Consider the following 57,671-nt stretch of genomic DNA (forward strand, 5'->3'; position numbering starts at 1 on the left):
CGGTCGAGCCGGACGAGCCGGCACCAGCGCCATTTTCCGGACATGAAAAACCCAAGACAAGCATCTTTCACAGTCATGAAAGACGCCCAAAAATAATTCACGCCGCGTAGTTTCTGCATATGAAAGTCTCGGCGTCTCGCAGGGATCCGGGCCCGGCCCGGCGCGACAGGCCGACGCCAACCGGCCGCCGCGCGCGTGCTTGCGTTGGCGCATCCCTCCGACCTCCACCTGACATGGAATCACGATCATGAGCGGCAAACCCACCATCGTTCTCGTACACGGCTTCTGGGGCGGCGCGGCGCATTGGGCCAAGACCATCGTCGAGCTTTCGCGCAAGGGCTACACCGATATCCGGGCGGTGGAAGTGCCGCTGACCTCGCTGGCCGACGACGCCGCGCGCACCCGCAAGATGATCGAACAGGCGCCCGGTCCGGTGCTGTTGGTCGGTCATTCCTACGGCGGCGCGGTGATCACCGAAGCCGGCAATCACGACAAGGTCGCCGGCCTGGTCTACATCGCCGCGTTCGCGCCCGACCGCGGCGAAAGCCCGGGCGGCATCACCCAGGAGCACGTGCCCGAAGCCGCACCGAACCTGGCCCCCGACAGCGACGGCTACCTGTGGCTGAAGGCCGACAAGTTCCACGAAAGCTTCTGCCAGGACCTCAGCGCCGACGAAGGCCTGGTGATGGCGGTGACGCAGAAGGCGCCGCTGGCGAGCACCTTCGGCGACGCGATCTCGCAGCCGGCGTGGAAGTCCAAGCCGACCTGGTATCAGATCTCGGCCCACGACCGCATGATCCATCCGGAGAATCAGAAGCGCATGTCGGCGCGGATGAATCCGAAGAAGACCATCACCCTGGACGCCAGCCACGCCTCGCTGGCCTCGCAGCCGGCGCAGATCGCTGCGCTGATCGACGAAGCCGCGCGCGCGGTCGGCTGAGGCCGTAGCGCGGCCCGCTCCTACAGCCGCTTCGCTGTAACGGCATAGCCCTGTAGGAGCGGCGCGAGCCGCGACTGCGACAACGCAGCTACGGCGAAACTTTCGCCGAAAGCGAAGTGCCGCGGTCGCGACTTGCGTCGCTCCTACAGTCGCTTCGTTGCGAAAACGCAAGCCCTGCAAGAGCGACGCGAGCCGCGACTGCGACAACACAACTACGGCGAAACTCGCGCCGCAAGCGCAGTGCCGCGGTCGCGACTTGCGTCGCTCCTACAGTCGCTTCGTTGCGACAACGCAAGCCCTGTAGGAGCGGCGCGAGCCGCGACTGCGATAACACAGCTACGGCGAAACTTTCGCCGCAAGCGCAGTGCCGCGGTCGCGACTTGCGTCGCTCCTACAGTCGCTTCGTTGCGACAACGCAAGCCCTGTAGGAGCGACGCGAGTCGCGACCGCGCCGACGCAACTGCGACGGAACCTCCAACGCCACGCGCTCACCCCGCCGGCGCATACGCTCTCGCCGTCGACAGATAACGACTCGGCGGCATGCCGATCAGGCGCTTGAACATGGTGGTGAACGCAGAGGCGCTCTCATAGCCGAGATCCAGCGCCAGCGCAGTGATCGGTTCGCCCGCGGCCAACCGCGGCAGCGCCGCGAAGATCGCGGCCTGCCGGCACCATTGGGCGAAGCTGGTTCCGGTCTGGGCGCGGAAGCGGCGGGTGAAGGTGCGCCGGCTCATCGCCAGGTCGCGGCACCAGTCGTCGATGCCATCGTGCGGCGACGGGTGCGCGAGGTACGCGCGGCAGCGCTTGGCCAGGCGCGGTTCGGCCGGGAACGGGATGTCCAGCGGCAGCACCGGCGCGCGCTCGATCTCGCGCACGATCAGCGAATAGATCAGGTCCGGGCGCGAGCCGTCGGCGGTGTCGGCCTGCAGCGGCAGGTCGAGGGTCTCCAGCAACAGCTCGCGCATCAGCGCCGACACCCCGATCACCCGGCAGTCGGCCGGCAGCGCCGCGCTGACCTCGGGTTCGACGTAGATGCTGCGGGTGCTGATCGGCGCCAGCACGTGCACATCGTGCGGCATGCCGGCCGGAATCCAGGCGGCGCGCTCGGGCGGCACCATCCAGCGGCCGGCCTCGGTGCCGACCACCATGATCCCGTGCGCGCCGTACAGCAGCTGCGAGCGGCGATGACGATGGCGGGCGATGCGATGCCCGCTGGGGTACTCGTTCGAGGTCGCCACGATCCGGCCCGGCAAGTGGTCGACCTGGCCGGCCAGCACATTGCGCATTGGCCCGATCTCGAAGAATGTTGACCCGAACTATAACGCGGGCAAGCACGCAGGAGCGTTTACTGAATCCGCCGTTGCGCCCGGCGCTGCCGGGCGCGCGCCCCCTCCCCGCCAGCCTTCCGCCATGACCTCCCTGGACACCTCCGCTCCTGCACCGGCCGACAGCCCCGTCGCGCCTGCGGTTCCCGACTTCCAAACCCCGCCCGCCGCCGCCGAGACCGCCAACAAGATCGCCTTGCCGATCCTGGCCATGCTCAGCGTCTGCCACCTGCTCAACGACATGATCCAGTCGTTGCTGCCGGCGCTGTATCCGCTGCTCAAGCAGAGCTTTCAGCTCGATTTCGGCCAGATCGGCTTGATCACCCTGACTTTCCAGGTCACCGCCTCGCTGTTGCAGCCGCTGGTGGGCATCTACACCGACAAGCGGCCGATGCCGTGGTCGCTGGCGATCGGCATGGGCTTCACCCTGACCGGGCTGCTGCTGCTCTCGCGCGCCACCAGCTTTCCGATGCTGTTGCTCGCCGCGGCCCTGGTCGGTTCGGGCTCGTCGGTGTTCCATCCCGAATCCTCGCGGGTGGCGCGCATGGCCTCCGGCGGCCGCCACGGGTTGGCGCAGTCGCTGTTCCAGGTCGGCGGCAATCTCGGCTCGGCCTTGGGGCCGCTGCTGGCGGCGTACATCGTCATGCCGCGCGGCCAGGGCAGCGTGGGCTGGTTCGCGTTCGCGGCGCTGGCGGCGATGCTGCTGCTCAGCCGCATCGGCCTGTGGTATCGCGATCAGATCCCCTTGCAGCGCAAGGCCGGCGCCCGCGCCGCGACAGCGCCGAAGCTGCCGCGCAACACCATCGTGGCGACCATGGTCGTGCTCGGCCTGCTGATCTTCAGCAAGTACTTCTACATGGCCAGCCTGTCGAGCTATTACACGTTCTACCTGATGCACAAGTTCGGGGTCAGCGCGCAGAGCGCGCAGGTGCATCTGTTCGTGTTCCTCGGCGCCGTCGCGCTGGGCACCTTGGCCGGCGGCCCGATCGGCGACCGCATCGGCCGCCGCTACGTCATCTGGTTCTCGATCCTGGGCGTGCTGCCGTTCACCCTGCTGCTGCCGCACGCGAACCTGGCCTGGACCACGCTGCTGACGGTGATCATCGGCTTGATCCTGTCCTCGGCGTTCTCGGCGATCCTGGTCTATGCGCAGGAACTGGTGCCCGGCCGCACCGGCGTCATCGCCGGGCTGTTCTTCGGTTTCGCCTTCGGCATGGGCGGCCTGGGCGCGGCGGCGCTGGGCCAGTTGGCCGACCACGTCGGCATCGAAGCGGTCTACCGCTTGTGCGCTTACCTGCCGGCGATCGGCTTGTTGGCGTGGTTCCTGCCCAAGCTCGAGCAGCGGCCGAAGGCCTGAGCGAGACGGCGCGGTCTCGCAGGCTGAGACCGCGCCGGCGTAGCCTGCGCCGATGCATCAGGCCTCGCTGTTCGCCGCGCAACCGCAGCAACCCATCCTCGACGCCGAAGGCGGCGTGCGCTACCTGCCGGGCGTGTTCGCGCCGGACGCCTGCGCGCGCTTGTTCGCCGAACTGCGCGACCATGCGGCCTGGAATTCCGAGCAGCGGCTGATGTACGAACGATTGGTCGAGGTGCCGCGCCGCGTCGCCCGTTACCGCATCGGCCGCGACGAACTGCCGCCGCTGCTGGATGCCGCCGCCGCGCGCGTGCGCGAGGTGCTCGGTGCGCCCTTCGACAGCGTCGGCCTGAATCTCTACCGCGACGGCCGCGACAGCGTCGCCCCGCACAACGACAAACTGCACGACCTGGCCCCGGGCCAGCCCATCGCCGTGCTCTCGCTCGGCGCGAGCCGGCGCATGACCATCCGCGCCAAGCGCGCGCCGCACGCGACCTGGCATATCGAACTGGAGGCCGGCAGCCTGCTGGTGATGAGCCACGCCTCGCAATACCGCTACGACCACGGCATCCCCAAGGATCCGGGGGTGGTGGATGCGCGGATCAGCGCGGCGTTCCGGGTGCCGCGCGAGGCCGACGCCGCTGCGGCGCAGCGACTGTAGGAGCGACGCGAGTCGCGACCGCGGCACTACGCTTGCGGCGAGGGCTGCGCCGCAGTTGCGTCGTCGCGGTCGCGGCTTGCGCCGCTCCTACAGAGACTACGCCGCTGCAACGAAGCGACTGTAGGAGCGACGCGAGTCGCGACCGCGGCACTACGCTTGCGGCGAGGGCTGCGCCGCAGTTGCGTCGTCGCGGTCGCGGCTTGCGCCGCTCCTACAGAGACTACGCCGCTGCAACGAAGCGACTGTAGGAGCGACGCGAGTCGCGACCGCGTCACTTCGCTTGCGACGAGAGTTACGCCGCAGTTGCGTTGTCGCGGTCGCGGCTTGCGCCGCTCCTACAGGGCCTATGCCGCTGCGACGAAGCGACTGTAGGAGCGACGCGAGTCGCGACCGCTGCACCTCGCTTGCGACGAAAGTTGCGCCGCAGTTGCGTTGTCGCGGTCGCGGCTTGCGCCGCTCCTACAAGGGCCATGCCGTCGCGACGAAGCGACTGTAGGAGCGACGCGAGTCGCGACCGCGTCACTTCGCTTGCGACGAGGGTTATGCCACAGGTGCGTTGTCGCGGTCGCGGCTTGCGCCGCTCCTACAGGGAGATACGCTGCTTGCGCGTGAGGCTTAGGCTTGCGCGGACGGGGTGACCGCGTGCGTCGGTGCGTCGTCGCTGGAGGCCAGCGCGGCCCAGCGCAGTTCCACGCCGTTGCGCCGGCCTTTTTCGGTCAGCTTGAGTCCGTCGGGGTCGACGGTCAGGGTGTAGGCCTTGCCGTCGATGTCCAGTTCGCGCCGCAGCGGTTTGTCGAGTTTGGTCATGGTGCACTCCTGAGCGTTGGGCCTAGGGAACGGTAGCGCCGGCGCGCCGGTACCAGTCCAGCAGACTGGGCGGCAGGCGGCGGTCGAGATCGAAGGTCAGCGCGCGATGCGCGTCCAGGGTATCGAGCAGGTTGCGCCGCAGCGGCGCCAGCTCCGGCGCGTCGAGCAAGGCGGTGTCGCCCTGCAGCTGCGTCAGCAACTCCTCGGCGCGCGCGTACAACGCGTCGCCCTGCCCCGTCAGTTCGCGCGCCATCCATGCCGACAGCGGCCGGTGCACGGCATGGCCATGCGCCCGCCACAATTCGGCTTCGCGTTCGAGTTGCGCATAGGCGCCGCGGTACCACTCGCCCAGGCCGGCCGCCTGTTCGCGCACGGTCAGCGGCGCCGGCGCATTGTGCTCGCGCAGCCGCGCATGCAGCGCGTGTTCGAGCGAGCGCGCCTCGCGCACCTTGTCCAGCTCCAGCGCGAAGGCGCGGCCCAGATCGAAGAATTCGAAGTAGCGCGGCTGCAAGGCCTGGGCGCGTTGCAGCGGATTGCGCGAGTGGCCGATCTTGAGCAGATCCTCGTACGCGCACGGCAGCACGTACAAGAAGCAGCGTCCCTCGCTGGCGCCGGCGGGACGGTCGGGTTCTCGGCTGCGCAAGAAGGACATGGGCCGGATCATCGCCCAGGCGTTGCGAGCGCGGCGTGCAGGCCGCGGCCGGATCGCGCGCCGCTGTGGCTTGGTTCACGTTTTCTCACCACGAGCATTGTCGCCAGCCGCACCGGCTTGCGCATTTTTCGACCGCCATCGAGCGACCTTCAATCGGTAAACGGCCGTTCCGACGAACGCACCGGCCGCACCCGCGCGATCTCGTCGATCCACAGATAATCGCTGCGGCCGCTGGCCGGGTCGTCGACGCGCACGACCGCGTTGATGCCTTCGCGGCCGTCCGGATCGAGAAACGTCTGCAGGCTCGGGCGCACCACGACCACCGCCGCGCGCCAGCTGCCGTCGATCAGTTGCAGGTCGATCAAACCTGCGTCGGGCAATTGCGCCACCAGCGCGCTGAGGCGTTCGATCTGCGCGGCGTCGCGGTAGACGCGGTCGGCGAGCTGGGTCATGGAACCTCCGTAATGGCGGTTGCGCCAGGCCGCGGCGGCGCGGGCGCGGCTGCGTCGCGCGGACATGCTGAGCGGCCCGGTCCGCGCGACGCACGGCTCACTTGCGCGAGTGCGACGCCAGCAAACCGCTGGTGTCGACCTTCTTGACGCCGTCGATGTTGCGCGCGATCGAGGCCGCCTTGTCGGCCTGCGCCTTGTCGACATGGCCGGACAGCTTGACCACGCCGTTGACGGTCTCGACCTTGATGTCGGTGCCAGGCACGCCGCTGGTCGCCATCAGTTCGGTCTTGACCTTGGTGGTGATCCAGGTGTCGCCGACCGGCTGCTGCGAATCGCCGGTCGCGGTGGCGGCGGGCTCCTGCATGCTCTGCGCATCCTGGGCGGCGTCGGCGCGGGTGTCGGCCGATTGCGCGGCGGCGCCGCCGGCGAAAGCCAGGCTGAGCGCGGCGGCGGCGATGAAGACGGTTTTCATGAGGCGTTCCTCCGAAAGAAGCAGCGCGCGGCTGCGAAAGGCGGTGCTGACTCGATGCTTGCGGATGCTTCGACGGCAACGGGCTCGACCGCGGCGGACTCAGTGATGGCCCTTGCGGCCCGATCCGGATTTCTTGCCGCCGTGGTCTTGCTTGTTGACCGTGCGCCAGGCGCGCTCCTCGGCTTCCTGCTTGGGCATGCCTTCCTTGCGGTAGCTCTCTTCGATGTGCTGGGCCTGGCGTTTTTGCTTGTCGGTGTAAGCCGATTTGTCGCCGCGTGGCATGCCTGTTCCTCCGATGCGGCAGGCGCGGATGAGAGCCCGCGGGATGGTCGCGCTTGGCGACGCTGGATGGACGCAGCGATGACACGGCATCGCGTTGTCGCCTTGCACGCTAGCGGCCGCGTGGTTAAGCGGCTCGAACCGCAGCGTTAAGACGAGGTCGCGGCTTCATAGGCGCGGCGTCACGGTCGCCGCAGCCGCGCGCCGCAAAAACGTCCGGGCCCGGCGGACATCGCTGCTATCGCAACGATGCCTGCCGGGCCCGGACAGTTTTCGCTTTCGGTTTTCGGCCGATACAGGCCGCGGCGCTAGCGCTCGGCGGAAACCCCGTCCGGCCGGCCGCGCCGCTGCGCTTCGTCGCGCGCCTGGCAGGCCAGGTCTTCATAGCGCTTGCGGAAGCGCTCCAGCGCGTCTTCGTCGAGCTCTTCCAGGTCGAGCAATGCGTTCTCGGCCTCGCGCGTGGCGCGGATCAGCTCGTCGAGCTTGATCTGCACCGCCGCCGCGTCGCGGTTCTGCGAGTTCTGGATCAGGAACACCATCAGGAAAGTAACGATGGTGGTGCCGGTGTTGATGACCAACTGCCAGGTATCGCTGTAGCCGAACATCGGCCCGCTGATGACCCAGGCCAGCACCACCAGCACCGCCAGGCCGAAACACAGCGGGTGGCCGGTGAAGCGCGCAGCGGCCTTGGCGCCGCGCTCGAAACCGCGGCGCACGGCGCTCATCGTTGGCCGCGCTCGCGTTGCAGCCGTTCGCAGGCCGCCGCGGCGACCGCGCGCGCGTCGTCCCAGTCCAGGCGCGAGGCGCCGTGCACGCGGCGATAGCGGTCGCGCAGCTCGTCCTCGCCTTGCGCGCGGTCCTCGATCAGGCTGCGCACGTAAGCGTCGAGGCCGAGCTTGACCGCCGGCTCGTAGTCGCTGAAGCGCAGGCCCGGGCGGCCGAACAGCGCGCGGTAGTTCGCGCGCCAATAGCTCAACTCGGAGTCCAGATCGACCGCGTCGCGCGACAGCCGCGTCGGCGCGACGGCGGTGCGGTGGCCGCCGGCGGCGGAGCCGCGGCGGGTCGACAGGCTGTGCGTAGAGTCCAGGCGCATCGGGTGTCCTCGAATGACTGCGGCGCGGGTACCGACCCGGCGCACAGAAGAAAGATCGCGAATGCGGCCATGAGCGGATCCGCATGCATCGTCGGCGATGCGTGCGCATGAGCGCATTCGCTCGTTCACGGCCCCCGCGGACCACCTTGCCACTGCGCCGCGCGAAGAGCGTGTCGATTCGGCTCATGCGCGTTTTTTTCGAGTTCAGTTTCGCAAACACCATGGTGGCGCAGGCACAGCTGCGAATGCGACGAAACGCATCGTCGACAAAGATTGCACGCAGATCGCGCACATCGCTTTACGTTTTCTTCGCATCCGGCGGAACTGCGTCGCGCTTTGGCGCTGAATCGCTCAGCCGCGACCGCCGGTCGCCTCAGCGCGCGCCCAGGCCCAGATTGCGCATGACCTCGTCGATGCGCGAATCGGCCGCGACCACGCCGGGACGCCGCAACAACAAGCGCTGCACCTCGCGCTGCGCATCGGCGGGCAAGGTTTCGATCCATTCCACCTGCCCCGCCAGCAAGCTCGCCACCGCGACGCCGTCGCGAAAGGCGATGCGCGCGCCGGGAATGCGCGGCACCTTGGCCCCGGCCAGCACGCTGCCGGTGAGGTTGAGCGGATCGGCCGCCGACACGCACACCACTTCGCCGTCGTGCTCGCGCTGGCGCACCTGGCGCAGCGCGCTGACCGCATCGGGCAAGGCGTACTGCTCGCCGGTCATGCCGCTGACGAAGCGCCCGCCGCGGATCTCGCCGCGCGCTTCCAGGCGCCGGTACACGCGCAGCAGGTCGCGCCACGGCGGCAGCCATGCCGCTTCGCGCTGGATCAGGCGCCAGAACACCACGCCGTAGCGCTCGAGCAGGCGCCAGGCGATGTGTTCGACCGACTCGGCGACCTGCGCGGACGCCTGCGCGGCCTCGCCCGGCAGCGAAGGTTCCGGCCGGGTCAGCGACCAACGGCCGGCGTCCTGCAGATCGGTCAGCAGCGCGCGGCGGCGGCGCTGGCCGTGGCTGCTGGCGCGCTTGGACGGCGGCACCAGCAAGGCGCGCAGGCCGGCGTAGCTGTCGCAGGTGATGCGCCCGCGCACCACCAGTTCGCCCAGCGCCTCTTCCAGTTCGGTGCGCAGCAGGTGCGCGGAGCGTTCGAGTTCGTCGAAGAACGAAGCGCCGCGCGCGGCCAGGGCGTCGAGCACGCGTTGCGCGCGCGAGGACACCGGCGCCGGGTCGGCGTTGCGGCCGGCGGCGCATTGCCAATCGGCCAGCGCGCGCCGCGGCAGCAGCACGATCGGGGTCTGGCGCACGCTCGGCACGCCCTGCGGCACCGCCGCTTCGGCGCCGGCGGCGGCGCTGTGCGGGCGCAGGCGCGCCCAGGTCACCCGGCCGGCCGCGCACAGTTCGTCGAGCCAGCCGGATTCGTAATCGCCGATGCGCGCCGGCAACAACTCGCCTTCCCACACCGAGGCCGGCGCCTCGAAGCCTTCCAGTTGCTCCAGCACCGCCTGCAGCGCCTGCGGGCCGCTCATGCGCGCGCGCCGCGACAGCTTCTGCCAGTCGAACAGGAAGCGCGCGTAGTCGCGCGGCGCCACCGGCTCGATCTCGCGGCGCAGGCGGCCGACCGTGTAGCGGTGGATGCGCGCGAGCAGATGCCGCTCGCACCATTGCTCGGCGCCGCCGAGCAGGCTGTCGGGATCGAAACGGCCGCGCATGACGTAGCCTTCCGATTCCAGCCGCAACAGCGCCAGTTCCACTTCGCCCGGTTCGCGTCGCGCATCGGCGGCCAACGCTGCGACCGTGGTCGGGCCCAGCGCGGTCAGGCGCGAACGCAGCGCTTCGATCAAGGCCGCGTCCTCGCTCCATTCGGCCTGGGCGTATTCCTGCGGCACCTGCACCGCCGGTTCGGCGTGCGCCTGCGGGAACAATGCGCGCGCCTGCGGCAGGCCTTCGGTGGCGACCCACCACGCCGCGGCTTCGTCGCCCGTGCGCAGGCGCAGCGCGGTGGCGCGGCCGGCCTCGGTCAGCGCGCGCAGCCACGCGCTCCAGCCATGCGTTTCGGCCTCGTCCGTGGTGACGAAGCCCAGGCCCATCAGCGCCTCGTGCATTTCGTCGGCGTCGCGCACTTCCGGCCAGGCTTCCGCGCGCACCGCGTCGATCGCCTGCGGATCCAGCCGGCCCAGATCGTCGGCGCTGTCGGCCTCGCCGTAGCGCCGCGCCATCACCGCCTGGGTGCGGCGCTCTTCGAGCGGCGCGTCGTCGAGGAAGGCGTACGGCTTGGCGTTGAGCGCCTCGGCGGCGATCGGCGACGGGCCGGTGACGTCGCGGCCGAGCACGCGGATCTCGCCGGCCTCCAGCCGCCGCAGCATGCGCAGCCAGCCATCGCTGTCCATCGCCTCATACAGGCAATCGTGCAGGGTCTGCGCGACCAGCGGATGCTCCGGCACCTCGCGCTCGCCGGCGAGGTTCTCGGCGCAGGCGACCTGGTCGGGGAACACCGTCGCCAGCAGATCCTCGCTCTTCATCCGCTGCAACTGCGGTGCGACCTTCTTGCCGCCGACGAAGCGCGGCAGCGCCAGCGCGGTGGTGGCGACCCAGCGCCAGCGCGCGCCGAACAGCGGCGCGTCGAGCAGCGCCTGCACCAGCACGTCCAGCGCCGAGGCCGAATGCAGATAGCGCGCCACGTCCTCGAGTGGGAAGCTGTGGCTGGTCGACAGCGACAGCACGATCGCATCCTCGGTGGCCGCGGCCTGCAATTCGAAGTTGAACTTGCGGCAGAAGCGCTTGCGCAGCGCCAATCCCCAAGCCTTGTTGATGCGGCTGCCGTAGGGCGAATGGATGACCAGCTGGGTGCCGCCGGATTCGTCGAAGAACCGTTCGAACACCAGGGTCTCCTGGGTCGGCACCAGCCCCAGCGCCTGGCGGGTGCGGCCGAGATAATCGGCCAGTTGCAGCGCGCCGGCGGGATCGAGCGCGAACTCGTCGGCGAGCAGGCGCGCCGCGCCGGCGCTGTCGCCGGCGCGCTCGAACGCGGCGTCGGCGGCCGCGCGCAGGCGCGAGACGCTGAGCGAGAGTTCGTCGCTGCGGCCCGGCGCTTCGCCGAGCCAGAACGGGATGTTCGGCGGCAGGCCTTGCGCGTCTTCCACCCGCACCCGGCCCGGCTCGACCCGCAGGATGCGGTAGCTGGCGTTACCGAGCTGGAACACGTCGCCGCCGATGCTCTCGATCGCGAAGTCCTCGTTGACGCTGCCGATCACCTGCGCTTCGGGTTCCAGCACCACCGCGTAGTCGCCGGTGTCGGGAATGGTGCCGCCGGACATCACCGCGGTCATGCGCGCGCCGCGCCGCGCGCGCAGGCGCTGGTGCACGGCGTCGCGATGCAGATACGCCGCGCGCGGCCCGCGCCGGGTGGTGAAGCCGTCGGCGAGCATGCGCACGATTTCGTCGAAGCGCTTGCGCTCCAGTTGCGCATACGGCCAGGCGCGGCGCAGGCAGGCGAGCAGTTCGTCCTCGCCGCAGTCGCGCATCGAGGCTTCGGCGACGATCTGCTGGGCCAGCACGTCCAGCGGCGCCGGCGGGATGCGCAAGGCGTCGAGCTCGCCGCGGCGCACGCTGTCGAGCAGCGCCGCGCATTCGACCAGATCCTCGCGCGAGGACGGGAACAGCCGCCCCTTGGGCACGCCGCCGACATGATGGCCGGCGCGGCCGACGCGCTGCAGGAACGCGGCGATGGCGCGCGGCGACCCGAGCTGGCAGACCAGATCGACATCGCCGATGTCGATGCCCAGCTCCAGCGACGCCGTCGCGACCAGCACGCGCAATTGCCCGCGCTTGAGCCGCTGTTCGGCGTCCAGGCGCAACTCGCGCGACAGGCTGCCGTGATGCGCGGCCACCGCCTCTTTTCCGAGCTTGTCGGCCAGGTGCTTGGCCGCGCGCTCGGCCATGCGCCGGGTGTTGACGAACACCAAGGTGGTGCGGTGCTGCTCGACCAGCGCGGCCAGGCGCGCGTACACCTCGTCCCATTGGTCGTGCGACATCACCGCGCTCAGCGGCGAGCCGGGCAGCTCCAGGGCCAGGTCGCGGCGCTTGTCGTAGCCGATGTCGACGATGGCGCAATCGGGCGTGCCGTCGGCGGCGACCGCCTCGGTGCCGACCAAAAAGCGCGCGACTTCGGCGATGGGCTTTTGCGTCGCCGACAGGCCGATCCGCACCGGCGGCTGCGGGCACAGTTCGCGCAGGCGTTCCAGGCTCAGGCTCAGGTGGCTGCCGCGCTTGTCGTCGGCCACGGCGTGGATTTCGTCGACGATCACCGAACGCACGGTGGACAGCATCGCCCGACCCGATTCGGAACCCAGCAGCACGTACAGCGATTCGGGCGTGGTCACCAGGATGTGCGGCGGGCGCTTGCGCATCGCGGTGCGCTCGCCGGCCGGGGTGTCGCCGGTGCGCACCGCGGTGCGGATGCCGGGGTCGGCCAGGCCCATGCGCTGCAGTTGTTCGGCGATGCCGGCCAGCGGCGCGTCCAGGTTGAGGTGGATATCGTTGGACAACGCCTTCAGCGGCGAAACGTAGACCACCTGGGTCTCGTCGCGCAGGCCGTGCTCGAGCCCTTCGCGCACCAGCGCGTCGATCGCGGCCAGGAACGCGGTCAGGGTCTTGCCCGAACCGGTCGGCGCGGCGACCAGGGTGTTGCGGCCGGCGCGGATGTTCGGCCAAGCCAGTTCCTGGGCGCGGGTCGGCGCCGGGAACGCAGCGCGGAACCAGGCGGCGATGGCGGGATGGAAGGCGTCTAGCACCATGGGCGGCGGCCTGCGGGCGACGGCGATGCGGGGAGAGTCCCGAAATGGGGGCGATTGTGGCATTGGCCAGCCTGCGGCCGCGCCGTCTCAGTCTGTGCGACTGAACGATTTACCGACCGGTCCTGCGACTGAACGGGGAGCGCGGCCGCGGGTTCCGCCCGCCTCCCCGCCGAAGCGCCACGTTACCGGCCCGCGATCACATTTTTTTACACCGGCCCGTCTTAGCTTCGAACCCGACGCTTCCCCGTCCCACCGAGCGCCGCATGAACGCGCCCCCCTTCCATCGCTATCGCCTCCCCGCGCTGATGCTGGCGGCGATGACAGGATGCACCGCGATGAGCACCCCGCCCGACGCCCGCTTCGACCCGCAACAGACCGCGCAACGCGCGCAGCAGCAACTCGGCGGCCTGCTGCCGCCCGGCACGCCGCTGCCGCAGGCGCGGCGCGACCTGTCGGCGCAGGGATTCGACTGCAAGGACGCCGCCGCAGGCCAAGGCGCGCTGCTGTGCACCTTGCAGCCGCCGCCGGCCGCGGCGACGACGCCGGTCACCGCCGCGCCGACGCCGGTCACTTGGCTGTTGACCGTGGACTCCAGCGACGGCCAGTCGGTCGCGGGCCTGCGCATCCAACGATTCCCGCCCGACCTCGGCCACTGACGCCGAAGGCGGCATCGACCCGACAGGAGGCCGGGCATGGCCGAGCAACCGCAAGCCAGCATCATCGTCGGCGCCAGCCCGGTCGCGGGCGGCCAGCGCCATACCTATTTGCTGTTCCAGCGCTCCGATGGCAGCCAAGTGGTGCTGCGCGGTGGGCCGGACGCGCGCGCCGAAGGCAACGACATCGGCAACCTGGTCGGCAGCACCGTGCTGGGCTCGGACAATTTCGGCCGGATCCGGGTCGACGCGGCGCCGTACGTGCCGCCTTACGACGCCTATTTCCAGCGCCGCGCCGACGGCCAATACCAGCCGGTGCCGGTCGCCGGCGCCGATCCCGCCGATCCCTCGCTGGCGCGCGATGCGCAGGGCCGGCCGGTGCGCCAGACCATGGTCGCGCCGGATTGGCCGCAACCGGGCGAGCATCACGAACGCCGCACGGTGTGGACCGGCACCGACGCCGAACTGGAGGCCAAGCTGCGCGCCGCAGGGCGCGCCGGCCAGCAGATCAACGACGCGGGGCTGGAGTATTCGCCGCTGTACAACAACAGCAACGGCGTCACCAGCAATCTCATGCGCGCCGCCGGGATCACCCCGCAACTGCCGCTGGGCGCCGACGGCAAGCCGGTAGGCGCGCCGAACTTCGGCCAGGACCTGTATCGCGACGTGGGCGCGTTGTCGAACCGCAGCGGCTACCACTTCAACGGCACGCAGTGGACCGGCGAGGACGGGCGGAAGATCCAGCCGCCGCATTCCGGCCAGCCGGTGGTGCCGCTCAATCCCAACGAGCGGCCGCCGCGCGGCTCGTTCGACATCAGCGCGTTGCCGCCGCAGGACGGCGACCGCGATGGGCGCGCTGCCGACATGCGCGCTCCTGGTCATCGCGACAACCCGATCTACCAACAGGCCTTCGCCGGCGTCCAGGGCCTGAACTGCGCGCGCGGCGACGACCCGCAAGGCCACGACCAACGGGTCGCGGCGGCGCTGGCGGTCGAATGCCGCGGCGCGGGGCTGCAACAGATCGCGGGCGTAACCCAGAGTCCCGACGGCACCCGCGCGTTCGCCCACGACCAGACCGACCCACGCGCGCCGTGGACGCTGCATGCGAACGTGGACATCGCCGTGGCCGCACAGCAACCGGTGGAACAGAGCAATCAGCGGCTGGCGCAGCTCAACGCCCAGTCCGACGCGGTCCGCCAGACCGCCGCCCCGGCCCAGAGCGCCGAGGAGCCCGGCCGCGGCGCCCCGCGCATGGCCTGAGCGGGCGCGGTCTCACGCCGCACATTCAACCTTGACCTTACCATCATGGGAAACCCCACCCTGTGCGGCATCGAGCCAAACGGGAGTCCCCCATGAACGCGACCGCCGTACCCAACCCTGCCCTGCAACGCCTGCGTTTCGATATCGCCGGCATGACCTGCGGCTCCTGCGTGGGCCGCATCGAGAAGGCCTTGCGCGCCCTGCCCGGGGTCGCCGAGGCCACGGTCAACCTGGCCACCGAAAGCGCCGAGGTGGCGCACGAGCCCTCGCTCGGCCCGGCCGAGATCGTCGCCGCGGTGACCGCCGCCGGCTACAGCGTGCCGACCCGCCAGACCACCCTGGAAGTCAGCGGCATGACCTGCGGCTCCTGCGTGGGCCGGATCGAAAAGGCGCTGCGCGCGGTGCCGGGGGTGATCGCGGCCACGGTCAACCTGGCGACCGAGCGCGCCCAGGTCGAGGCGGTGGGCGTGGTCGAGCCGGCCGCGCTGATCGCCGCGGTCGCCCGCGCCGGCTATCAGGCGCGGCTGCCCGGTGGCGACGGCCCCGGCAGCCCGGACGGCGGCGGCACGGCCGCGCACGACGCGAGCGGCGGCGCCGACCCCGCGCACGCCGGCGACATCGATGCGCGCGAAGCCCAGGCCCAGGCCGCGCTGTCGCGCCAGACCCGCCATCTGCTGATCGCCGCGGCGCTGACCTTGCCCCTGGTCGCGCCAATGATCGGCCTGCTGTTCGGCAAGCACTGGATGCTGCCCGGCTGGGTCCAGTTCGCCCTGGCCACGCCGGTGCAGTTCTGGCTCGGCGCGCGCTTCTACCGCGCCGGCTGGGCCGCGCTGCGCGCCGGCAGCGGCAACATGGACTTGCTGGTCGCGCTCGGCACCAGCGCCGGTTACGGCCTGAGCCTGTACCACCTGCTGCGCGGCGAGACGATGGCGCTGTACTTCGAGACCTCGGCCGCGATCGTCACCCTGATCCTGCTCGGCAAGTGGCTGGAAGCGCGGGCCAAGCGCCAGACCACCGCGGCGATCCGCGCGCTGCAGGCGCTGCGGCCCTCGCGCGCGCGGGTGCTGCGCGACGGCGGCGAACGCGAGATCGCCATCGGCGAATTGCGCGTGGGCGATCTGGTGATCGTGCTGCCGGGCGAGCGCATTCCCGCCGACGGCCGCATCCGCGACGGCCGCACCCACGCCGACGAATCGCTGATCACCGGCGAATCGCTGCCGGTGGCGCGCGGCGAAGGCGACAAGGTCACCGGCGGCGCGGTCAACGGCGAAGGCCGGATCGTGGTGGAAACCCTAGCCGTGGGCGCGGAAAGCGCGCTGGCGCGGATCATCCGCCTGGTCGAGGACGCGCAGGCCAAGAAGGCGCCGATCCAGCGCCTGGTCGACCGGGTCAGCGCGGTGTTCGTGCCGGTGGTGATCGCGCTGGCCGTGTTGACCCTGCTCGGCTGGGGCCTGTACAGCGGCGACTGGAGCCAGGCGCTGCTGCACGCGGTGGCGGTGCTGGTGATCGCCTGTCCGTGCGCGCTGGGACTGGCCACGCCGACCGCGATCATGGCCGGCACCGGCGTGGCCGCGCGCCACGGCATCCTGATCAAGGACGCCGAAGCGCTGGAGAACGCGCACCGCATCGGCATCGTCGCCTTCGACAAGACCGGCACCCTGACCGAGGGCAAGCCGGTGCTGGCGCAGTGGATCGCCGGCGACGGCGACCGCGCCGGCCTGCTGGCGCGCGCCGCCGCGCTGCAATCGGGCAGCGAGCATCCGCTGGCCCAGGCGGTGTTGAACGCGGCCGCGAGCGAACGCGTCGCCGTCGCCACCGCCGCGCAGGTGCGCGCGGTGCCGGGCCGCGGCGTGCGCGGCAACGTCGCCGGCGAAGCGCTGGCGCTGGGCAGCACGCGCATGCTGGAAGAAGCCGGCGCCGACCTCGGCGCGCTGCGCGCGCAGGCGCGCGAGCTGGCCGATCTCGGCCACAGCGTGTCGTGGCTGGCGCGCGAACGCCTGGGCGCCGCGCCGCAGGTGCTGGGCCTGCTCGCGTTCCGCGATGCGCCGCGTCCTGGCGCGCGCGCGGCGATCGCGCGCCTGCACGCGCTGGGCCTGCGCACGGCGATGATCTCCGGCGACCACGCCGGCGCCGCCAACGCGGTGGCGCAGCAGCTCGGCATCGACGATGTGCGCTCGGACGTGTTGCCCGAGCAGAAGGCCGCCGCCGTCGCCGACCTGGCCAAGGCCGGCGCGGTGGCGATGGTCGGCGACGGCGTCAACGACGCACCGGCGCTGGCCGCGGCCGATGTCGGCATCGCCATGGGCAGCGGCACCGACGTGGCGATGCAGGCCGCCGGCATCACCCTGATGCGCGCCGAGCCGGGCCTGGTCGCCGACGCCATCGCCATTTCCCGCCGCACCACCCGCAAGATCCGCCAGAATCTGTTCTGGGCCTTCGGCTACAACGTCGTGGGCATTCCGCTGGCCGCGTTCGGCCTGCTCGATCCGGTGTTCGCCGCCGCGGCGATGGCGTTCTCCAGCGTCAGCGTGCTCGGCAACACCTTGCTGCTGCGTCGCTGGAGGCCGGCATGAACGCCGCCGCGCCCTGGCTGAGGAGTTCCAAGCCGATGAACCGTCACGTTTCCGCGCCCGAACTGGCCCAGGCCAAGGCCGAGGGCCTGCACAACATCGGCGAGGCCGCGCAGCTCAGCGGGGTCAGCGCCAAGATGATCCGCCACTACGAGAGCATCCGTCTGATTCCCGAGGCCGGCCGCAGCGTCGCCGGCTATCGCCTTTATAGCGACGCCGACCTGCACCGGCTGCGCTTCATCAAGCGCTCGCGCTCGCTGGGGTTTTCGATCAAGCAGATCGAGACCTTGCTGGGGCTGTGGGACAACCGCTCGCGCGAGAGCGCCGAGGTCAAGCGGCTGGCGCTGGACCACGCCGCCGAGCTGGCCGAGAAGGTGCGCGAGATGCAGACCATGCAACGCACGCTGGAAGAGCTGGCGCGCCAGTGCCACGGCGATGAGCGGCCGGACTGTCCGATCCTGCAGGATCTGGCGGCGGAGTGTTGCGAGAGCGGCAAGGCGTAGCGGCGCGGTTCGCGCGTGTTGCGGTGGTCGGGCGTTGGCAGGGTTCGTCGTGGTTGGGTTGACGCGGTCGCGGCTCGCGCCGCTCCTACATGGGCTACCTGTAGGAGCGGCGCGAGCCGCGACCGCGACACCGCGAATACGGCGAAACCCACGCTTCAGTTGAGCCTGGCCACCCACGACAACGGCGCGCGCTTCATCCACCAGCCCACCGCCGCCCACGGCCACCACGGCACGTAGGCCTTGTTCTTTTCCTTCTCGATCGCGCGCGCCAGCAAACGGCAGCCGGTCGCCTCGTCGATGATGAAAGGCGTGTGCGCCGCCGGCGCGCCCTCGTTCATTTCGGTGCGGATGTAGCCGGGAAAGATCGTGCTGATCCGGATCGACGGCTTGCGCAGCATGTCGGTGCGGATGCCTTCGGCCAGCGCCGCGACGCCGGCCTTGCTCGCGGCGTAGGCGGTCAGCCCGCCGCGCAGGCCGCGCATCGCGCTCATCGAGGAAATCAGCACCAGATGGCCCTGACCTGCGGCGCGGAAGATTTCCATCGCCGCCTCGCACTGGGCCAGCGCGGCGAGGAAATTGGTCTCGACGATGGCGCGGTTCAGGGCGAACTGGCCCTTGCCGACCGGCGCGCCCTGGCCGATGCCGGCGTTGACCACGACCCGGTCGAGGCCGCCGAGTTCGTCGCGCAATTCGCCGAACACCCGGAACACCGCGTCGTGGTCGGTCACGTCCAGGCTGCGCACGGCCACGCGGATGCCGGGATGCTCGGCTTCGAGTTCGGTCTTGAGCGCTTCGAGCCGGTCCAGGCGCCGCGCGCACAGGGCGAGGTCGCGGCCGGCGCGGGCGAATTCGCGGGCCATGCCGCGGCCCAGGCCGGAACTGGCGCCGGTGATGAGGATGCGCTTGCGCATGACGGTCGGCCTCAGCGGTAAGTGATCAGGCCTTCGCGCGGGTACAGATGCGCGTGGCCGTTGAAGGTGGACAGGCGCAGGCCGCCTCGGGCGGCGTGCACCTGGGTGTGGCTGGCGTTGACCAGGGTCCAGCTCAGCCGCAGCGCCTGGTCTTCGGGCGCGTCGAGCAGCGCTTGCGCGATCGCGGCGATCGGGCCGCCGGAGGTGAAGATCCAGACGTTGCGCGCGCCGTCGGCCGCATCGGCCGCGGCCTGCACCGCGGCGAGGCAGCGCGCGCGGAAGCGCGGCCAGGGTTCGTCGTAGTCGCCGTCGCACTCGCCGCCGGCCCAGCGCTGCATCGCCGCGGCGAACAGGCTCTGGAAGGCGCGGTGCGGATCGCTGTGGGCCTTGAGGTCGGCGCGCAGGCGGGCGTGGTCGGCGTATTCGGGGCGATGGCGGGCGAGGATCTGGACGTGGTCGAACTCGTTCCAGCGCTCGTCGTAGGTGGGGGCCCTCACCCCAACCCCTGTCCCGCTCGCGGGAGAGGGGCTTGCTTGCGTCGGGGCGGCAAGTTCGCGATGGGCTGCGGCCATCGCGGCGAGGCATTCTTCGGCGGTTTCGCGATGCCGGCGCATGCCGCCGCAGACAACCCGGTCGCCCTCGCCCGCCAGCGGCGCCAGCGCCGCGCCGAGCAGGCGCGATTGCTCGCGGCCGAGCTCGCTGAGCCGGTCGTAATCGTCGGAGCCGAACGCGGCCTGGCCGTGGCGGATCAGGTGCAAGGTCGTGCTCATGCGCGGCCCTCGCGCGCGATCGCGCGGCGGCAGCGCCAATGCAGATAGTTCACCGACAGCCAGAAGCGCTTGAACGCCGGGTTGCGGGTCTGGCCGTGGTGATAGCGGTAATAGATCTGCTGGGCGATGGCCGACAGCCGGAACAGCCCGTAGACCTCGTAGAACGCCCAACTGCGCGGGCGCCAGCCGGTGCGTTGGCTGTAGTAGTCCATGACCTCGCGCCGGGTCGGCATGCCGGCCAGATGGGTCGGCTGGCGGCGCGTGTCGCGGGCGATGAAGTCGTCGTCGGCCTGGACCCAGTAGGCCAGCAGATTGCCCACATCCATCAGCGGATCGCCAAGCGTGGCCAGTTCCCAGTCGAGCACGCCGATCACCCGGGTCGGATCCTCGCGGTCGAGCACGACGTTGTCGAAACGAAAATCGTTGTGGGTCAGGCGGATGGTTTCCTCGCCCGGCAGGTTCTCGCGCAGCCAGGCCATGATCTTGCCGCCGCGCGGGACGTTCCAGGTGCGCGCATCGCCGTAACGCTTGCTCCAGCCCTCGATCTGGCGCTGCGCGTAGCCGGCGCCGGGCGCCAGGCCATCCAGGCCCGCCGCTCGATAGTCCACTTGATGCAGCGCGATCAAAGTGTCGAGCACGTTGTGCGCGAGCGCGGTCACGCGTTCGCGCGGCAGCTCGAATCCGGGCGGCGGGTTCTTGCGCAGGATCAGCCCGTCCAGCCGCTGCATCACGTAGAACTCCGCGCCGATCACCGCCTCGTCGGCGCAGTGCGCATGCATCTGCGGCACGAACGCGAACACCGGTTTCAGCGCCTGCTGGATGCGGAACTCGCGGCCCATGTCGTGCGCCGACTTGGCCTTCTTGCCGGCCGGCGGGCGGCGCAGGATCAAATCGTCGTTGGCGTAGCGCAGGCGATAGGTCCAGTTCGACGCGCCGCCGGCGTATTGGCTGATTTCCGGCGTCCCTTGCAGATGCGGCAGGCGCGGCTTGAGCCAGGCGTCGACCGCGGCCGCGTCGAGTTCCTCGCCGGCGCGCACCGGGCGCGCGTCGTCGCGGGCGGCCGCACTCATGCCGAGCGCGGCCCGTCGGCGGGCTGCGAACGCGCGCGCCCGCGGCCGCCGGCGCGGCGCATCGCCGCCTCGTACATCCGGTACGGCAGCAAGCGTTTGAGCAGCCAGAAGCGCTTGGCCGCCGGATGGGTGAGGATGCGGAACTCGCCGCGCGCCACGCCCTCGCGGATCAGCCGCGCGACCGATTCGGCGTCGATCTTGGATTCGTCGACCAGCTTCTTCATCCAGCGCGCATAACGCGGGTCGCGGGTGCGCAGGCTTTCGCTGAGGTTGGTGCGGAAGAACGCCGGGCAAGCCACGCTGACCTGCACCCCGTCCGCTTCCAGTTCGGCCTTGAGCGTTTCCGACAGCGCCACCACCGCGGCCTTGGTCGCGTTGTAAGCGCCGGCGAACGGCGGATGCACCAGCCCGGCCATCGAGGCGATGTTGAGCAGCGTGCCGCCGCGCTGGCGCTTGAGCATCGGGATGAAGGCCTTGCAGCCGCGCACCACCCCGAGCAGGTTGATCTGCACCATCCATTCCCAGTCGGCCAGCGGCATCGCCTCGACCGGGCCCATGTCGGCGACGCCGGCGTTGTTGATGATCAAGTCCGCGCCGCCCCAGTTCGCCTGCATCCACGCGGCCGCGGCCTGCAAATCCTCTTCGCGGGTCACGTCGCAGGCCAGGAAATGCGCGTCGGGCTGCAGCGCGCGCAAGGCCGCCAGCGCTTCTTCGCCGCGCGCGGCGTTGACGTCGCCGATCAGCACCCGCGCGCCTTCGCGCGCATAGCCTTCGGCCAGCGCGCGGCCCAGGCCGGAGGCGCCGCCGGTGACGAACACCCGCTGCCCCGCGCTCATGCCGCCTCCTGCTTGCGGCCCAGGCCGTACTTGGCCAGTTCCATCCGCGCCACCATCGCCCGGTGCACTTCGTCGGGGCCGTCGGCGATGCGCAGCGCGCGCGCCAGTACGAACAAGCCGGTCAAGGGCGTGTCGTGCGAGACGCCGGCGCCGCCGTGGATCTGGATCGCCTGGTCGACGATCTCCTGCAGCAGGTTCGGCGCGACCACCTTGATCGCGGAGATTTCGCTCATCGCCTGTTTCACCCCGAAGCGTTCGATCTTCCAGGCAGCGTACAAGGTCAGCAGGCGCGCCTGGTCGATGGCCATGCGCGCCTGCGCCACCCGTTCCAGATTGCCGCCCAGGCGCAGGATCGGCTGGCCGAAAGCCTCGCGCCCGGCGCCGCGGCGGATGGTCAGTTCCAGCGCGCGCTCGGCCGCGCCGATCGCGCGCATGCAATGGTGGATGCGGCCCGGGCCGAGCCGGCCCTGGGCGATGGCGAAGCCCTGCCCGGGGCCCTGGATCAGGTGATCGCGCGGCAGGCGCACGTTCTCGAAACTGACCTCGCCGTGGCCGTAGGGCGGGTCGTATTCGCCGAAGGTCGGCAGCATGCGTTCGATGCGGACGCCCGGCGCGTCCAGCGGCACCAGCGCCATGCCGTGGCGCGCGTGCGGCGCGGCGTCGGGGTCGGTCAGGCCCATGAAGATCGCCACCCGCGCATCGGGATGGCCGATGCCGGTGGACCACCACTTGCGGCCGTCGACGACGACCTCATCGCCCTCGATGCGGATCTGCGCGCGCATGTTGGTCGCGTCCGACGAGGCCACGTCCGGCTCGGTCATGCAGAACACCGAGCGGATCTCGCCATCGAGCAAGGGCCGCAGCCAGCGCGCTTTCTGCTGTTCGCTGCCGTAGTGATGCAGCACTTCCATGTTGCCGGTGTCGGGCGCGTTGCAGTTGAAGATTTCCGCGCAGAACTCGTAGCGGCCCATGGCTTCGGCCAGCGGCGCGTAGTCGAGCACCGACAGGCCGGCGCCGAGTTCGGCGTCGGGCAGGAACAGGTTCCACAGGCCGGCCTGGCGCGCCAGCGCCTTGAGCTCGGCGATGCGCGGGTGCACGCGCCAGGCGCGCCAGTCGGCGCCGGCGTTGAGTTCGGCGTTCTCGCGCCGGTAGCTCTGGTCGAACGGGGCGATGTGCTGGTCGATGAAGGCTTGCAGGCGCTGCAGATAATCCTGGCTGCGCGCGCTGGGGGCGAAGTCCATGGCCGAGAGCTCCGGACGCCGGGACGCTCCGGCCGCCTTCATCCTAGGCGCGCGCCCGCCATGAATGAAGTGATCTTTGCTAACGTCTTGGCATGAACCAGATTCATACCCGCAGCGAACAGCTCGACCTCAACCTGCTCAAGGTGTTCGAGGCGGTCTATCGCGAGCGCAACCTCAGCCTGGCGGCGCAGGCGCTGTATCTGACGCCGTCGGCGGTCAGCCACGCGCTGGCGCGGCTGCGGCGCCAGTTCGACGACCCGCTGTTCGTGCGCGACGGCCGCCGCATGAGCCCCACCGCGGCCTGCCAGCGCCTCGCCCCGCCGTTGCTGGAAACCTTGGCGCGGCTGCGCGAACTGCTGCAGCACCGCGACCGCTTCGAGCCGGCGTCGAGCCGGCAGTCGTTCCGCATCGGCATGCCCGAGGCGACCGAGAGCGTGCTGTTGCCGGCGCTGATGCGCGCGCTGCGCGCGCAGGCGCCCGGCGCGACCCTGGCCAGCGTGGCCCTGCCGCGCCGCGACCTCGGCCGCGAGCTGGCCGCCGGCCAGGTCGACCTGGCGGTGGACGTGGCCCTGCCGGTGCGCGATCCGGTCCGCCACCGGCCGCTGTTCGAGGATGGCTTCTGCGTGGTCGCGCGCGCCGATCATCCGCTGGCGCGGCGATTGAGCCTGAAGCAGTACCTGCAAGCGCGGCACGTGGCGGTGTCGGCGCGCGCCACCGGGCAGGTGATCGAGGATCTGGCCCTGCTCAATCTGGGCCTGCAACGCAACATCGCGCTGCGCTGCCGCAGCTACCACGCCGCGTGCGCGGTGGCGGCGCAATCCGACGCGCTGCTGACGCTGCCCGAAAGCCTGGCCGCGCGGATCGCGCCGGACGCCGCGCTGGTGCGGCTGAAACTGCCGTTCGCGCTCCCGGCGGCGCAGTTGCATCTGTACTGGCACGCCAACAGCGAGGCGGACCCGGCCAACGCGTGGCTGCGCGGGTTGGTCAGCGAGGTGTGCGGGCGCAAACCGGAGCGCTGAGCGCGAATCGCTGGCTCGTAGGCTACCTGTAGGAGCGACGCGAGTCGCGACCGCGGCAACGCAACTGCGACGAAACTCGCGCCGCAACCGATCTGGCGCGGTCGCGACTTGCGTCGCTCCTACAGGGGCTTCGGCCGGTACGTATCCGACTGTAGGAGCGGCGCGAGCCGCGACTGCGACAACGCAACTACGACGAAACTCGCGCAGTGATCGATTTGGCGCGGTCGCGACTTGCGTCGCTCCTACAGGGGCTTCGGCGGGTACGTATCCGACTGTAGGAGCGGCGCGAGCCGCGACCGCGGCAATGCAACTACGACGAAACTTGCGACGCGACCGATGCGGCGCGGAATCAGAACTTCCACCCCACCAGCACCGTCACCTTGTCGTCGGCCAGCTTCTTGTCGTCCAGGCCTTCGGAGATCTTCGGGCCGTAGCTGGAGGTGGTGGTGTATTGCAGTTCGGCGTGGAACGGGCCGAATTCGCGGGTCAGCGCCAGCAGGTAATCGTTGTAGCTGTCGCCGAGCGGGTCTTGCAGGTCGTAGTAGCCGATCTGCGCCTTGAGGCCGAAACCGCTCTCGCCCAGCGGCCATTCGCCGCCGGCGTTCCAGTAATAGCCTTTGCCGCCCAGGCCGAAGATGTCGGGCGAATAGGCCAGGCCGACGTGGTAGTGCTCGGCGAAGCTCAAGGTGCCTTCCAGTTCGGTGTAGTCGTAGTCGAAACCGCGCTTGGCGCCCGGATAGGCGGCGCGGGTCAGGACCACGTCCAGCTCCAGGCCCGGGCGCAGCTCGCCCGACCAGCCCAGGTAGCCGTCGAGTTCGTAATGCACGCCGTCGCGCTCCTCGCCCGGCGCGGTGAAGTCGATGCTCGACGCCCACAGGCCGGCGTAGAAGCCGCTGCGGTGTTCGAGGTTGATCTCGGCCTGCAGGGCCGGGTCTTCCTGGGTCTGGGAGACGCCGCGCCAGACGTAATCGCTCATCAAGGTGACGCCGCCGCGCACGTTCCAGTCGCGTTCGCTCTCGCCGGCCTCCTGCGCGCAGGCCCAGGGCGCGGCCGCGGCCAGGGCGGCGGCCAGCAGCAGTTGCGCAGCGCGCGGACGCGGGTGAAGGCGGCGGTCGGACATCGTGGAATCTCCCTGGAAAGCGTGCGGGGCAACGCGGCGCGGCGGCGAAAACGGCGGCGCGGCGCGGGCCGGAACCTGAGCGGCGCCGGCCCGGGGCCGGCGCGCCGGGGCGCGAAGATACAGCACGCGGCGTCGCGATGCGCGGCGGTCGCGGGCACCCACGTCCCGAAACGGGCCTAAACAAGTCGGAGCAGGCCGCAGCAGGCCCAAACAAGATGAACGCCCCGGCCCCGGCCCCATAGGCCGCTGGATAAGCCGCTGGAATCGCATAACTCGTTGACACCACGCGGCCCGCCTTCGAACATTCCCGCCAACGCCCCGGGCCCGCCGCGCCCGCCGGCTCCCGTTTTCCCAGGAGATTGCCGTGACCTTGCGCCTCGCCCCGCTCGCCTGCGCCGTCCTCATGCTCGCCGCCTGCGGCGGCAAGCCCGCCGCCGACGCCAACGCCCCTGCCGCCAAGCCGGGCGCCGAGGAGAAGGTGCTCAACGTCTACAACTGGTCGGACTACGTCGCCGACGACACGGTCAAGAACTTCGAAGCGGCCACCGCGATCAAGGTCAACTACGACGTCTACGACGCCAACGAAACCCTGGAAAGCAAGCTCAGCGCCGGCGCCTCGGGCTACGACGCGGTATTCCCGTCGGCGCGACCGTTCGCCCAGCGCCAGGTCAAGGCCGGCATGTACGCCAAGCTCGACAAGAGCAAGCTGCCCAACTGGAGCCACCTGGACCCGCAACTGCTGCAGAACCTGGCCTCGATCGACCCCGGCAACGAACACCTGGTGCCGTACATGTGGGGCACCACCGGCCTGGGCCTGAACCTGGACAAGATCAAGGAAGCGCTCGGCGACAACGCGCCGCTGGATTCGTGGTCGCTGCTGTTCGATCCGGCCAACGCGGCCAAGCTCGGCAAGTGCGGCATCACCGTGCTCGACGACGACCAGGAAGCCTTCGGCGCGGCGCTGATCTGGCTCGGCCGCGATCCCAACGCCGGCGCCGCCGACGAGATCGACGCGGTCAAGAAGGTCTACGCGGCGATCCGCCCCTATGTGCGCACCTTCAACAACGCCGAATACAAGGACGCCTTCGCCAACGGCGACGCGTGCCTGGTGATGGGCTATTCCGGCGACATCGCCCAGGCCAGCACCGCCGCGTTCGACGCGGCCAAGAAGGCCGGCAAGCCGGCGCCGAACCTGCGCTTCACGATCCCCAAGGAAGGCGCGATCCGCTGGGTCGACGTGATCGCGATCCCCAAGGACAGCAAGCACATCGGCAACGCCCACGCCTTCATCGATTACCTGCTCGACCCCAAGGTCGCCGCGGCGATCAGCAACCACGTCGCCTACGCCAGCGCCAACAAGGACGCCGCGCCGCTGGTCGATCCGGCCATCGCCCAGGACCAGGGCGTGTACCCGCCCGAGGCCGTGCGCGCCAAGCTGGTCGATCCGCGCTCGCTGCCCGAGGACGTGCAGCGCCAGCGCGTGCGCGCCTGGACCAGCATCAAGAGCGGGCACTGAGCGCGTGAGCGTCCCCGCCCGCAGCCCTGCGCTTGAACCCTGGCGCGATCCCGCCGCGCAGCCGTTCGTGCGCATCGAAGGCGTGACCAAGACCTTCGGCAAGGTCTACGCCTGCGACGACATTTCGCTGGACGTCTACCGCGGCGAATTCTTCGCCCTGCTCGGCGGTTCGGGCTCGGGCAAGAGCACCCTGCTGCGCGTGCTGGCCGGGTTCGAATCGCCCGACCGCGGCCGCGTGCTGATCGACGGCATCGACGTCACCGACCTGCCGCCGTACCAGCGGCCGGTCAACATGATGTTCCAAAGCTACGCGCTGTTCCCGCACATGAGCGTGGCCCAGAACATCGCCTTCGGCCTCAAGCATTCCAGCGGCGGCGCCAAGCCCGGCGCCGGCGAGATCCGCGACCGCGTGCAGCAGATGCTGGAGCTGGTGCGCATGCCGCAGCTGGGCAACCGCAAGCCCGACCAGCTCTCCGGCGGCCAGCGCCAGCGGGTGGCGCTGGCGCGCGCGCTGGCCAAGCAGCCCAAGCTGCTGCTGCTCGACGAGCCGCTGGGCGCGCTGGATAAAAAGCTGCGCGAACATACCCAGTTCGAATTGGTGAGCATCCAGGAACGCGTCGGCACCACCTTCATCATGGTCACCCACGACCAGGAAGAAGCGATGACCATGTCCTCGCGCATCGCGGTCATGGACGCCGGCCGCATCGTTCAGGTCTCCACCCCGGCGGTGCTGTACGAATATCCGTCCACGCGCTTCGTCGCCGAGTTCATCGGCGGCATCAACCTGCTGGAAGGCCGCGTGCTCGGCCAGGACGGCGACGGCGATCTGCGCATCCAGTGCGACGGCGTCGGCGGCGAGCTGCTGGCGCGCCATCCCGACCCGCTGCCGGAAGGCACCTCGGTCGGCATCGCGGTGCGGCCGGAGAAGATCGACGTGCACGAGACCCGCCCGGAGGGCTTCGACAACGCGGTGATGGGCAAGGTGCGCGATATCGCCTATCTGGGCGATGTGTCGATCTACCACGTGCAGACCGAGGCCGGCGCAGTGCTGCGGGTGCAGGAGACGCACGTGGCGCGCAGCTCGCAGCCGCATTACGACTGGGACGACACCTTGTGGTTGTCGTGGGATGCGACCAGCGCCGTGGTGTTGACCTCGTGAGCGCGCGACAACGGCGAGGCCTGGAGATTTGCGGTCGTCAAGACGTTAGGGGGCTGGGGTGAACGTGAGCCAACACCGGCGCGGCTCGGGGATTTGGGGTTTCTGGGCGGATGTTGTTTATAACCTCTTCGGTTGGTTCCGCTCGGTAGGCGACGAATTCCGCACCCGCCGCGGCCGCCTGCTCGTCACCGCGATCCCGATGCTGTGGCTGGCGCTGTTCTTCTGCGTGCCGTTCCTGATCGTGCTGAAAATCAGCTTCGCCCAGTCGGTGTTCGGGCAAGTGCCGCCGTACACGCCGCTGCTGGAGACCGCCGAGAACGGCGGCACCACCTTGCGCCTGCACGCGGCCAACTACGCCGCGCTGCTGGCCGATCCGCTGTACGTGGCGGCGTACCTCAAATCGCTGCTGTTCGCCAGCGTGTCCACCGCGTGCTGCCTGCTGCTGGGCTATCCGATCGCCTACGGCATCGCGCGCGCGCCGCGGCTGTGGCGCTTGTTGCTGCTGGTGCTGGTGATCCTGCCGTTCTGGACCAGCTCGCTGCTGCGCACCTATGCGCTGATCGGCCTGCTGCGCGCCAACGGCTGGCTCAGCCAGAGCCTGGTCGGGCTGGGCCTGCTCGAACCCGGGCAGGCGGTGCTGCACACCAATCTCGCCGTCTACATCGGCATCACCTACAACTACCTGCCCTTCATGATCCTGCCGCTGGCGGCGACCCTGATCCGCCTGGACTTCACCCTGCTCGAAGCCGCCGCCGACCTCGGCGCGAAGCCGTGGCAGGCGTTCCGCCGCATCACCCTGCCGCTGTCGTTCCCGGGCATCCTCGCCGGCAGCTTGTTGGTGTTCATTCCCGCGGTCGGCGAGTTCGTGATTCCCGACGTGCTCGGCGGCCCCGACGCGCTGACCATCGGCCGGGTGCTGTGGACCGAGTTCTTCACCAATCGCGACTGGCCGCTGTCGGCGGCGATCGCGGTGGCGATGCTGCTGCTGATCGTGTTGCCGACGCTGTTGTTCGAATACATCGAAAACCGCCGCGTCGCGCGCGAGGCGCAGTCGTGAAGCGGCGGCCGTTCGCGCTGTACACGATGATGGCGCTGGGCTATGCGTTCTTGTACCTGCCCATCGTCTCGGTGATCGTCTATTCGTTCAGCGGCTCCGACCGCGCGACCACCTGGGGCGGTTTCTCGCTGCAGTGGTACGCGGCGCTGGCGCGCAACGAGCAGATCCTCGAAGCGGCGCAGCGCAGCCTGATCATCGCCGCGATCTCGGCCACCGCCGCGGTCGCGCTGGGCACCGCCAGCGGCCTGGCGCTGTCGCGCTTCGGCAAGTTCCCCGGGCGCGGCATCCTGAGCCTGATGAACTCGGCGCCGATGGTGATGCCCGACGTCATGCTCGGCCTGTCCTCGCTGCTGCTGTTCGTCGGCTTGCAGCAGTTGTTCGGTTGGCCCGAGCGCGGCATGACCACGATCACCCTGGCCCACATCACCCTGACCGCGTGCTACGTCACCGTGGTGGTGCGCTCGCGCATGACCTCGATGGACGCCAGCCTGGAAGAGGCGGCGATGGACCTGGGCGCGAAACCGTGGCGGGTGTTCTTCGTCATTACGCTTCCGTTGATTGCGCCCGCGCTGTTGGCCGGCTGGCTGCTGGCCTTCACGCTTTCGCTGGACGACCTGGTCATCGCCAGCTTCACCTCCGGCCCCGGCTCGACCACGCTGCCGATGCTGGTCTATTCCAAGGTCAAGCTCGGCGTCACTCCCGAGATCAATGCGCTGACCTCGATCATCGTGGTGCTGGTGGCGATCGGCGTCAGCGTCGCCGGCGTGCTGATGCACCGGCGCGAGCGCAAGCTGGCGCGCAGCGAGAACTGAGACTCGCCCGCCGCCGCGCCGCGTGCGCGGCGGCACGCGCGTTCATGCGCGCGTTCACACCCGTGCAACCGCGCCGACACGTGGTTTTGTTTTCCTAGCGCGGGGACAAGCACGCCTACGACGCTGCGCACTACCGGCCGACGCCTACCGGCGCGATCCGGCCTTTGGCCTTTCATCTGCATTCTCCTCGCGGCCGCGCGATGCGGCCGTTGCCCTACGCCGTACGTCCGCCTCCCCCGGATGCTGCGCATCCGCGCCGGTTCCATCCAACCTTCAAGGAGACACGTCATGGACTACGCAATCCGCGCCAAACTGTTCGCCGCCGCCGTCGCGCTCGGCCTGGGCCTGTTGGCCGCTCCGCAGGCCGATGCCGCCAGCCAGTGCAAGACCCTCAAGCTGCTGCCGGGCGTGGTGCAGGTCTACGCTACCGTCGATGCCGGCGCCGTCGGCGACAGCGCGTTCTGCACCGCCGACTTCGCCTGCCCGACCGGTTCGAACAAGGTCGAGGTGTTCGGCACCGCGCTGGCGACCAGCCGCGATGCGGTGATCGCGGTCGACAACACCGCCAACCTCAGCAGCGGCGAACAGGTGTCGGCCAACTGCATCACCACCCTGGTCGGCAACGGCAAGCGCATCTCGGTCAGCACCTGCAACGCCAAGGCCGTGGCCCCGGCCAACAAGGGCACCGCCGATACCTCGGCCTGCTCGGCCTACGCCGAAGGCCCGGCCGGTTCGCGCGTCGCCGCCAACGCCACCTGTTTCTGCGGCACCTGATCCTGTTCGACCTGATCCTGCTCAACCCGATCCAACGCAGATCGATCCACGCCTGACCCGAGGCGCCGCCAGGCGAACGGGCAAGAAAAAAGCTCCCCGATGCGACCGGGGAGCTTTTCTTTTTGCGGTGTTGCTTGCTGCAGTGTTTCTCTTCGGCGTTGCTCTTTCGGCGTTTCTCACCTGCCGCCTTGCGCGACGGCGGCTATCCGTGCCGCCGCCGCGCCCGCGATCAGTTGATGCAGCTGTTGATCGAGCCGACCGCCGAGCTGCGGAACAGCGTGTTGCCGTCGATGTAGGCGTAGCCGGTCGGCAGCGCGACGCGCGGGTCCGGATTGGTCGCCGGGATCGGGCCGTAGAACTGCTTGAACAGGTTCTTGATCGCAGTGGCCTTGGTGCCGTTGCCGGCGTTGTAGGCGGCCAGGTAGGTCACCGCGGCGATCGGGTAAGCGGCCGAGATGGTCGCGGTCGGGGCGACCAAGCGGGTGCAGTTGCGGGCCGGGGCGGCGACGCTGGCCGGCACATCGCCGACGGTGGCGCCGTCGAGCACCTTGGCCGACAGCAGCGAGGCCGGAGCCAGGCTGACCGGGCCGGTCGAACCGAACGTGGCCGGATCGTAGCCGTTGACCGAGGCGTACATCACGCCCTGGCTCAGCACTTCGGCGATGTCGGCGTAGCCGATCGCGTCGGTGGTCGCCTTGACCTTGGAGACCACGCCGTTGTTGCCGGCCTGGGCCGAGGACGCCGAGTAGTTCGGCAGCGCCGAAGCGGCAGCGGTGGCGTAGCTCTGGTTCGGCTTGAAGAAGTCGGCGGCCAGGCCGAACTTGCCGTTGCACTGCGCGGCCAGGTAGCTGGTGAAGGCGAACGAGGTGCCGCTGCCTTCCGAACGGTAGACGATGGTGATCGGGTGCGAACCGGCCACCGGCGAGGTCAGGCGCGAATCGTTCCAGTTCTTGATGTCGCCGGCGAAGATGCGGCAGACCTGCTCGGTGTTCAGCGCGACCGAGGTCAGGCCGCCGACGGTGTCCTTGAACGGCAGGGCGATGGCGCCGGCCAGAACCGGGATCTGCACGATCGCGGTGCGGGTGGACGCCATGTTGGCGATGAAGGTGTTGTAGTCGGGGGTGGCGATCGGCGCGTCGGTGCCGATGAAGTCCGGAGCCGCCTGGCCCGAGATCGAGCTGAAGCCGGTGATGCCGGCCGGCGAGCAAGCGCCGTTGGCGAAGATGCCGTCGTTGTTGAGGATCTTCTTGCCGGTGCCGCTGCCGGTCTGGCAGTAGGACACGGCGTCGGCCGAGTAGCGGGTGTGGAAGTCCTGGAACACCGGGATCTTGGTGCCGGTGGAGTTGCCCAGGCCGGCGACGCTGAAGCTGACGGCCGGCAGAGTGATGGCGGAATCGCGCGACAGCTTGGCGACCGGCGAGGTGCCGTTGTACAGGTCGCCGACATAAGCCGGAGCCGGGAAGGTGGCGCCGCCGCCGTACAGATCGGCCGCATTGGCCGAACCAGCGAAGACCAGGACAGCGGTAGCGGCCAGCAGGCCGACATGAAGCTTGTTGCGATGCACGAGACGTCTCCTTTTGAGGGTGCGGGCCGAATGCCCGCGGATCAATCCGTATCGATTCGATGCAAGGCGCCGACGCGTTGCCTCGAATGGGTTGCGTTGGCGCGGCGACAGAATGGGCGCGGCGTGTGCAAGCGCAGCGACCATGCGGGTAAGTATTTATTACATGGTTCAAGTGACTAATACGCGGGGATTTGTCGCGATCCAAATCGTGTTTTCGTAGGCGATGCGAAGGTTTTGTGTCGACGCCGCGCATTGCGGTTACACAGATGACAGCGCGTGCGCGCACTGCGTCACGGCCATGAGCGCTGAGTCCATGATTCGATTGCGACGACCGGCAACTGTCATATGCGACGGCTTTTCGCGTGTTTTTCGCATCGTGTCGCGCTTCACGCATCATCGCGCGATCGGTTGCGAAAGAACGACGCTGCACTCATCGATTCGCAACGAGCCGGAGACTTCGTCGCGCCTGAGACCGCCTCGCGTCGTTGTGGATGCTGGCTGCAGTCGCGCAGATGCCGGCTGCAGTCGCACCGAGGCATGACGTTGAAGTCTCTGGATCCCCGCCTTCGCGGGGATGACGATTTGAAGAGCCGCGGTGAAACCGACTTACCACCCAACCTACCTACCGTCATTCCCGCGAACGCGGGCTCTGCTTTACTTCGGCGGAGCCGAACATCCAGGGCTTCACCGAAGCATGACGCTGAAGTCTCTGGATCCCCGCCTTCGCGGGGATGACGGTCTTGGAGAGACGCGGCGAACGAAGCGCAATTGCGTGGAACACGCGCCACTGAATGGGCGACGCCGCGCAACGAACCTCAAGACTCCGTCGATGAGGAGACGCACCAAAGGAACCGCTCCCCCGCAACCCCAAAAACGAACGAGGCGGCCAATGGCCGCCCCGTTTGCCTACCCTGCCCCGCACTACAACCCGATCAACACCGCTCACGGCGCATTCGCGCACCGCGGATTGTCGGCCTCGCACTGGCCGAAGCCGATCACCTGCACCGAAATCACCGCCGGCAAATCGCGTCCTCCGATCGGCGGGCGCTTTTCCGCCATCTGCTCGGCCACCGCGTTGACGCCCGAACTCGCCGACGAGGCGGCGCTCAGCGCGCCGGTGTCGACGTTGCGCGCGACCGGGATGCCGATGGATTCGCCGTCGACCTGGATGTTGTCGGCGTTGGCGATGGTCTGCGCGGCGACGATCAGGTTGCCGCCGATGCGGATGCCGGCGTCGCCGGCGTCGATGGTGCCGCGCGGCGCTACCAGCACCGCGTCGCCGGCCTTGGCGCCGGCCGCGGTCTGCATGGTCGCGATGCCGGCGCCGGTAACCAACCCGCGCGCGTCGATGCGGCAGTACTGGTCGAGGTCGCAGACATAACGCACCGGCGGCTTGTCCGACGAAGTCTTGGCGCCCTTGCCGGCGTTGATGTCGCCGTTCGAACTCCAGATGGTCAGATCGCCGCCGCCCTGGGTGAAGATGCGGCTCTGCGCGAGCAGCACGCTACGGTCGGTGAAGATGCCGATGTCGCCCACGTCCAGCGTCAGCACGCCCTGCTGGTTGGGGCCGATCACCGTCTCGCCGCGGTTGTTGGTCACCAGCGGCGGCGCGGCCACGCTGCCGACCAGCACTTCGCCGCCCGGGCCGAGGATGCGCACGTCGCCGCCCTGCTGGGTCTGCACGGTCGAACCGCGCATGTCGAAACGTCCGGTCGCCACCGGCGCGTCGGCGCCGTTGGCGCCGCCTTCCAGACGATTGGCGGTGTAGCCCAGCGCCGACGGGAACAAGGTGTTGATCGCGCGATAACCGGCGGCGTACTTGCCGAACTCGGGACTGGCCGGGTTCTTGTTGTCGCGGCCGGCGCGTTCGAGCAGGTCGAGGAAGACCCGATCGACCAGGCGCTGCTGCGCTTCCTGCGGCAGCTGGGCGAATTCGGCCCAGGCCTGCTGCGGCGACAGTTCGCCGCCGTCGCGGCCGGCGTCGCGGCGCTGCTGGCGCACGTACTCGGCCAGCCACGCGGCGTAGGCCGCGGACTCCGCGCCGGCCGGATCGAGATAGCGCGAGGCGAACGCGCGCGTGTCGATGCCCGGCGCCACGCCGAAGCGCAGCACCAGGTCGGCGCCTGCGTAGCCCAGCCCGGCGTTGTCGCGATTGCCGATGGTGCGGATGCCGCCGCCTTCGGCGCGCAGTTGATCGAACGCATAGGCTTCGTTGGCCGAAGTGAACGGCCCCAGATCGCGCCCGGCCTGGATTTCGAAGCTGCCCGGCCCACCCAGTTCCAGCCAGTTGTAGCGGCTGACCCGGCCGCTGATGCTGCGGCCGAGCGGACGGTAGTACAGATCGCGTCCGGCCAGCACGCGGGTGGCGTCGCTGTCGCGGTAGTTCTGCCCGCGCAGATCGAGATCGACGATGTCGCGGCCGGCGCGCAAGGTCGCCGGCTTGGGCAGGTCCAGAGTCAGGGTGTTGAAGCTCTGGCTCGGGCCCGGCTGGCCGTTGACGATGTCGCCCAGCGCGTACACCCGTACCGGTTCGCGGTCGTCGCGATGCAGGTTGGCGCGCTGATCGCGGTTCGGGATGAACACATCCAGGCGCGAGAAGTCGAACGCGGTCTGCTCCGGCAGGCTCGACAGCGGCTGCAGCGGCGATGGCATCCAGGCCGGGTCGATGTCGAGCAGGCGCAGCGTGTCCAGGCGCGGGAACTGATCGGCGTAGAGCTGCACGTCGCCGCCGGCGAGCAGGCTGAGCCCGCCGCGCAGCGACGGGAACAGCTGGCCGCCGTTGCGCACGCGCACGTCGCCGGCGATGGCGGTCAGGCCGAGGTAGCCCGGCAGCACCTGCGCGAACAGCGAACTGCTGCCGATGTTGTACGGCGATTGCGGACGGCCCGGGTCGCGGCCACCGTAGCCGAACAGCACATCGCCCAGCAGCAGGCTGCCCAGTTGCACGTTGCCGGTGGTCGAGGTCGCGTTGAGCGCGGCGTCGGCGCCGAAGGATTGCGAATCCACCTCGCGCTCGCTCAGGCGCGCATACGACGGATTGAGCACCCGGCCGATATCGATATCGCCGCTGGCGCCGACGTTCCAGCGCGCGTCCTGCATCGCCAGGATCGGCGCCACGCTGGAACTCATCGTCGTGGTCTGGCTGGTGACGTTCTCGATGAACACCGGCACGTTCAGATCGTAGGCCGAACCGATGCGGCCGCCGGCGTTGAGCGAACCTTGGCCCTGGGAGACGAAGAAATCGCCGCCGAGCACATTGCGGCCGGCGTTGGCGTACAGGTCGCCGCCGCCGAAGCGGCGCAGCGCGCCGGCGCCGTCGCGCAACCACGTCGTCGGCGAGGACGCCGACACTTCGATCAGGTCGCGCCCGGCGTCCAGACGAATATCGCCGCCGACGCTGAGCAAGCCCTGGGCGAAGCCGCCGAAGTTGATCGAGGTCGAGATCAGGCGGCCGTCGGGCCCGGCGACGTTGCCGGTCTGCATCCACGGCCACCAGTACTGGTTGAGGTAGCTGCCGGCGACGCCGCTGCGGCGGCCGTCGCTGTCGCGCACCTGGCGGTTGCCGACGATGTCGCGGCCGGCGCGCACGCTTAAGTTCCCGGCCGCTTCGGGATTGACCGCGCCGGTGACCGCGACCAGCGGCCCGTTGAGGTTCTGCGGCGAGGCCGCGCCTTCCACCCGCGGCCGCGACGTATCGACGCCGGTGCCCTCGCCCGGGCGGCCGGCGGTGTAGACGCTGGCCGGCGCGTCGCGGTCGGCGAAGCGCACGTCGCGCGCGGCGACCAGTTCGATCTCGCCGGTGCCGGTGCGCAGCACGTTCGGCAGCAGCAGATCGCTCTGGCCGGGCTTGCGCAAGGTGGTGTGTCCGTCGAAGACGATGTCGGCCGCGCCATCGCCGGCGCGATCGGGCGCGACGCTGGAGAAATCGGCGCCGGCGACGAAGCGGTAGCGGCTGCTGTCGCCGCCGGCCAGTTGCTGCTCCAGCCACGGCGTCGGCCGCTCGACGCTGGCCTGCAGCGTCGGCGTGCGGTCGGCGGCCGGCGGCACCGGGCCGAGCACCGGCAGGCGCGGCGCCCAGGTCATCGGCGGCGATTCGCCGTTGGCGACGCGGTTGGCCAGGTCGATCACGTAGCCGCGGTAACGCTCCAGATAACCGGCGTAGTCGCCCGGGCCGGTCGGCGGCGCGGGTTCGGCGATGCCCGCATCGCCGGTGCCGGCGATGGAGATCAGCAGGTCGATGAAGCCCATCAGCGAAGTGCCGGGGCCGACGATGTTGTCGAGCGCGCTGTCGGGCTTGGTCATCATGCCGAACAGTTCGTCGTACTGGCCGTAGTACTGGCCTGACTCGTCGTTCGGATCATAGGGCTGCGGCGGCGGCAGGAACTGCTCGCTGTCGGGCATGCTCAGCGGATTGTTCTGCAGCCACGTCATGCGTGCGGCGACCGAGCCGTCGTAGTTGCCGACCGCGCCGCTGCCGGCGGCGTTGTAGTTGTAGAAACCGTCGCTGATGCTGGCGTTGACCTGCACGTCGCCGGCCGCGCGCAAGGTCAGCACCGGCGCGGCGCCCTGGTAGCGGAAGTCGGGCGCGTTGCGGTCGCCGGAGTTGAGGTTCCAGTTGGTCAGCACGCGGATCGCGCCGCCGTCGCGCGTGGCGTCGGGGTTCTGCAACTCGATGCCCGGGCGCGCGCGGAAGTTGCCGATGCCGGCGAAGCGCTCGCCGAAGGCGAAGCCCGGGTTCTGCACGAAGCGCATCAGCGTGCCGGCCTGGTGCGCGACGCCGTCGCCGTTGAGATAACCGTAGAAGCCCTGGTGCGCGGCGTTGGCCGCGTCGGGGGTGAAGTAATGGGTCTTGAGGTACAGCGCGAGCTGCTCCGGCGTCTGCGGCGCGGCCAGTTCGGCGCCGCTGGCGTCGCGCCACTTGCCGGCGACCAGCTTGCCGTCGCTGCCGTACCAGCCGGCCGGATCGACGATGCCGTCGAAGTGGCGCTCGGGATGGGCCGGATCGAGCGCATCGCCCGCGCTCCACACCGCATACGCTTCCAGGCCGACTTCGCGCGCGCCGACGATCGCGCCGGGGTTGTCCACCACCACGTTGACGTCGCCGCCGACCAGCAGCGGCGCGCGCAACTCGACCTTGCCGCCGGACAGGCCGCCGGCGCTGCCGCCGCGCACGTCGATCAGCGCGTCGCGGCCGATGCGGATCACGCCGGCCGCATCCGCAGCGACGTTCTGGTAGCCGTATTGCTCGTTGAGGCTACCGTCGCTGCGCCCGCTGGTGCCGATGCGCACGGTGCCGCCGCGCTTGCCGGCGTCGCTGCCGTTGGCGAGCAGGCGGCCTTGCAGCTCCACGCCGTGGCGGCCGTACAGCTCGATGCGCCCGCCGGCGCTGCCGGAGGCGTCGATGTCGCCGAGGATGCGCACGTTGCCGTTGGCCGCGTCGCGCAGCAGCGCATCGGCGCCGCCGTCGGCGGTCAGGCTGACTTCGTGCGCGCGCAGGGTGTGCCCGGCGCTGAGTTGCAGATCGCCGCTGCGGCTGCGCACCGCGACGCTGCGGTCGATGCCGCTGCCGGCCAGGCGCTGGGCCAGCGTGTCCAGGTTCAGCGCCGCGCCGCTGTCGAGTTCGATGCGGCCGCCCTGCCCCTTGGGCGCGGCGCCCTTGAGCGTGCCGTCCAGGCCGATCGCGCCCTGCGGCGCGAGCAGACGCAGCTCGCCGGCGTCGCCGCCGCCGGCCGCGGCCGAGACGTCGAGGCTGGCGCCGGTCGCCAGGGCGATCGCGCCGCGTTCGGCGCGCAGTTCGATGCGGCCGCCGGGCGCGTACACCGGCTGGTCGAAGATCGCCTTCGGCAGCGCCGAGACATCGATGGCGCTGCCCGCGTCCAGGCGCACATCGCCCTGGCTCGCGACCAGGCTCACGCGGCCGGAATGGGCGCGGATCAGCGCGTTGCCGGCGATGCTGGCGCCGCGCAGTTCCAGCGCGCCGCCTTGCGCGCCGCCGGCATCGCTGGCCGCCTCGCCCACGCGCGCCAGGGTGATCGCGCCGCTGCTGCGCAGGCTTTGCTCGGCGCCGCCTTCGGCCTGGATCAGCGGCGCTTGCAGGCGCAGATCGGCGGCGCCGAAATCGACGCTGCCGCGGCCGCCGGCGGAAATCTGCTGCGCCGCTTCGACCGCCACCTGGCGGAAACCGGCGAACTGCGAATCGCCGCCGGTGAAGGCGACCGTACCGCCGCGCAACTGCAGCGTGCCGGTGCCCGCCGGCGCGTCGCCGGCCGGGCCGCCCTGCGCGCCGAGTTCGTTGCCCACGCTCAGGCGCTGCGCGCTCAAGCGCACATCGCCGCCGTCGCCGCTGAAACGGCGCGCGCTGAGGTTGAGTTCGCGGTCGCTGTCGACTTCGATGTCGCCGTAGAACGCCATCTCGCCGTAGCTGCGCAGGCTCACCCGCTGGGCCTGGCCGAACTGCGCCAGGGTGTTGCGGCCGACCACGAAGCCGTCGTAGCGCGCGTTCGGATCGGCGCTGAACACCACCCGCCCGCTGCTGGCCTGAATGTCGCGCCCGGCCAGCAGCGCGCTGGCGTCGACGCGGGCGTTGCCGGAGGCGTCGAGCATCAGCGCCGCGCCGCCGTCCAGGCGCGCACCGGCGCCGACTGCGAGCAGCCCGCGCGACTGCGCGAACGCCGGCAGGCCGCGCCGTTGCAGCGTCGCCGCGCCGGCGTTGGACACGCGCAGCAGCGCGCCGTCGCCGCTGATCGCCGCGCGGTTGGCGGCGCTGTCGGCGTCCTGGCCGATGGTCAGGCGCAGGTCGCCGGCGCCGGCGAGCGCGCCGCGCGCCTGGATCACGCCGCCGTCTTCGACCCGCACGCCCTGGCTGCCGTCGCCGGCCTTGGCCACCAGCAGGATTTCCGCGCCCTGCAACGGCGAGGCGGCGTCGTTGGACACCAGCACGTCGCGCGCGCGCACCGAGATCGCGGTGCCGTCGCTGCCGCGCTCGCGCACGCCGCCGATCAGCAGGCTGCCGGCGCCGAGTGCGCTGAGCTGGCCGGCGTCGAGCTGCACATAGCCCTCGCGCGCAGTTTGGTTGGCGCCGCGGATCTGGATCGCGTCGGCGACCAGATCGATCTGCGCCGCGGCGCCGCCATCGGCCGCGGCCACGTCCAGGCGCGCGGCCAGTTCCAGCGCGCGCTGCGCGCTGAGCACCAATTGGCCGCCGTCGCGCGGCAGCTGCGGTGCGAAGCGGCCGGCCTTGCCGGCCTGATCGGAGAAGAACTTGTTGGCGCGGCTGAGCTGGTACTGCGAGTACTGCCCCCACACCGCCGCCGACTGCACGTCGAACAGCTGGCTGCGCGCATCGCGCGCGCCGCTGAGCGCATCGACGTAGTAACCGGCGACGCGATGGGTGCCATCGGGCGCGGTCAGGTTCTGGCTCGCCAGCGCGTCCTGGCCGCCGCTGCGCTGGACCACCCGGAACGCGCCGGGCAAGGTCGCGTAGCGGCCCGGCAGCAAGGTATAGACGCCGTCGGCCAGCCCCGGCACGCCGGACAGGTACACCGACTTGCCGACCTGGCTGCCGCCCGCGCCCTGGCTCAGCAGCGGATCGCTCGCGGCCAACGGCGACTGCGCGCCCGGAATGATCGCGTATACCTCGCGCCCGTCCGGATACAGCGACGCGCGGCTGCCGCTGCCGCCGTCGGCGTAACTCACGCCGACGCTCGACAACAGGTCGCGGCTGCCGCCGGTGCCGGCGATCCATTCGAAGGCTTGCAGGTCGCCGCCGCCGGACAGGTCGACGCGCGCGCCGTCCTGCAACGACAGCTCGGCGCCGTCGAGCGAGATGCGTTTGAGCGGCGGCGCGGTCAGGCGCTGCTCGACCTCGTTGCCGTCCCACTGCAGCGAATCGACGGTCTTGCCGTACGGCAGCACGCGGCCGTCGAGCGAGACCGAGGTCAGGCTGCCCGGCGCCAGCGTCACCTTGCGCGTCGGCGTCAGCGCCAATTGATTGAACAACGCGCGCGTGGCCGGATCCTCGGCATTGGCCGCGCCGAGCACGATCTGACCGGCCGGCGCGCGCAGGGTGCCGGCCTGCTCGATCTCGGTCGCGTCGAGCAGCAGCTTGCCGCCGGCCGACAGCGGCAGCGGCGCCGCGTTGCCGTTGCCGGCGATGCGGATCGCGGTGTCGGCGCGCCGGCCGCTGGCGTCCTTGGCGCCGAGCGCGCGCACGATGAAGGTCTCGCCGCTGGCCGGATAGATCTGCGCGGCGCGCAGCGACAGGTTGCCGCCGGTCAGCAGCTCGCCCGGCACCAGCCGCACTTCGTTGCCGATGGTCGCGCTCTGGTAGATGCCCGGGGTGTGGAAACGGATGTCGCCGCGGCTGTCGAAGGCCGCGTCGGCGAAGTTGCGCAGCACCACGCGGCCGCCGATGTCGATGAAGCCGGCCTCGACGCTGAGCGTGGCCGCGCCGGGCTTGCCCGGCTCCGGCAGCGCCGCAGCCGCGTCGCCGCCGAGCCCTTGCAGCGACACATAGGCCGAACGCAGGCGCGCCGCGCCGCTGTCGCCGCCGGCCTGGAACGCGCGCGCGTTGATCATCAGCGCGCGCGCCGGCGACAGCGTCACCTCGCCGTCGAACACCACCGGCACCACGCCGGGGCCGCGGATCAAGCCGTCTTCGCCGATCCCGACCAACAAGGTATCGATGCCGGAGCCGTTAAGCGTATCGGCCTGGAAATGCAGCGTGCCCGAGGGCTGTTCGCGGCCCGGCTCGATCGCGCCGCCGGCGCGCGCGGACGGATCCAACTGGCTGCCGCTTTGGTGGAACACGATCTGCGAGGTCGCCAGCGGCGCGCGGCCGCCGGCCACGTCCAGCGGCCGCACGCTCTGCGCGGTCAGCAGCTGCACGCTGCCGCCGCGCGCCTGCGCGTCGCCGCCGGCGGCCTGGATGCGGCCGTCGAAGAACAGCCCGCCCGCGGCCGCCAGCACCAGCTCGCCGCCGTCGCTCCAGACCGCGCGCGGCTGCAGCGGCGCCTGGCCGAGCGCGCCGGCGGCGGCCGGCAGGTCGAACACCGCGCGGCTGCCGGACAGGTCCAGGCGCGCGCCCTGCTCGACCACCACATAACCGCCGTCGTTGCTCAGGCGGATGCGGCCGCCGTCGAGCACCTTGCCGTCGCGCGGCGCCGCGCCGCCGTTGGGCAGCGGCGCCTTGAACGGATTGAACAAGGCGATGCCGGACACGTCGAGCACCGCATTCGAACCCACCCACACCGATTTGTCGGCGCGCCAGTAGTCCACCTGCGACGGGCTGTGCGACGGCGACAGCGCATTGGCCGAGGTGTCGCCGGACAGATCGATGCTGCCGCCGTGCGCGGTCACCGAGCCGAGCACGGTGAGCTGGCCGCGCGAGCCCAGCCGCACCGCGCCGCCGGCGTCGACCTGCAACTTGGCGTCGCGTTCCAGGGTGAGCGTGTCGCGCACCTGATCGACCCCCGGCACGTTCGGCAGCGTGCGGCCGGTGGCGGCGCCGGCTTCGAGGAAGAAGTCGGCGGCGTCGCGGTGGTAATCGTCGAGGCGGCCGAACGCGCCGTAGCGGCCGGCGCCGTCGGCGCCGAGCCCGGCGTACAGATCGCCGCCGCTGCGCAGTTCGCGCAGCGCCTCGAGGTCGGGCAGGAAATTGCGCTGCGACACGCTGAGCTGGGTGCTGGCGAGGATGCGCGCGTCGTGGCGCGCGAGCAGATCGTAGGCGCCGAAGTCGCCGTCGCGGAAGAAGCCCGCGTCCAGCTTCAGCGTGCGCGCATCGGCGGCCAGCGCATCGCCCGCCGCCGCGCCGATCAAAATGTCGCGCGCGTGCAAGGTCAGGGTGCCGCCGCCGGCGAGGCCGCCGCCGCGCAGGTTCTGCGCGGTGAAACGCAGCTCGCCGGCGCCAGGCTCGGCCGCGAAGTGCGAGGCCGGCAGGAACGGATTCAGCGTCTGGGTGCCTTCGCGCGGTTGGTACAGCTTCAAGGCGATATCGCCGCCGCGGCCCAGCGGCACGCCGTCCTTGGCCGCGAGCTGGCCGTTGGGCAGGATCCGGCCGCCGCCGGACACGTCCAGCAGCGCGCCCGGATCGAGCAGGATCGAACCGCTGGCGTCGCGGCCGCCGTCGGCGCCGTCCAGGCGCGGATATTCGGACACGCTCAGGCTGATGCGGCCGCCGTCGATGTGCGCGCCGCCCTGGCGCTCGTCGGCGACGCGGTCGCGGTCGTTGACCCACTGCCCGCGCGCGAGCAGGCGGCCGCCGTCGCGCACGGTAATGCCGCGGCGCGCGCCGGCTTCGGGGTTGGGGTCGTTCTCGCTGGTCGCGCTGAGCGCGATCTCGCCCGAATCGGCCTGCAAGGTGCCGGCCACGTCGATGCGCGCGCCGCTCAGGGCGATGCGGCCGCCGGCGTCGACCTGCAAGTGCGCGTCGCTGGCCACTTCTATCCGCGAGAGCCGGTCGTTGAGCTCGACCGTGCCGAAGCCGGCCTGGTTGAGCGACTGCGTCGACAAGACGCCACCCTGCCCCTGCGCCAGGCGCTGCTGCAGCGAGAAGTCCGCGGCCACGTCCGCGACCGGACCCGATTGCAGGGTCCACAGGCCGTAGCCGCCGCCGCTCACGTTCACGCTCAAACGCCCGCCCAGCGCCGGCGTGCCGCGCTCGCGCTGGTCGCGGCCGGACACGGCGTTGGCGCGCAGATCGCCGGCCAACACCAACCCGGTATCGACCCGGATCGCGTCGGCGCCGCTGTCCTGGCGCAAATTGATGTTGAGCTGGCCGCCGTCGCCGCCTTGCACGTAGTCGGATTCGTAATAGCGGTCCGAACGCCCGAACGCCGAATAGAAATACTCGTTGACGTTCCAGCGCTGGTGCGCGAGCGAGAACTGCCCGGCGAAACCGCGGTAGGACTGCGACGGGTCGGCGCCGGCCAGACGATAGGTGCGCCCGTCCGCGCCGATCACCCGCGGCGTCTCGACCATGCCGCCCTGGTAATGCAGGAAGCCGCCGCTGACGTCGATCACCGAGCCGCCGCGGGCGACGAACTCGCGCGCGCTGACGTTGATGGTGCCGCCGTCGATCAGCATCTGGTCGATGCCGCGCGGGCGCTGGTCGGCGTAGCCCGAAGCGTTGAACAGCGGGCTGCCGACCCAGGCGCGGCCGTCGTCGGTGACGCCGCGCTCGCGCGCGTCGAGCACGACCTTCTTGCGGTAGAACGCGCCGCCGCGCAGCAGCGGCGAATCGGCCAGTTCGTTCTCGCCGACGCGTTCGATGGTGATGAAGTTGTCCGACATCGGCCGCAGCACGTCGGCCAGGCCGGCGACGTTGATCTGCGCACCGCTGTCGATCTGGATGCGCGCGATCGCCGGCTTGCTGGCGCCGTCGCGCAGCGGGTCCATGCCGACCAGGTCGAGCTTGGCGCCGGGCATCAGGATCAGCGAGTTTTCCTGCATGCGCATCTGCGCCGCGGCCAGCACCGCGCTGGGCGGCTGGAAGGCCTTGTCGGCGGTCGGCGCCGAGGTCGTGGTCTCGCCATCGCGCTCGGGCAGGATCGCGGTGACCGAGCCGCTGCCGAAGCTCAGCGAACCGCCGGTGCTGCCGCTGAGGTCTTCGGGCCGGTCGATGCCGGCCGAGCGCGCGTGGTTGGCGGCGACGATCGAGATCCGCCCCGGCCGGCTGACCGAGGTGGTGGTGCCGACATAACCGTCCTGGTGCAGCTCGTAACCGGTCAGGGTCACCGCGCCGCGCTTGCTGGCGACGATGCCGGTGTTGTCCAGGCGGCCGTAACCGACGACCGCCGCGCTGGCCTGCGGCGCCACGCCGGCGTAGCGCAGGCTCAGTTCGTTGCTGGCGCCGGACGGCGCCTGGGTCGAGTACGCGCCGACCACCGCGGCCAGCTGCGCATGCCCGTCTTCGGCGATCACGCTGCCGGCGTTGTTGACGTTGGGCGCGGCGACCAGGGCGAAACCGCCCGGCGCGGTCTTGAGCTGGGCGCCGGCTTCGATGCGCACATCGCCGCTGGCCTGCGGGCGCGGCGCGCCGCCGCCGACGTAGTCGGCCAGCTCCGAGGTCAGCACCGCCAGGTCGGCCTTGGCCCGGCGCACGCCTTCGCCGATGAAGATGCGGTTGCTCTGGGCGATGTCGTTGCTGAAGAGATTCAGCGACGAGACCAGCAGCGACCGCGTATTGACCTGGCTGGTGCCGCCGAAGATCACGCCGTTGCGGTTGAGCAGGTAGACGCTGCCCTCGGCCTTGATCTGGCCGAAGATCTGGCTGGGCCGGCCGCTGGGATCGTCGACCCGGTTGAGCGCGATCCAGTCGTTGCCGCCGCCGCTTTGGTTGCCGGCGCGCTGGTCGAAATACACCGTGGTGCGGCGGCCGACGTTGAAGCTCTCCCAGCTCAGGATCGCCTTCTTCTGGGTCTGCTCGATGGTGACCACGACGTTGCCGCCGGCGTCGTTGTTCTGGGTCGGGCCCTTGGCGCCGAGCCACAGCTTGGACTGGTTCAGGCGCGGGTCTTCCACCGCGATCGCGCCGGGTTCGAAGCGCACGCCGTTGGCGACCTTGAGCCCGCCTTGGACGAGCCCGTCGGGTACTTGGTTGGCCGCGGCCGAGGCCGCTGCGGCCGCACGCGCGGCGACCTGCGCCGCGTCGAGCGCGGAGCGCACCCGCGAGGCCTGGGCGAAGGCGGCCAGCGAGCGCTGCGCCATCTGCTGGGCCTGCGCCGATTGCAGCCCTTGCTGCTGCACCGCGCGCGCGGCCTGCGCGGCCGGGTCCGCCGCGCGGCGCGCGAACGGATTGGGATCGGCATGCGCGCCGCCGCCGACCAGGGCCAGCGAGATCGCCGCGCTCAGCGCCAGCAGGCGCAGCCGTGCGGGCGAAAGACGGGCGGAATCGGTGCGGGCGAGAGGCTTGCGGGTCATGACGGCTTCCTTGGCGCGGGTCGCGGCGACGCGGCGGAGGCGGCGCCGGGAACGGCGCCGCGATGGAATGGAAACTGCGCGGTGGTGGCGGTGTGGCGGGTGCGGGCGGTGCGGGAGGCGGCTGCGACACGACCGCGCGGTGTGGATTGATCGCTAAGCGGACGCGCCGCCGTCAGCGTCGGAGCGAGCGAACTCGACGCCGCGGCGTCCGGCGCTGTGGCGCTGTCGCAATCACCGTCGGCCGCGGGCGCGCGCATCGCTCAATGCCCCGGCGGCCGCGACAGCGGCGTGGTCGGAAAGTTGCGCTCGGGCCGCTGCGGCACGATGGATTTGCCGTACTGGTTGCCGAGCCGCTGCCGCGTCGCCGCCGGCACCGCCAGGCCCTGCCCGGTCGGCGCCAGCCGTTCGCCCGGCGAATCGGCGGCGCTGACCGGCGCGACCTTGTCGACCTCGGACTTGATCGCGTCGTTGATGCAATCCCAGCGTCCGGCTTCGTCGCTGCCGATGCGCACCTGCACGCACGGCGGCGGTGGCGATTTCGACGCCGGCAGGATCCGCCGTTGCGCTTGCGCGGATGTGGCGGCGAGCAGGCTCAACGCCAGCGCCGCGCAAGCGATGCGAGCCGGCACGCCGGCGCGCGAGCCCACACGCGCCTTCGCGCATGCGGCCATCGCGACAGCGGCGCGCGGCGCGTCCATCACCCGTTCGAACCGGTGCCGGCGGTGCGCGCGGCGGCGTCGCCGACGCCGCACTGCGCGGTCTTGGCGCGCTCGTCTTCGAGCTTGCCCTCCAGCTCGCGCACGCGGTTCTCGCGTTCGACCTGGCCGAAGCCGAGCAGCGTCACACGCCGGCCCTTGGCATAGGCCGGGTCGCGATAGAGCTTGGCCAGCTCCAGCCCGGCGCGATACAGCGCGTCGCTGCCGGCCGCGCACTGCGCCGCGCGCGTTTGCGCCGCCTGCAATTGCTGGGCCAGTTCGGCGCGCTCGCGTTCCTTCTGCTGCGCGCCGTGCGCCGCCTGCTCCTGCGCGCTGCGCCACTTCTGCGCTTCGCCGCGCGCCTGTTCGGCCGAGGCCGAGGCCTGGCCCAGGCGCTGCTGCAACGCCGCCAGCTGCGCGCCGTCGGCGGCCGGCGCGGGCTTGGCCGCGCGGTTCTTGAGTTCGTCGCGCTCGCGTTCGGCCGCGGCGGTGGCGGCCTGCTGCTGCGCCAGCGCGGCCTCGGCCGTGCGCAGGCGCGAGGCGGTGTCGCGCAGCGCGTCGCGCAGGCGGGTTTCGTTGGCGCTCTGCGCGTGCGCTGCGGAAGCGGCGAACCACAGCGCCGCCAGCAAAGGCGCGCTGCGCAGGGCGGCGTGGCGGATGGTAGGAAGGCTCATGCGCGCTCTCCGCGGTCAGAACTGGGTGTTGAGGTCGAGCTGGACCACATCGACCGAATACGGCTGGCCGGTGACCTCATTGGCGCTGAGCCAGCGCAGCCCCAGCCAGGTGTTGCGCGCCAGGCCCAGCGCGCCGCCGACGATGAAGCCGCGCGCGTTGGTGCCGCCGAGGTGGAAGTCCGAGTCGGTGAAGGCATCCGGCACCGCATCGGATTCGAGCCGCTTGTAGCCGATGCTGGCGTTCCAGTCCCAGGCCTTCTCGATCTTCGGCTGGCCGACCAACAGATTGATGTAGTAACCCATGTCGCCGCCGTCGAAGACCCCGGTGGCGGCCGGGTCGAAGGTCGGCTTGAAGTTGTTGAGCGGTCCCAGCGCGCGGATGCGCTTGGCGTCGTACTTGAGGTTCTTGACCACGTCGGCTTCGATCACGATCTTGACCGGGTCGAAGCGCGCGATCTCCAGCGCGGCGTGCAGGTTGGCCACGCCGAACTCGCTGGCGTAGCCGAAGTACTGCAGCTGCGGTCCGTTCGGCGCGCCCTGCGCCGGCACGATGTTGCGGATCGAGAACATGGTGTTGCCGAACTGCTGGAACTGCGGGCGCGACAGGTCGGTGTCGCACACGTCCTTGGAAGTCGGCGCCAGGCACGGCGAAGAGAACTGGCCGTTGAGCTTGTCGAACAGGAAGTAGCCCAGGCCGGCCTTGAGCGACATGTCGTCGGCGAAGGCCCAGTCGAAGCCGGCCTGCGCGCCGTACAGCCACTTGTCGCGGCTGCTTTCCTTGTCCAGCTCCTGGGTCGAGCCGAAATCGAAATCGGTGTTGAACACCGGGAACGCGCCGACGTTGACGAAGCTCTTGAAGTCCGAGCTGTGCCGGAACGAGGCCTGCGCGGCGACGCCGTCGAAGTTGAGGTCGTTGTCGAACAGCAGCTCGCTGGTCCAGAACGGATTGGGCGTGCGGCCGATGTCGGCGCTGAGCCAGGCGGTCGGCTTGAGCCGCACGTAGGCGCGGTCGAGCCACAGCGAGTACTTGGACAGATTGCCGCCGGCGCCCAGAGTCTGGTTGGTCGAGACCGGGCTGCGGTCGCTGCCGCTGGCCAGGCGCAGATCGGCCTCGACCCAGTCGGAGATCTGCGCGTGCATGCCCAGCCGCGCGCGCAGGCGCATGCGGCCGCGGTTCTTGGTGGTGTTGACGTAGGGCACCGGGTTGGCGACCGGGTCGGCGACGTCGTAGCCGCTGCCGGCGTTGAGCGCGGCGAAGTTGGGGAACTCGCGGTAGTTCTCGCCGTCGTTGAGCACGTCCTCGGCGCGCGCGCGCAGGTCGCCGTAGAAGCTGATGCGCTGGGTCCACTCCGGCAGCGCGTTGGGCGCCGCCCAGCCTTCGCTCTTGGCCTGTTGGACCACTTCGGCGCGCAGCTCGTCCTTGATCTGCTGGCGCACCACTTCCGGCACGTAGGGCACGACCACCGCGCCGGGCGCAGTCTGGTACGCAGGCTGCGCGGCGACGGCCGGGGCCGGATGCGCCGCCGCGCTCGCGCTCGCCTCGGCGATCAGATCGTCGGCCTGGCCGCGGGTCAGCACGCCCTTGGCGACCAGCAAGTCGATCAGCTTCAGCGTCACTTCGGGGCTGATCTTCGCCGCGTCCGCCGGCGTGGCCGCCAGCGCCGGCGCGGCGCAGGCCGACAGCAGCGCCAGGGCCAGCGCGTGCAGACGAAGACGGCGGAGCGGTTGAGTCGAAGCAGTCATGCGTAACCTTCCTGAGTGAATTCGTATCGAAGCGCGCAAGCCGTATCCCAGCGCGGGCTCAGCCCGGCGACACCGCGCCGATGCGCAAGTTGATCGGCTGCGGCATCTCCGCCGGCGGCGCCTGCGGCAACGAGCGCCCTTGCAGCGCGGCAAGGATGGCCGCGTCGAGCTCGGGCTTGCCGGTGCCGGCGATCACCTGCGAGCGCTGGATCGTCCCGTCCGGGTTCAACCACATCGCCACCGTGGCGCTGTAGCGTCCCTTGCGGGTTTTCTCGCCTTGTTGCAGGTACTGCTGCACGGTCCGCTGCACCATCGCCGCGTAGCCGGCATACGGATTGCCGCCGCCGCCCTTGCCGCCGATGCGGGTGCCGCCGCCGCCCTCGCCGGCCTGCAGACCGAACTCGTTGTTGCCGGGCCCCGCGTCGGCGGTCAGCGGATCGCCCGGCGGTTCGGCCGAATCCTGTTTGGGCGGCTCGATCGATTCGAACGGCGTGTTCTCGATCGGCTTGGGTTCTTCGGTGGTCTTTTCCGGTTCCGGCGGAGGCGGCGGTGGCGGCGGCGGCAAGATCACCTGGGTGATGCGCGGCGGCTGGCGCTTAGCGGTCGGCCCGGCGCCTTGCATCAGCGACCACACCAACCACGCCATCACCGCGACGACGCCGATCACGCCGAGCACGCCCATCGCGCGCGAGAACCGGGAACCGCGGCCGTAGGTCTGCGACACGTCCGGGCGCCCCACTCAGCCCTGGCCCTGGCGCTGCGAGGCCAGGCCGATCGAGGAAATGCCGAGCTTGCTGCACAGGTCCAGCACCGCCATGACCTTGTCGTACTGCACCGCGCGGTCGCCGCGCAGGATCACCGGCAACTCGGCGTCGCTGGCCAGCGCGTTGCGCAGCTGCTGTTCCAGCTCGCTCATGCTGACCGGCACCGCATCGATGCTGACCTGGCCGGCGTTGTCGATGGCGATGACCTTGGTCTTGGGCTGCGACAGCGGCTGCGCGGCGCTGGCCTTGGGCAGATCGACCTTGATGCCCTGCACCGCCGCGGTGGTCATGATGATGAAGATCACCAGCAGCACGTACGCCAGGTCCAGCATCGGCGTGATGTTGATGTCGTCGTAAGGCTTCTTGCCCTGGACCTTCACGGCAGCGTCTCCGTCGACACGCTGCGGGCCAGGTGCGCCGGCAGCGGCGCGTCGCCGGCGTAGTCTTCGGCGATGCGCTTTTCCAGCTCGTCGACGAACACCTGCATGTCCGCGCCGATGGCCTCGGTGCGGCTGAGCAGGTAGTTGTAGCCGAACAACGCCGGGATCGCGACGGCCAGGCCGGCCACCGTGGCCAGCAGCGCCGCGGCGATGCCGGGCGCGATCGCGTTGATGTTGACGTCGCCCGCCGCGGCCACCGCGGCGAAGGTGATCATCACGCCGACCACGGTGCCGAGCAGGCCCAAGAACGGGCCGCCGGAGATCGCGATGGTCAGCAGCACCATCAGCTTGTTGAGGCGCTGGCCTTCGCGCACCGCGGCGGCGTCGAGCGCCGAGCGGATCGCGGCGATCGACTGCGGCCGCACCACCGAACGCCCGCCGCCGGCGGCGACGCGGTTGCGCAGCTCGTCCAGGCCGATGGCGAGGATGCGGGCGAGATTGGACTTCTCGCCGCTCAGCGGCCCGCCGCCTTCGGCCGCGCGCACCCAGGACACATCGTGCAGCGGGTACTCGCCGGCCTGCTTGCGGAAAGCCTCGAGGAAGCGCTCGTTGGCCTTGGATACGGTGTTGACGAACAGGCCCTTGCCGATCATCACCCACCACGAGATCGCGGCCATGAAGCCGAGAATCACGATCACGATCCAGGCGTCAACGGTGAGCGCGCTGAACAGGATGCCGAAGTAGTTGTGGCCGCCGTCGCCGGAGCGCTGTTCGACCGGCTGGAAGGTCAGCAGCTTGGCGTCCAGGCCCTGGCTGTGCGCGGCGACCTGGATCAGGCCGAGCGGCCGCGCGACCTTGGACAGCTGCAGTTCGTCGATCTGGCCGATGAAGTTCGGCCGCGCCGCGCCGTCTTCGCCGCCGATCCACAAACCCGCGGCGGCCGCCGCCGGCGCAACCGCGGCTTCGCCGGCCGGCGCGCCGTTGACATAGACCGCGAGCTTGCCGGCGTCGACGCGCACCGCGAGGTGCGCCCAGCCTTCGCCGACCAGCGGCGCGCCGGCCGAGGTGCGCACGCCGCCGGCTTCGGCGTAGACCACGCCCTGCTCGATCAGCAGCGTCAGCGCGCCCGGCAAGGACGCGATCACGCCGCTGGCGTTGGCGCCGGCCGGCTTGATCCACGCGCTCAGGGTCAGCGGCTGCGCGGCGGCGAGATTGAGCGAGGCCGAGGCCGGCACTTTGACCGGCGCCTTGCCGTCGAGCTGCAGGCCCGAACCGATCAGCGCGGTCTCGGCCAGGGTCAGCGGCGCCTGCGCGTTGTTGCCGTAGGCGGTGGTGTCGGTTCCGGCCGCGCCCTGGTTGGCGAAGTGGAACACCGCGACGTTGTCGGCGTCGTAGCTGCCCTTGGGGTCGCTGCCGGGCGTGGCTTCGGGATTGCCGAAGTAGACGAACACCGACGCCGCCGCGTTGGCGTCGAGCTTGGGCACGTCGACCCAGGCCAGCGCGACCTGGTCGACCAGCCCGTCGTATTTCTCGAAGTGGTACTTCAGCGGCGTGCGGTCGTCGGCGGCGATGAAGCGCACGTCGCTGCCGTCCTCCTTGGCGTCGGCGAAGTTGAAGTTGCCCGAGTGCAGGCGCACCAGCACCTGCGCGCGGCCGCCCGGCTCGGTCATCGCCGCGCCGGCCGAGGTGGTGTTGAGATCGATCTTGGCCCGGTAGTTCCACTTGCCGTCCCACCACGAGGCCGCCGCGGCCGGAGCCGACAGCAGCGACAGCAGCAGCAACAGCGAACAGGCCAACAACACGCGCAATTGAGTCACGACACTTTCCCCGATAAATGTTCGGTACGGCTTCGAATCGCTCGTTGTGGGAGGGCCTCGGATCCGACGCTTTTCGCTCAGGTCCCGGTGCCGGCTGCGGCGTTCGGGAACAAGAACATCGGGGCTCAAACCTCTCCCACACTTCAGACTTCAGACTTCGTCAGAACTCGCCCCACAGCCGCACGCCCACCTCGACCGAGTCGGGTTTGCGTTCGCGTCCGTTGGGGCTGGACAACGGATGGGCCACATCGATGGAACCGTTGAAATGGCCGAAGGCCTTGACCGTGGCGCCGATGCCGGCGCTGACCAAGGTTTCGCTGCGCAGCTGCTCGGGCAGCGGGTCGTTGATGCGGGTGTAGCCGGCGTCGACGAACGCGCGCAGGCGCAGCTCCTGGAACGCATCGCCGAGCGAGTCGGCGAACGAAGGCGTGCGCGCTTCCAGCGTCGCCGCCCCGCCCAGGTCGCCGAGCGCTTCGGATTCGTAATAGCCGCGCACGCTGTCGAGGCCGCCGATGCTGAATTGCTCGTTGCTGATCAAAGGCTCGCCGGCGAACTGGGTCTGCAGGCGCAGCATCAGTTGCGCGTCGCTCTTGGACTTCCAGGTGTAGGAGCCGCCGGCGCGCAGATAGAAGAAGTTGGGCTGGGCCTGGTAGCGCTTGGCGTCGAACGCGGCGCGGCCGTCGCCGACGCCGCGCAGGTTGAACACCGCCGACAGGGCCAGGTCGGCGACCGAGCGCTCTTTCACCCAATCGGCGTTGTAGTTGACGCTGAGCGGGAAGTACTCGATCGGCACCGCGCCGCGGTCGGCTCCCTGGATCAGCGACTCGGTGAAGTCCTTGTAGTCCACGCCGAGGCTGAGCGAATGGTAGAAGCCCTCGCCCGCGGCGAAGGAGCGCATCAGGCGCACGCCGGCCAGGGTGCCGTTGCCGATCACGTTGAGGTCGCCGACCACGGCGATGTCGCTCTTGCTGCGCACCGCATAGCCCAGCAGCGACCACGGCGAGGCGCCGAAGCGGGCCAGATACGAGGCCGAATACACCTGCGCGTCGGAACTGCGCTGCGGCGCGACCTGCGCCGACAGGCTGAAGCTGTGGCCGCGCTGCCACAGATTGTCGTAGCGCACGCTGGCCGACAGGCGCTGGTCGGTGGTGTTGGCGCTGTTGCGGTTGTTGAGCTCCAGCGAGCCGTGCAGCGGCAGCGCGTTCTCGACGTTGAGGTCGACATCGACCGTGTTGGGCGTCGCGCCGGCCTTGATTTCCGGGGTGACGCGGCGGTCGGGCAACTGGTTCAGGGCGAGGATGTCGCGCTGCACGTCCTTGAAGTTCGGCACCGAGCCCGCGGCCAGCGAGGGCGCGGCGCGCTCGATCTCGTCGGGCGAGAAATAATCGGCGCCGTTGACGCGCAGGCGGCCGACCTTTTGTTCGTTGACTTGCAAGGTAACCAGCCCGGTGGCCACGTCCTGTTCGGGAATGACCACGCTGACGGTGGGATAGCCGCGGCTGTCGTACAGCGACTGCAGCGCGGCGCGCGCGTTCTCCACGTCCTGCTCGCCGCGCTGCGGGCCCAGGTGCGGGTAGACGATCTTTTCGATGTCCAGGTTGCTCAACTTGCTGTTGCCCAACACCTGATAGGCCAGGATGTCGAAGCGCGGCGCGGCCGCCGGCGCGGCGTCGGCGCGGGCCGGATTTTCCTGCGCATGGAGAACCGCCGGCCCGAACATGGTCAGACCGACGGCTGCGATGAGGCGTAGATGCATCGACCCGGAACCATCCCTGTTGCGCCGCCCCGACGAGAGGGGGACGGCAGACCGCGCCAAGGTAGGTTCGCTATGTGACGATGTTTGAACTGCTACATGACAAGGCACGCGGAAGACGTCACGCATGTATCGCGCATGAAATCTCGTCCTCACAAGTCTTACGCATGACGGGCGAACGACGTGCGCGCTCGCGCGGCATCTCGGTTTCGCTTGAGCGGTATCACACCCGTGAGAAATGTCGCGCGTTCGGGTTGCGTCGTTTCGGCCGTATGTGGAGGCGAAGATCGTGTTGCGGCGTCTCGTCGCGTAGCGACACGCTGCTGTTTTCCCGATGCGCGCATCGCTTCGTCGTCTCGAATGCGATGCATTCGTTCGCGCGGGCCAGCGCCTCTCTCATCGAAGCGAGAACGCAAGCCGAACGCGCGTCGCCGAACCTCCGCGACGATGACAACGCGCCACCACACGCGCCGCATTCGCGACCTGCGCTGAGAAGCGGCGCGACGCCTATCGCATTGTCATCGACACGATGTTGTTGCATGGCGGAAACATGGCGGCGCGATTCCGCCTCGCCAGGATGTGCGCGGCAGCCAAAGCAACTGCCGCGCGCGTCGTCTTTTGCGCACAGGCGCCCGGTCGCGCGCCGCTTCGCGCAGATCGCCGCACGCTGAGACTCGAAGGCGGCCCCTCGGCCTCGTCCGTCGCAATAAGGAGCGCACGGCCGACGACAGCCGCGCGCCTGGGCGCGCGCGTCGCCTGCACCACCGTCCCTCGATCAGCCCAGTTCCTGCGCCAACCCGATCAGAATCCCTTCGGGCCCGCGGATGTAGCACAACTTGTAAATGTCCTGGTACCGCACCACGTCGCCGGCAAGCTGCGCACCGTGGGCGCGCAGCCGCTCCAAAGTGTCGTCGATGTCGTCCACGGCGAACATCACCCGCAGATAGCCCAGCGCGTTGACCGGCGCGTTGCGGTGATCGGCGACCACCGCCGGGGCGAGGAAGCGCGACAGCTCCAGCCGGCTGTGGCCGTCGGGCGTGCGCATCATCGCGATCTCCACGCGCTGGTCGCCCAGCCCGGTGACGCGGCCGGCCCATTCGCCTTCGACCATGCCCCGCCCTTCCAGCTCCAGGCCCAGTTCGATAAAGAACGCGATCGCCGCGTCGAGGTCTTCGACCACGATTCCGACGTTGTCCATCCGCTTGAGCGCCATGTCCGATCTCCGGGTTTGGGTTTGAAGTCAGGGTTGGAAAAAACGAAGGGCGGCCCGAAGGCCGCCCCTGACTGTTGCGTTGCTGCGGCCGGCGGTTGCTGCGGCCGACGCGGCTTCAGTTGACCGCGCCGCTCGCCGCGCCCTTGCCTTCTTCCTGCTGGGCCAGCTCCGACAGCCGCTCCAGATTGCGCATCGACAGCAGGTGGGTGTAGATCAGGCCCAGCGCGCCGGTGCGGAACAGGTCCGGCAGCTGCGCGTCGTCGAGCTGCATGAGCTTTTCTTCCGACACCGCATAGACGCCGTTCAACTCGGCCTGCGGCTGATCGCCGGTGCCGAAGCGGATCACCCGCTCTTCCAGCAGGTCCAGCTCCTTGAGCTTGGCGGCGAACGCCGCGGTGCGCTTGAACTCGTTGTGCAGGTCCTGCAGGAAACCCATCGCCCGGGTCAGGTTTTCGGTGTCGGCGCCGTCGTCGCCGAACAGCGGCTCGCCCTCTTCTTCCGACAGGCCGTCGTAGGCCATGTCCACGCACACCGTCACCGTGCCGCTGTCGCGGTCCTCGGCCAGCACGAACGGGTACTGGCGCAGGAACGCCGGCACGTAGCCGCGGCGCCAGCGCGCGCTGTCGTCCACGTACAGGTTCTGCTGGTTGCGCAGGCCCACCAGCACCGCCGGCAGGAAGTCGCCGTTGGCCAGTTTGGCGAACACGATCGCGTACTCGGTGGCGGCGCTGGGGAACTCGACCGTGGCCACCGGGACCGAGTTGAGGCTGGCGGCGAAGCGGGCGTTGTGCTGCGAGCTGCGGATGCGCAGGTTGCGATGGGTGTCGCGGTTGAGCGGGACGACGCGGTCGTAGATCAGCATGGAGTTCCGGTTCCTGGTGGCATCGGCCGGCGGAAACGGCCGGCGTAGGCGGCGAAGATGCGCCATCGGCGTGACAGTTACAACGCGCCCGGCCGCCGGGCACTCCGGCGCGCGGCGTTACCGTACTCCGGCCCGGGCACGAACGCCACTTTCGCCTGCACCTATCCCAGTCAAAAATGTCATCACATGCATTCCCATATCGTGATTACAGGCACATATAAGGCATGACGTGCCCGATCCGGCGCGCACCGCGCGACGGGGCGGGTGCGGGCAGGGGGAATGGCGTTTTGTTCAAAGTGTCGTTGCGAGAACACGCTCTGCTGAGCGTCCTGGTCGGCCTGCAACGCGGCGTGCAGCCGGAGACCAGCCATATGAAGCATGCATTGATCGAGGACGGGCTGGCGCTGAGCGTGGACGGCCGGCTGAGCCTGTCCGACGCCGGCCAGACCTTGTTGCAGGCGCTGCAGCACATGGTCTGGGCCGAGGTCGAATCGCTGCAGCAGGTGCTGGCCAACAAGTCCGCCCAGCCCAGCGACGAGGTGCTGCGGATGACGCGGCTGCCGACGGCGCCCGGCCCCGAGTAAGCAACCGAGGAGCGGCGCGAGCGGCGACGCGGATGACGCGGCCGCCGGCCGTCCCTTAGTAAGTGGCCGACAGCCCCTGTAGGAGCGGCGCGAGCCGCGACCGCGACAACGCAACCATTGCGCAAGTGTCGGCGTAGTTGGGTTCTCGCGGTCGCGGCTCGCGCCGCTCCTACAGGTAGTAAACCGGATTCAAGCGCGGGCCGGCCACAGGCCCTGCCCCAGCTTCCAGCCCACCGCGATCGCGGCCAGGCCCAGGCCGACGTGCAGCAACACCGTCAGCGCCAGCCATTCGTAGCGCGCCGCGCGCAGCATCGCCAACAGGTCCACGCCGAAGGCCGAGAACGTGGTCAGGCCGCCGAGCACGCCGGTCAGCAACACCGCGCGCCAGAAGTCGGCGTCCTGGCGCTGGCCCAGCCAGACCAGCAGCAGGCCGGCGCAGAAGCAGCCGGCCAGGTTGACGGTCAGCGTCGACAAGGTCGGCCACGGCGCCGGCAGCCGCGGCAGCAGCAGATTGGCGCCGTGGCGCAACAGCGTACCGAGGGCGCCGCCGAGAGCGACGGCGAGCAGTTGCAGCAGGGCGGCGCGGGTCATGCGGCGGCTCCAGGGCGGCTGCGTCGGTGCGGGCGGCGGCGTCTGCCGTCGCTGTCGCAGCCGGCGCCGGCTTTTATGCGAGGGACGATTTTCTTGGAAGGGATTTCTTTTGTGGGAGGGACTTCAGTCCCGATGCTTTCCTTTCCGATCGCCGCGATCCGGAACAAAAGCGTCGGGACTGAAGTCCCTCCCACAAAAGCCGTCGCTCCCAGCAAAGCACGGGCGCCGGCGCCAAGAACCCGATGCGTCGCCAGTCCAGCGGTCATTCCGCCTCCTCGGGCCCTTCGCCCTCGCCTTCGCCCGCCCCCTCGCCGCGCGCCTGCGCGCGCTGCGCCCGCAAGCGCTGCAGTTTCTCGCCGAGCTTGATCTCCAGCCCGCGCGCCACCGGCTGGTAATACACCCGCTCGCCCATCGCGTCGGGGAAGCCGGTCTGGTCCAGCGCCACGCCGCCGTCGGCGTCGTGGTCGTACTGATAGCCCTTGGCGTAGCCGAGTTGCTTCATCAGCTTGGTCGGCGCATTGCGCAGGTGCAGCGGAACATCCTGGGTGCCGTACTCGACCACATCGCGCTTGGCCTGGTTGAACGCGGAGTAGGCGGCGTTGGACTTGGCGGTGCTGGCCAGATAGATCACCACCTGGGCCAGGGCCAGATCGCCTTCCGGGCTGCCGAGGCGGTCGTAGGTCTCCCACGCGTCGACCGCCATCTGCAACGCGCGCGGATCGGCCAGGCCGATGTCCTCCACCGCCATCCGGGTCAGCCGGCGCGCCAGATAATGCGGATCGCAGCCGCCGTCGAGCATGCGCGCGAACCAGTACAGCGCCGAGTCGGGGTTGGAGCTGCGCACGGATTTGTGCAGCGCCGAGATCTGGTCGTAGAACTGCTCGCCGCCCTTGTCGAAGCGGCGGGTGCGGTCGGCCAACACCTGGGCCAGGGTCGCGGGAGTGATCTCGCCGCCCTCGTCCTGGGCCAGCTCAGCGGCGATTTCCAGCAGGGTCAGCGCGCGGCGCACGTCGCCGTCGGCGGCGGTGGAGATCTGCAGCAGCAGTCCGTCGTCGGCGCGCACGTGCTGGGCGCCGAGGCCGCGTTCCTCGTCGTCGAGCGCGCGGCGCAGGGTCACCCGCACGTCCTCGGGCGAGACCGCCTCCATCACGTGCACGCGGCAGCGCGAGAGCAGCGCCGAGTTGAGTTCGAACGAAGGGTTTTCGGTGGTGGCGCCGACGAAGATGATGGTGCCGCGCTCGATATGCGGCAGGAACGCGTCCTGCTGGGTCTTGTTGAAGCGGTGCACCTCGTCGACGAACAGCACCGTGCGCCGGCCCTGCTCGAAGCGCTGGGCGGCGGCGGCCAGCACCTGGCGCACCTCCGGCAGGCCCGAGAGCACGGCGGAGATGGCGCGGAATTCGGCGTCGGCGTAATGCGCCAGCAACAGCGCCAGGGTGGTCTTGCCGCAGCCCGGCGGGCCCCACAGGATCATCGAGTGGACCCGCCCGGATTCGACCGCGCGGCGCAGCGCCGAGCCCGGCGCCAGCAGGCGGCGCTGGCCGACCATCTCGTCGAGGGTGCGCGGGCGCATGCGCTCGGCCAGCGGGCGCAGCGCGGCGACGGATTCGCCTGCGGCGGACGCGTCGCCGTCGGCGGCGCTGAGCAGGTCGCGGCCGGGTTCGGCCTGGGGGGCGGTGCGGCGGGCCAAAACGGAAAACGCTCGCTGGACGGAGGGACACGATAGCAAGATCCGCCGCGGCGCGAGCCCGCCCCGGCCGAGGCTGCGGCGCTGCGGCGGCAGCGGGCAAAGTCGGCGCGGGCAGGCTGGCGCGGGGCGCTGGCAAGCTCCGCGGGCATGTTTCGGCGTACTGCCCGGTTAACTCGTTAGCCCGCTAATCCGTTAACGCATTAATACGCTAATTGCCTAGCTCGCTGACACGCGGCCCCGGCGACCGGCGCCGACCCGGCCCGACGCCGGGGAACGACGCGCTTCGTCACAACCGGCGCCGCCGCGGCGTTGGTATCGGCGCGGCGCT

Annotated in this window: 44 protein-coding genes; 15 read left to right on the forward strand and 29 right to left on the reverse strand. The window is 70.2% G+C overall.

Features of this window, described 5'->3' with window-relative positions; all coding sequences use genetic code 11:
• Positions 1–247 precede the first annotated feature (247 nt).
• Positions 248–940: an alpha/beta hydrolase gene (locus BLU84_RS14880; RefSeq protein WP_074868637.1), complete on the forward strand. Its 693-nt coding sequence runs from the start codon at positions 248–250 to the stop codon at positions 938–940.
• 488 nt (positions 941–1,428) lie between these two features.
• Here BLU84_RS14880 and BLU84_RS14885 read toward each other — a convergent pair whose 3' ends face one another.
• Positions 1,429–2,226: an AraC family transcriptional regulator gene (locus tag BLU84_RS14885; protein ID WP_074868641.1), complete on the reverse strand. Its 798-nt coding sequence runs from the start codon at positions 2,224–2,226 to the stop codon at positions 1,429–1,431.
• A 124-nt stretch (positions 2,227–2,350) separates the two neighbouring features.
• Between BLU84_RS14885 and BLU84_RS14890 the strand changes: the two genes are divergently transcribed.
• Together BLU84_RS14890 and BLU84_RS14895 are read left to right on the forward strand one after the other, a co-directional pair.
• On the forward strand, positions 2,351–3,622 hold the full coding sequence (locus tag BLU84_RS14890) for an MFS transporter (RefSeq protein ID WP_083382619.1): 1,272 nt from the start codon (positions 2,351–2,353) through the stop codon (positions 3,620–3,622).
• Between the two features lie 52 nt (positions 3,623–3,674).
• A complete protein-coding gene (locus tag BLU84_RS14895; RefSeq protein ID WP_074868644.1) occupies positions 3,675–4,280 on the forward strand; it encodes an alpha-ketoglutarate-dependent dioxygenase AlkB in 606 nt (201 codons plus the stop codon).
• A gap of 615 nt (positions 4,281–4,895) precedes the next feature.
• Here BLU84_RS14895 and BLU84_RS14900 read toward each other — a convergent pair.
• The 8 genes from BLU84_RS14900 to BLU84_RS14935 form a co-directional block, all read right to left on the reverse strand.
• Entirely contained in the window at positions 4,896–5,087 is a 192-nt protein-coding gene (locus tag BLU84_RS14900) for a hypothetical protein (RefSeq protein WP_074868646.1), read from the reverse strand.
• A gap of 22 nt (positions 5,088–5,109) precedes the next feature.
• Positions 5,110–5,739 (reverse strand): GIY-YIG nuclease family protein, encoded by a 630-nt coding sequence (locus BLU84_RS14905; protein WP_170849175.1) that lies wholly within the window; start codon positions 5,737–5,739, stop codon positions 5,110–5,112.
• A gap of 149 nt (positions 5,740–5,888) precedes the next feature.
• Entirely contained in the window at positions 5,889–6,191 is a 303-nt protein-coding gene (locus BLU84_RS14910; RefSeq protein ID WP_074869028.1) for a DUF3247 family protein, read from the reverse strand.
• Between the two features lie 97 nt (positions 6,192–6,288).
• Positions 6,289–6,663 carry a BON domain-containing protein gene (locus BLU84_RS14915; RefSeq protein WP_074868651.1) on the reverse strand — a complete coding sequence of 125 codons (375 nt, stop codon included), beginning with the start codon at positions 6,661–6,663 and terminating at the stop codon, positions 6,289–6,291.
• A 99-nt stretch (positions 6,664–6,762) separates the two neighbouring features.
• Positions 6,763–6,945 (reverse strand): hypothetical protein, encoded by a 183-nt coding sequence (locus tag BLU84_RS14920; protein ID WP_074868655.1) that lies wholly within the window; start codon positions 6,943–6,945, stop codon positions 6,763–6,765.
• 305 nt (positions 6,946–7,250) lie between these two features.
• Positions 7,251–7,667 carry a low affinity iron permease family protein gene (locus tag BLU84_RS14925; protein WP_074868658.1) on the reverse strand — a complete coding sequence of 139 codons (417 nt, stop codon included), beginning with the start codon at positions 7,665–7,667 and terminating at the stop codon, positions 7,251–7,253.
• The gene (locus BLU84_RS14930) at positions 7,664–8,035 is read right to left on the reverse strand and encodes a hypothetical protein (protein ID WP_083382620.1); all 372 of its coding nucleotides are present in this window, start codon (positions 8,033–8,035) and stop codon (positions 7,664–7,666) included. The genes BLU84_RS14925 and BLU84_RS14930 overlap by 4 nt, the downstream gene beginning before the upstream one ends.
• Positions 8,036–8,408: 373 nt before the next feature.
• Entirely contained in the window at positions 8,409–12,824 is a 4,416-nt protein-coding gene (locus tag BLU84_RS14935) for a DEAD/DEAH box helicase (protein WP_074868661.1), read from the reverse strand.
• A gap of 263 nt (positions 12,825–13,087) precedes the next feature.
• Here BLU84_RS14935 and BLU84_RS14940 point away from each other — a divergent pair, with 263 nt between their 5' ends.
• The 4 genes from BLU84_RS14940 (at position 13,088) to cueR (ending at position 17,810) form a co-directional block, all read left to right on the forward strand.
• Positions 13,088–13,480 (forward strand): hypothetical protein, encoded by a 393-nt coding sequence (locus BLU84_RS14940; RefSeq protein WP_074868664.1) that lies wholly within the window; start codon positions 13,088–13,090, stop codon positions 13,478–13,480.
• Between the two features lie 36 nt (positions 13,481–13,516).
• On the forward strand, positions 13,517–14,737 hold the full coding sequence (locus tag BLU84_RS14945; RefSeq protein WP_074868670.1) for an XVIPCD domain-containing protein: 1,221 nt from the start codon (positions 13,517–13,519) through the stop codon (positions 14,735–14,737).
• Positions 14,738–14,829: 92 nt separating this feature from the next.
• Positions 14,830–17,310, forward strand: a complete 2,481-nt coding sequence (locus BLU84_RS14950) for a heavy metal translocating P-type ATPase (protein WP_074868674.1) — start codon at positions 14,830–14,832, stop codon at positions 17,308–17,310.
• Positions 17,307–17,810: a Cu(I)-responsive transcriptional regulator gene (gene cueR / locus BLU84_RS14955; protein ID WP_267889182.1), complete on the forward strand. Its 504-nt coding sequence runs from the start codon at positions 17,307–17,309 to the stop codon at positions 17,808–17,810. Before BLU84_RS14950 ends, cueR begins: the two co-directional genes overlap by 4 nt.
• 155 nt (positions 17,811–17,965) lie before the next feature.
• On the opposite strand, the gene BLU84_RS14960 is transcribed toward cueR, so the two are convergent.
• From BLU84_RS14960 to BLU84_RS14980, 5 genes are read right to left on the reverse strand one after another with little or no spacing between them, the layout of a single operon-like run.
• Entirely contained in the window at positions 17,966–18,721 is a 756-nt protein-coding gene (locus BLU84_RS14960) for an SDR family oxidoreductase (RefSeq protein ID WP_074868682.1), read from the reverse strand.
• An 11-nt stretch (positions 18,722–18,732) separates the two neighbouring features.
• Positions 18,733–19,491 carry a histidine phosphatase family protein gene (locus BLU84_RS14965; protein WP_074869035.1) on the reverse strand — a complete coding sequence of 253 codons (759 nt, stop codon included), beginning with the start codon at positions 19,489–19,491 and terminating at the stop codon, positions 18,733–18,735.
• Positions 19,488–20,561, reverse strand: coding sequence for a phosphotransferase family protein (locus BLU84_RS14970; protein ID WP_074868684.1), 1,074 nt, complete (start codon positions 20,559–20,561; stop codon positions 19,488–19,490). The genes BLU84_RS14965 and BLU84_RS14970 overlap by 4 nt, the downstream gene beginning before the upstream one ends.
• Complete coding sequence (locus tag BLU84_RS14975; protein WP_074868686.1) at positions 20,558–21,397, reverse strand: SDR family oxidoreductase; 840 nt, start codon at positions 21,395–21,397, stop codon at positions 20,558–20,560. Before BLU84_RS14975 ends, BLU84_RS14970 begins: the two co-directional genes overlap by 4 nt.
• Positions 21,394–22,638 (reverse strand): acyl-CoA dehydrogenase family protein, encoded by a 1,245-nt coding sequence (locus BLU84_RS14980; RefSeq protein WP_074868687.1) that lies wholly within the window; start codon positions 22,636–22,638, stop codon positions 21,394–21,396. The genes BLU84_RS14975 and BLU84_RS14980 overlap by 4 nt, the downstream gene beginning before the upstream one ends.
• A 92-nt stretch (positions 22,639–22,730) precedes the next feature.
• Here BLU84_RS14980 and BLU84_RS14985 point away from each other — a divergent pair, with 92 nt between their 5' ends.
• Positions 22,731–23,657 carry a LysR family transcriptional regulator gene (locus tag BLU84_RS14985; RefSeq protein ID WP_074868689.1) on the forward strand — a complete coding sequence of 309 codons (927 nt, stop codon included), beginning with the start codon at positions 22,731–22,733 and terminating at the stop codon, positions 23,655–23,657.
• A 349-nt stretch (positions 23,658–24,006) separates the two neighbouring features.
• On the opposite strand, the gene BLU84_RS14990 is transcribed toward BLU84_RS14985, so the two are convergent.
• The gene (locus tag BLU84_RS14990; protein WP_074868690.1) at positions 24,007–24,777 is read right to left on the reverse strand and encodes a TorF family putative porin; all 771 of its coding nucleotides are present in this window, start codon (positions 24,775–24,777) and stop codon (positions 24,007–24,009) included.
• A gap of 364 nt (positions 24,778–25,141) precedes the next feature.
• Here BLU84_RS14990 and BLU84_RS14995 point away from each other — a divergent pair, with 364 nt between their 5' ends.
• The 5 genes from BLU84_RS14995 (at position 25,142) to BLU84_RS15015 (ending at position 30,095) form a co-directional block, all read left to right on the forward strand.
• Positions 25,142–26,293 (forward strand): polyamine ABC transporter substrate-binding protein, encoded by a 1,152-nt coding sequence (locus BLU84_RS14995; RefSeq protein ID WP_211664547.1) that lies wholly within the window; start codon positions 25,142–25,144, stop codon positions 26,291–26,293.
• A gap of 4 nt (positions 26,294–26,297) precedes the next feature.
• Positions 26,298–27,452, forward strand: a complete 1,155-nt coding sequence (locus BLU84_RS15000) for an ABC transporter ATP-binding protein (protein WP_074868693.1) — start codon at positions 26,298–26,300, stop codon at positions 27,450–27,452.
• A gap of 199 nt (positions 27,453–27,651) precedes the next feature.
• Positions 27,652–28,509: an ABC transporter permease subunit gene (locus BLU84_RS15005; protein WP_083382664.1), complete on the forward strand. Its 858-nt coding sequence runs from the start codon at positions 27,652–27,654 to the stop codon at positions 28,507–28,509.
• 26 nt (positions 28,510–28,535) lie between these two features.
• Positions 28,536–29,321, forward strand: a complete 786-nt coding sequence (locus BLU84_RS15010) for an ABC transporter permease subunit (protein WP_074869040.1) — start codon at positions 28,536–28,538, stop codon at positions 29,319–29,321.
• Positions 29,322–29,609: 288 nt separating this feature from the next.
• On the forward strand, positions 29,610–30,095 hold the full coding sequence (locus BLU84_RS15015) for a hypothetical protein (protein ID WP_074868696.1): 486 nt from the start codon (positions 29,610–29,612) through the stop codon (positions 30,093–30,095).
• Positions 30,096–30,324: 229 nt separating this feature from the next.
• Here BLU84_RS15015 and BLU84_RS15020 read toward each other — a convergent pair whose 3' ends face one another.
• From BLU84_RS15020 to BLU84_RS15070, 11 genes are all read right to left on the reverse strand, one after another.
• A complete protein-coding gene (locus BLU84_RS15020; protein ID WP_074868700.1) occupies positions 30,325–31,659 on the reverse strand; it encodes a substrate-binding domain-containing protein in 1,335 nt (444 codons plus the stop codon).
• Positions 31,660–32,601: 942 nt separating this feature from the next.
• Positions 32,602–44,577 (reverse strand): filamentous haemagglutinin family protein, encoded by an 11,976-nt coding sequence (locus BLU84_RS15025; RefSeq protein WP_074868703.1) that lies wholly within the window; start codon positions 44,575–44,577, stop codon positions 32,602–32,604.
• 260 nt (positions 44,578–44,837) lie between these two features.
• Complete coding sequence (locus tag BLU84_RS15030; RefSeq protein WP_139175018.1) at positions 44,838–45,206, reverse strand: hypothetical protein; 369 nt, start codon at positions 45,204–45,206, stop codon at positions 44,838–44,840.
• A 68-nt stretch (positions 45,207–45,274) separates the two neighbouring features.
• The gene (locus BLU84_RS15035) at positions 45,275–45,946 is read right to left on the reverse strand and encodes a hypothetical protein (RefSeq protein WP_074868708.1); all 672 of its coding nucleotides are present in this window, start codon (positions 45,944–45,946) and stop codon (positions 45,275–45,277) included.
• A 15-nt stretch (positions 45,947–45,961) separates the two neighbouring features.
• The gene (locus BLU84_RS15040; protein ID WP_074868711.1) at positions 45,962–47,689 is read right to left on the reverse strand and encodes a putative porin; all 1,728 of its coding nucleotides are present in this window, start codon (positions 47,687–47,689) and stop codon (positions 45,962–45,964) included.
• A 58-nt stretch (positions 47,690–47,747) separates the two neighbouring features.
• Positions 47,748–48,413: a TonB family protein gene (locus BLU84_RS15045; RefSeq protein WP_139175019.1), complete on the reverse strand. Its 666-nt coding sequence runs from the start codon at positions 48,411–48,413 to the stop codon at positions 47,748–47,750.
• A gap of 15 nt (positions 48,414–48,428) precedes the next feature.
• Positions 48,429–48,833 carry an ExbD/TolR family protein gene (locus BLU84_RS15050; protein WP_074868717.1) on the reverse strand — a complete coding sequence of 135 codons (405 nt, stop codon included), beginning with the start codon at positions 48,831–48,833 and terminating at the stop codon, positions 48,429–48,431.
• Positions 48,830–50,650: a DUF2341 domain-containing protein gene (locus BLU84_RS15055; RefSeq protein WP_211664549.1), complete on the reverse strand. Its 1,821-nt coding sequence runs from the start codon at positions 50,648–50,650 to the stop codon at positions 48,830–48,832. Before BLU84_RS15055 ends, BLU84_RS15050 begins: the two co-directional genes overlap by 4 nt.
• Before the next feature lie 160 nt (positions 50,651–50,810).
• A complete protein-coding gene (locus BLU84_RS15060) occupies positions 50,811–52,406 on the reverse strand; it encodes a ShlB/FhaC/HecB family hemolysin secretion/activation protein (RefSeq protein ID WP_233431150.1) in 1,596 nt (531 codons plus the stop codon).
• Positions 52,407–53,178: 772 nt separating this feature from the next.
• Positions 53,179–53,616, reverse strand: a complete 438-nt coding sequence (locus BLU84_RS15065) for a VOC family protein (RefSeq protein ID WP_074868729.1) — start codon at positions 53,614–53,616, stop codon at positions 53,179–53,181.
• A gap of 115 nt (positions 53,617–53,731) precedes the next feature.
• Positions 53,732–54,478 carry a SapC family protein gene (locus BLU84_RS15070; RefSeq protein ID WP_074868732.1) on the reverse strand — a complete coding sequence of 249 codons (747 nt, stop codon included), beginning with the start codon at positions 54,476–54,478 and terminating at the stop codon, positions 53,732–53,734.
• A gap of 302 nt (positions 54,479–54,780) precedes the next feature.
• Here BLU84_RS15070 and BLU84_RS15075 point away from each other — a divergent pair, with 302 nt between their 5' ends.
• Entirely contained in the window at positions 54,781–55,062 is a 282-nt protein-coding gene (locus BLU84_RS15075) for a hypothetical protein (RefSeq protein WP_139175020.1), read from the forward strand.
• Positions 55,063–55,251: 189 nt separating this feature from the next.
• On the opposite strand, the gene BLU84_RS15080 is transcribed toward BLU84_RS15075, so the two are convergent.
• Positions 55,252–55,653 (reverse strand): fluoride efflux transporter FluC, encoded by a 402-nt coding sequence (locus BLU84_RS15080; protein WP_074868739.1) that lies wholly within the window; start codon positions 55,651–55,653, stop codon positions 55,252–55,254.
• On the reverse strand, positions 55,650–55,847 hold the full coding sequence (locus BLU84_RS28700; RefSeq protein ID WP_425479393.1) for a DUF6053 domain-containing protein: 198 nt from the start codon (positions 55,845–55,847) through the stop codon (positions 55,650–55,652). The genes BLU84_RS15080 and BLU84_RS28700 overlap by 4 nt, the downstream gene beginning before the upstream one ends.
• Between BLU84_RS28700 and BLU84_RS28705 the strand changes: the two genes are divergently transcribed.
• Positions 55,765–56,019 (forward strand): DUF6053 domain-containing protein, encoded by a 255-nt coding sequence (locus BLU84_RS28705; protein ID WP_425479394.1) that lies wholly within the window; start codon positions 55,765–55,767, stop codon positions 56,017–56,019. The genes BLU84_RS28700 and BLU84_RS28705 overlap by 83 nt on opposite strands.
• On the opposite strand, the gene BLU84_RS15085 is transcribed toward BLU84_RS28705, so the two are convergent.
• Positions 55,916–57,226, reverse strand: a complete 1,311-nt coding sequence (locus BLU84_RS15085; RefSeq protein ID WP_139175034.1) for a replication-associated recombination protein A — start codon at positions 57,224–57,226, stop codon at positions 55,916–55,918. The genes BLU84_RS28705 and BLU84_RS15085 overlap by 104 nt on opposite strands.
• Positions 57,227–57,671 lie beyond the last annotated feature (445 nt).

The organism is Lysobacter enzymogenes, assembly GCF_900106525.1.
In the GTDB taxonomy this organism is placed as follows: domain Bacteria; phylum Pseudomonadota; class Gammaproteobacteria; order Xanthomonadales; family Xanthomonadaceae; genus Lysobacter; species Lysobacter enzymogenes.

Excerpts from the sequence above, each read along its gene's own strand:
- BLU84_RS15005 (WP_083382664.1), top strand. The coding sequence starts at position 27,652 with ATGCTGTGGCTGGCGCTGTTCTTCTGCGTGCCGTTCCTGATCGTGCTG.
- BLU84_RS14895 (WP_074868644.1), top strand. The coding sequence starts at position 3,675 with ATGCATCAGGCCTCGCTGTTCGCCGCGCAACCGCAGCAACCCATCCTC.
- BLU84_RS14925 (WP_074868658.1), bottom strand. The coding sequence starts at position 7,667 with ATGAGCGCCGTGCGCCGCGGTTTCGAGCGCGGCGCCAAGGCCGCTGCG.
- BLU84_RS14890 (WP_083382619.1), top strand. The coding sequence starts at position 2,351 with ATGACCTCCCTGGACACCTCCGCTCCTGCACCGGCCGACAGCCCCGTC.
- BLU84_RS14990 (WP_074868690.1), bottom strand. The coding sequence starts at position 24,777 with ATGTCCGACCGCCGCCTTCACCCGCGTCCGCGCGCTGCGCAACTGCTG.
- BLU84_RS15035 (WP_074868708.1), bottom strand. The coding sequence starts at position 45,946 with ATGAGCCTTCCTACCATCCGCCACGCCGCCCTGCGCAGCGCGCCTTTG.
- BLU84_RS14905 (WP_170849175.1), bottom strand. The coding sequence starts at position 5,739 with ATGTCCTTCTTGCGCAGCCGAGAACCCGACCGTCCCGCCGGCGCCAGC.
- BLU84_RS14935 (WP_074868661.1), bottom strand. The coding sequence starts at position 12,824 with ATGGTGCTAGACGCCTTCCATCCCGCCATCGCCGCCTGGTTCCGCGCT.
- BLU84_RS14945 (WP_074868670.1), top strand. The coding sequence starts at position 13,517 with ATGGCCGAGCAACCGCAAGCCAGCATCATCGTCGGCGCCAGCCCGGTC.
- BLU84_RS15060 (WP_233431150.1), bottom strand. The coding sequence starts at position 52,406 with ATGCATCTACGCCTCATCGCAGCCGTCGGTCTGACCATGTTCGGGCCG.
- BLU84_RS14975 (WP_074868686.1), bottom strand. The coding sequence starts at position 21,397 with ATGAGCGCGGGGCAGCGGGTGTTCGTCACCGGCGGCGCCTCCGGCCTG.
- BLU84_RS15080 (WP_074868739.1), bottom strand. The coding sequence starts at position 55,653 with ATGACCCGCGCCGCCCTGCTGCAACTGCTCGCCGTCGCTCTCGGCGGC.
- BLU84_RS15015 (WP_074868696.1), top strand. The coding sequence starts at position 29,610 with ATGGACTACGCAATCCGCGCCAAACTGTTCGCCGCCGCCGTCGCGCTC.
- BLU84_RS15040 (WP_074868711.1), bottom strand. The coding sequence starts at position 47,689 with ATGACTGCTTCGACTCAACCGCTCCGCCGTCTTCGTCTGCACGCGCTG.
- BLU84_RS15065 (WP_074868729.1), bottom strand. The coding sequence starts at position 53,616 with ATGGCGCTCAAGCGGATGGACAACGTCGGAATCGTGGTCGAAGACCTC.
- BLU84_RS14915 (WP_074868651.1), bottom strand. The coding sequence starts at position 6,663 with ATGAAAACCGTCTTCATCGCCGCCGCCGCGCTCAGCCTGGCTTTCGCC.
- BLU84_RS15025 (WP_074868703.1), bottom strand. The coding sequence starts at position 44,577 with ATGACCCGCAAGCCTCTCGCCCGCACCGATTCCGCCCGTCTTTCGCCC.
- BLU84_RS14900 (WP_074868646.1), bottom strand. The coding sequence starts at position 5,087 with ATGACCAAACTCGACAAACCGCTGCGGCGCGAACTGGACATCGACGGC.
- BLU84_RS14920 (WP_074868655.1), bottom strand. The coding sequence starts at position 6,945 with ATGCCACGCGGCGACAAATCGGCTTACACCGACAAGCAAAAACGCCAG.
- BLU84_RS14910 (WP_074869028.1), bottom strand. The coding sequence starts at position 6,191 with ATGACCCAGCTCGCCGACCGCGTCTACCGCGACGCCGCGCAGATCGAA.
- BLU84_RS14980 (WP_074868687.1), bottom strand. The coding sequence starts at position 22,638 with ATGGACTTCGCCCCCAGCGCGCGCAGCCAGGATTATCTGCAGCGCCTG.
- BLU84_RS14985 (WP_074868689.1), top strand. The coding sequence starts at position 22,731 with ATGAACCAGATTCATACCCGCAGCGAACAGCTCGACCTCAACCTGCTC.
- cueR (WP_267889182.1), top strand. The coding sequence starts at position 17,307 with ATGAACGCCGCCGCGCCCTGGCTGAGGAGTTCCAAGCCGATGAACCGT.
- BLU84_RS14885 (WP_074868641.1), bottom strand. The coding sequence starts at position 2,226 with ATGCGCAATGTGCTGGCCGGCCAGGTCGACCACTTGCCGGGCCGGATC.
- BLU84_RS14880 (WP_074868637.1), top strand. The coding sequence starts at position 248 with ATGAGCGGCAAACCCACCATCGTTCTCGTACACGGCTTCTGGGGCGGC.
- BLU84_RS15070 (WP_074868732.1), bottom strand. The coding sequence starts at position 54,478 with ATGCTGATCTACGACCGCGTCGTCCCGCTCAACCGCGACACCCATCGC.
- BLU84_RS14940 (WP_074868664.1), top strand. The coding sequence starts at position 13,088 with ATGAACGCGCCCCCCTTCCATCGCTATCGCCTCCCCGCGCTGATGCTG.
- BLU84_RS15085 (WP_139175034.1), bottom strand. The coding sequence starts at position 57,226 with ATGCGCCCGCGCACCCTCGACGAGATGGTCGGCCAGCGCCGCCTGCTG.
- BLU84_RS14950 (WP_074868674.1), top strand. The coding sequence starts at position 14,830 with ATGAACGCGACCGCCGTACCCAACCCTGCCCTGCAACGCCTGCGTTTC.
- BLU84_RS14970 (WP_074868684.1), bottom strand. The coding sequence starts at position 20,561 with ATGAGTGCGGCCGCCCGCGACGACGCGCGCCCGGTGCGCGCCGGCGAG.
- BLU84_RS14960 (WP_074868682.1), bottom strand. The coding sequence starts at position 18,721 with ATGCGCAAGCGCATCCTCATCACCGGCGCCAGTTCCGGCCTGGGCCGC.
- BLU84_RS14930 (WP_083382620.1), bottom strand. The coding sequence starts at position 8,035 with ATGCGCCTGGACTCTACGCACAGCCTGTCGACCCGCCGCGGCTCCGCC.
- BLU84_RS14965 (WP_074869035.1), bottom strand. The coding sequence starts at position 19,491 with ATGAGCACGACCTTGCACCTGATCCGCCACGGCCAGGCCGCGTTCGGC.
- BLU84_RS15010 (WP_074869040.1), top strand. The coding sequence starts at position 28,536 with ATGATGGCGCTGGGCTATGCGTTCTTGTACCTGCCCATCGTCTCGGTG.